Raw genomic sequence first — 56561 nt, forward strand, 5'->3', positions numbered from 1 at the left:
CACGCTCGGGCACTCACGAAGCCCTTCACGCAACGAGAACTCGTCGCGGAGCTGTCCTCATGTCCCTGTTGGCCCGGTTCCGGATCAAGACCAAGATCCTGTCCGTCATCCTCATCCTCGGCGCGGTGTCCGTCCTCGTGGGCGCCGTCGCGGTGTCGTCGCTCAGCTCGCTCGCGCGGGCGACGGCCGAGATGGATCAGGACGCTCACCGCGCCCTGACCGCGGCGCAGATCAACGCCTCCATGCTCGAGATCGGCAAGGAGCAGTATCGCCTCGTGGCGGACCCGACGCAGCGCTCGCGCGAGGCGGCGCGCGAGCGGCTCGCCGCCGAGCTCGCGATCCTCGAGGGCCACCTGAGCACTCTCGAGACCGGCGCCAGCGCGGCCTATGTCGAGCAGCTCGCGCGGATCCGGACCGATCTCGAGCTCTACCAGGAGGGCCTGGAGGACGTCTTCCGGGCCGCCGAAGCCATCCGGATGGTCGACTTCAGCCTCGAGAGCATCGCGCTGCGCTCGGCCGCGGAGAAGAACGGCACGGTCGCGGCCGACCTGCGCGAGACGACGGCGCGGATCGCGCAGTCTCTCGCCGACCAGGTCGCCGATGCGGCCACCCGGGCCGAGCAGCGCTATCGCACGTCCTCGACCGTGATCGTCACCGTGGCCGCGATCGGCATCCTCGCCGGGCTCGTCCTCGGCGCCTTCATCGCGCATGTCGGCATCGGCAAGCCGCTGACCGCCGTGGTGGCGGCGCTGCGCCGGCTGGCGGACGCGGATTACGCCCTGGCCATTCCCGGCACGGAGCGCGCCGACGAGGTCGGCGACGTCGCCAAGGCGGCGCTGGTGTTCAAGGAGAACGGGCTCGAGGCCGAGCGCCTGCGTCGGGAGACCGCCGATCAGCAGGCGGCGCGCCTGCGGCGGCAGGAGGCGGTCGAGGCCGCCATCGCGCGCTTCGAGGCCGCCGCCGCCTCCGTCGGCGCGGCGCTCGCCCGCTCGTCGGGCGATCTCTCGGACGCCGCGCGCTCCATGTCGGCCGCGGCCGAGCAGACGACGAGCCAGGCCACCGCCGTCGCCGCCGCCTCCGAGGAGGCCGCCGTCAACGTCCAGACAGTCGCGGCGTCCTCGACGCAGCTCGCCTCCAGCGTCGAGGAGGTGGGACGCCAGGTCTCGCAGACCGCGAGCGTCGCCGGCAGCGCCGCCGCGGACGCCGGCGAGACCGTGGAGAAGGTCGCGCGCCTCAACGCCGCCTCCCAGCGCATCGGCGACATCGTCGGGCTCATCCGCGAGATCGCGGAGCAGACGAACCTCCTCGCCCTCAACGCGACGATCGAGGCCGCACGCGCCGGCGAGGCCGGCAAGGGTTTCGCCGTGGTGGCGGCGGAGGTGAAGTCGCTCGCCGCACAGACGGCGAAGGCGACGGAGGAGATCGCGACCCAGATCCGCGACATCCAGGAGGTCTCCGGCGACACCGCGTCCGCCATCGAAGGCATCGCCGGGGCGATCCGTACGCTCAGCGGCTACGCCTCGGGCATCGCCGCCGCGGTGGAGGAGCAGAACGCCGCGACCCAGGAGATCGCGCGGGGCGTCGCCCAGGCCTCGGCCGGGGCGAGCGAGGTCTCCGCCAACATCACGGGCGTGCGCGAGGCCGCCGCGACGACCGGCACCGCCGCGGGGCGCATCCTGGAATCGTCCGGCGTGCTCGACGAGCAGGCGCGCGCGCTCTCCGCGCGCGTGGAGACCTTCCTGGCGGAGGTGCGTGCGGCCTGAGGGCGCGCACGCCCCGCGGGGCCCGCCCTCCGGGTTCAGCCGCGGCGCACGATCTTGCGCTTGACGGGCTTTGCCGGCTTCGCGGGCTCCGCCGCCTTGGCCTTGGCCTCCTCGGCCTCCTTGGCGAGGCGAAGCGCCCGAAGGCGCGCGGTGCGCTCCTCGACGGCGCGGACCTCGTTCTCGTGGTCGATCCAGGCCTGCTGCGTGTCGCGCTCGCGCGCGGCCTGCGCCTCGGCCCGCAGCCGCTTGGTCTCCTCGCTGGTGGCGGGATTGACGGCAGCCGCGGGAGCCTCGTCGCCCTCGGGCTCTTCGGTGGTGCTGGTCGTGTCGGACACGGGTCGGGTCCCCTTCTCTGGACGCCCGAGCTTCGCGCGCCTTCTCTCGGCCCCTCTCTAGCAGCTCGTGCGCGCCGCCGATACCACGACGCGCAGTCGAGCCTCGCCGGCTCACTTCGAGCGCGGATCGAGCGCGTCGCGCAGGCCGTCGCCGAGAACGTTGAACGCCAGAACCGTCAGGAAGATCGCCATGCCGGGAAAAATCGCCATCCAGGGCGCCTGCGCCAGGAAGCGCTGAGCGGAATTGAGCATGGAGCCCCAGGAGGGCATCGGCGGCTGCTGGCCGAGCCCGAGGAAGGACAGGCTCGCCTCGGCGATGACGGCGGTGGCGATGGTCAGCGTCGCCTGGACGAGGATCGGCGGCAGGACGTTGGGCAGGACGTGGCGCAGCGCGATGCGCCAATGCGGGTTGCCCACCGCGCGCGCCGCCTCGACCCATTCCTCGGAGCGCGCGGCCAGCACCTGGCCGCGGGTGAGCCGGATGAAGATCGGCGTCGCGGTGACGCCGATTGCGATCATGGCGTTCGTCAGGTTCGGTCCGAGGAAGGCCGCGAGCGCAATGGCGAGGATGAGGAAGGGGATCGCCAGCATGGCGTCGGTGAGCCGGCTGAGCACCGCGTCGGTCCAGCCGCCCACGTAGCCCGCGAGCAGGCCGAGCGGCACGCCCGCCGCCATGGCGATGAGGACGGAGACGACGCCCGCCGCGAGCGAGGCGCGCGCGCCCCAGATCACGCGCGAGAGGACGTCGCGCCCCACCTCGTCGGTGCCGAGCCAATAGGCGGCGGACGGCGCCTGGCGCACCGCCGACCAGCTCTGGGCGGTGGGATCGTAGGGCGCGATCCAGGGCGCGAGGAGCGCGCAGGCGACGATGACGAGGACGACGGCGAGGGAGGCCATCGCCGCAGGGCGCCGGCGCAGGCGCCGCCAGGCGCGCCGGCCGGGGCTCTCGATGACGAAGGTCTCGTCCTCGGGCGGGTGGACGCGCGCGGGTGCGGGGGCGGTGCCGGCGCTCATGTGCGCAGCCTCGGGTTCGCGAGGATGTAGCCGAGATCGGCGAGCAGATTGAGCAGGATGTACGTCGTCGCGGTGACGAGCACGACGCCCTGCACCACCGCGTAGTCGCGGTTGAAGACCGCGTCCACGATGAGCTTGCCGAAGCCCGGGATCGAGAAGATCTGCTCGGTGAGCACCGCGCCCGAGAGGAGCGTGCCGAACTCGAGCGCGCCCAGCGTGATCACCGGCGTGAGGGCGTTGCGCATGGCGTGCTTCCACACGACGACCCGCTCGGAGAGACCCTTGGCGCGGGCCGTGCGCACGTAGTCGGAGGCGAGCGCCTGGAGCATGGCCGAGCGCGTATGGCGCATGATCACGCCGGCGATGGCCGTGCCGAGCACGAAAGCGGGCATGATCGTGGTGGCGAGCGAGCGCTGCAGGTCCTCGAAGGGGCTCACGTAGCCCGAGGCCGGCAGCCAGCCGAGATTCACGGCGAAAAGCAGGATCAGCATGATCCCGAGCCAGAAGTTCGGCGTCGAGATGCCCGCGAGGCCCACCACGTTGATGACGTAGTCCCAGGCGGAATCCTTCTTCACCGCCGAGAGCACGCCTGCCGCCACCCCGAGGACGAGGGCGACGATCATCGCCATCACCGCGAGCTGGAGCGTGACGGGCAGCTTCTGCACGATGAGCTCGGACACCGGCACCTTGAGGCGCATGCTCTCCCCGAGGTCGCCCGTGAACACGTTGCCGATCCACATGACGTACTGGACCGGCACCGGCTGGTCGAGGCCGTACTGCTTGCGGATCTGCTCGATGACGACGGGATCGCGCTCCTCGCCCGCCATCACCAGCGCCGGGTCCCCGGGCAGGAGATGCTGGAGCGAGAAGATCAGCACCGACACGAAGAACAGCGTCGGGACGAGCTGCGCGAGCCGCTTGCCGATGAGCTGGAGCACGGGCGTCCTCTCCGGTTACGGGCGACGAGCCGCCCGCGGCGCGATGGCGCCGCGGGCGGGCGGGACCTCACTCCATCGTCACGCCGAGGAGGCTGACGAGGCCGTCGGGGCGGGGCGTGTAGCCCTGCATCGCGGTGGTGTGGGCGATGAGCATGGCGCGGTGGTAGAGGTAGAGTACCGAGCCCTCCGTCAGCCACACGTCGGCGACGTCCGAATAGGCCTGCATGCGGCCCTCCTGGGTCGTGGCCGTGCGGGCCTGCGTGAGCGCCGTGTCCACCGCCTCGCTCGCGAACTTGCCGTAGTTCAGCGGGCCCGTGGAATGGGCGAAGGAGTAGATGTTGCCGTCCGGATCGGGGCGGCCCGACCAGGCGAGCATGAAGGCGCCGAAGCGGCCGGCCTCGGCCTCCTGCAGGCCCGTGGCGAACTCGACGACGCGGATCTGCATGTCGAAGCCCGCTTCCGCCGCCATGGCCTGGATCACCTCGGCGACCTGACGGACCTCCGGGTTGTTGGGCACCATGAAGTCGACGACGATGGGCGTCTCGACGCCGGCCTCGGCGATGAGGGCCTTCGCCTGCTCGACGTCGCGCGCGGGGACCGGGTAGGCGTCCTGGTACCAGGAATTCTGCGGGTTGACCCACTGGTTGCCCGGGAAGAAGGCGCCGTTGAAGACGACCTGGTTGAGCGCCTCGCGATCGATGGCGAGGTTGAGCGCCTGGCGCACGAGCGGGCTCTCGGCGAGCGGGCCGGTGGCGCCCTCGCCGTTGGCGACGTTGATCGTCATGCCCTGGTAGCCGAGCTCGGTCGTGGTCTCGAGCACGAGGTCGGGATCGGCCTCGATGGTCGGGATGTCGGTGGCGAGCGCGCGCTCGATCAGGTCGAGCTGGCCGGACTGGAGGTTGGCGAGGCGCACCGTCGAATCCGGGATCGGGCGGAACTCGACCCGGTCGACGTTGATCGCGTCCGCGTTCCAGTAGTCGTCGAACTTCTCGAGCACGATGCGGTCCTGCTGGACGCGCTCGACGAACTCGAAGGGCCCGGCGCAGACGGGATTATTGCCGAACTGGTCGCCGGCCGCCTCCGCCGCCGTCGGCGAGACGATCATGCCCGAGCGGTCGGTGAGCGTCGCGAGAAGCGGCGCGAAGGGGCTCTTCAGGTCGAGGCGCACGGTCAGCGGATCGACCACCTCGACGTTCTCCACGATCGAGAGCTCGCCGCGGCGGAAGGAGCCTTCCATCGAGCGATGGCGGTCGAGGGAATACTTCACCGCCTTGGCGTCCATGGGCGTGCCGTCGTGGAAGGTGACGCCCTCGCGCAGCCGGATCGTCAGCGCGAGCCCGTCCTCGGAGGTCTCGTGGGAGACGGCGAGCTGCGGGATCACGTTGAGGTCGGCGTCGATGTCGAACAGCTTGTCGCAGAGCGAGGCGAAGACGATGCGGCCGACATAGGTGCGCCCGAGCGACGGATCGAGCACGTCGGGATCTTCGGCGAGCCCGATGCGCACCGTCGTCTGCGCGCTCGCGCCGCCGGCGGCGAGGCCGAGCGTCGCGGTGGCGAGCGCTGCGGCGAGGACCATACGTCTCATCGTGAGAGTCTCCCTTCTTGCGCCGGCGCGTGCCGGCGAATTCCCCTCATTGCGCCGCGGTCCTCGCCGCGGCGGTCTCGTCGTCGCCGACGAAGGCGGCGAAGAGCTTCTCGAGCCGCGGGTCGAGCGGGGCCTCACGGGGTGTGAGGTCGCCGGCCGGCGGCAGGTCTTTCGCGAACAGGCAGGCGGACGCCTGCGTCGGCCCCACCGGATCAAGCGGCGGACGCGTCGTTGCGCACACGTCCTGCACGTGCGGGCAGCGGGTGCGCAGATGGCATCCGGACGGCGGCGAGAGCGGGCTCGGCACGTCGCCCTCGAGCAGCCGCCGCTCGCGCCGCGCGGTGGGCGACGGCGCCGGGATCGCGGAGAGCAGCGCGCGCGTGTAGGGGTGGCGCGGGTTCTCGAAGATCTCGGCGGTCGTGCCCGTCTCGACGATGCGGCCGAGATACATCACGCAGACCCGGTCCGCGATGTGGCGCACGACGCCGAGATCGTGGGAGATGAAGACGTAGGCGAGACCGAGGCGCGCCTGCAGCTCCTCGAGCAGGTTGAGGATCTGCGCGCGGATCGAGACGTCGAGCGCCGAGACCGGCTCGTCGCAGACGATCACCTTCGGCTCCACCGCGAGCGCGCGGGCGATGACGATGCGCTGGCGCTGCCCGCCGGAGAATTCGTGCGGGAAGCGCGCCGCGTGGCGCGGGTCGAGCCCGACCTGCTCCAGGAGCGCGGCGACCCGCGCGGGGCGCTCGCTCGCCGGCACGATCGCGTGCAGCATCAGCGGCTCGGCGAGGATCTCGCCCACCGTCATGCGCGGGTTGAGCGAGGCGAAGGGGTCCTGGAAGATGATCTGCGCCGCGCGCCGCAGGCCCTTCAGGTCGCGCTCGCGGGCGTGCGTCACGTCCTCGCCGCCGATGACGATGCGCCCGCTGGTCGGATCGACGAGGCGCAGGATCATGCGTCCGAGCGTCGACTTCCCGCAGCCGGATTCCCCCACGAGGGCGACGGTCTCCCCCGAGCGCACGGCGAGCGACACGCCGTCCACCGCCTTCACGGTCGCGAGCGGGCGCCCGATGAGCGACTTGCGCGCGACGAAATGCTTCACGAGGTCGTGCGCCTCGAGAACCGGCACCTCGTGTGCGTGCGCGTCCGTCCTCATGCCGCGAGCTCCTCGAGCGGCGCGCGCCAGCAGCGCGCCGAGCGGTCGGGACCGACGGGGGCGAGCTCGGGCATCGTCTCGCAGCGCGGGATGCGGAACGGGCAACGCGCCGCGAAGCGGCAGCCCTCCGGCGGGCGCGACATGTCGGGCACCGCGCCCTCGATGGCGGCGAGGCGCGTGCGCGGGCGATCGAAGCGCGGCAGCGAGCCCATCAGCCCCACCGTGTAGGGATGCTGCGGGAAGCGGAAGAGCTCCTCCACCGGCGCGCGCTCCACCACCTGGCCGGCATACATGACGGCGACCTCGTCGCAGACCTCGGCGACGACGCCGAGATCGTGCGTGATCAGCACGATGGCGGTGCCGGTCTCCTCGCGCAGCGCCCGCATCAATTCGAGGATCTGCGCCTGGATCGTCACGTCGAGCGCGGTCGTGGGCTCGTCGGCGATGAGGAGGCGCGGCTCGCAGGCGAGCGCCATGGCGATCATCACGCGCTGGCGCATGCCGCCCGACAGCTTGTGCGGATAGTCGTGAAAGCGCGCCGCCGGCTCGGGGATGCGCACGCGCTCCAGCATCTCCACCGCGCGCTGCGCCGCCTCGCGCCGGCCGATCGCGCGGTGGCGCACGATCGCCTCCACGATCTGGTCGCCGATCGTGTAGGAGGGGTTCAGCGACGTCATCGGCTCCTGGAAGATCATGGCGAGCCGATCGCCGCGAAGGTCGCGCAGGCTGCGCTCGCTCTCGCGCAGGAGGTCGCGGCCCTCGAACAGGATGCGCCCCGAGATCGCCGTGCCGACCTTGGGCAGGAGCCCCATCACCGAGAGCGAGGTGACGCTCTTGCCGCAGCCCGATTCGCCGACGATCCCGAGCGTGCGCCCGGGCGAGACGGAGAAGGACACGCCGTCGACGGCCCGCGTGCGCCGCCCGTCCGGCCCCGAAAAGGTGACCGCGAGGTCCTCGACGGAGAGGATCGGCGCCTCGCTCATGCGGCGGAGGCTCCGGTCTCCGCATCCGCGGCGGCGATGGCGGCGGCGATCTCCGCGTCGATGCGGGCGCGGTCGGTGATGCCGACCGGGTCCTCGCGGGTGGCGAGGTAGCGCTTGAAATGCGTCCAGCGCTCTCGCGAGACGCGCTCGAGGCGCGCGAGCTCGGCGATGGGCTCGGGATGGTCGTCGACGCGGATGTCGAGGTCGGGCCAGTCCTCGCTCGTGTGGATGAGGAGGCCCGCCGACTGCTTGCCGCGCTTGTCGCCGCCCGCCGCCTCGCCCGCCGCCATGGCGACGAGGAGTCGGCGCGGGAAGGGAAGGTCCGCGTTCTCGCGATAGGCGCGGGCGGTCTCCTCCAGCACCTGCGGCCCCGCGAGCATGTTGCCGGCGAGCCCGCAGATCTCGTCCGACAGCGACCCGCACCAGTCGACGCAGGCCGCGCCCGTATGGGCGGCGAAGCGGCCCTGCGCGTCCATCACCTGCACCTGGCGGTGGTCGCGGCCCGTATCGTCGGCGACCAGCGCGGCGACGACCTCCGCCGCGCTCGCGCCGTCGCGCAGGAGGTCGAGCCCCTTCGGGCCGTAGAGCGGGTTGATCAGCGCCTGCGTCGCCACGGCGCCGACGCCCGGCGCGATGAAGGGCACGCGCGCGCCCACTGCGAAGAACCGGCTCGCCACGGCGATGCCGATGGCGCCCGTCTGCGGGTCGCGCGCGACGATCGACCAGGTCATGGACGCCTCCCCGAATCTCGGATCCGATGGCTCAGTAGCCGACGACCTGGCCGTCCTTGCGGGGGTCCGACCCGCCGGCATAGCCGCCCTCGATGCGATGGATCAGCTGGGCGCCGCCGAAGCCGAAGCTCGCGTCGGGCGCCTCCACCTCGACGGCGTGACCGCGGGCGCGCAGCGCGTCGAGCGTCTGCGCCCCGAACGTGTCCTCCATCGCGACGGTGCGGCCGGAGACGTAGCGCCAGCGCGGCGCGTCGGCGGCGGCCTGCGGGTCCTGGCCCCAGATCTGCGTGCGAAGCACCATCTGAAGGTGCCCCTGCGCCTGCATCGGCCCGCCCATCACGCCGAAGGACATGAGCGGCGCGCCGTTCTTCATCAGGAAGCCCGGGATGATCGTGTGGAAGGGCCGCTTGCGCGGGCCGACGCGGTTCGGATGCCCCTGCGTCGTGACGAAGCCGAGCCCGCGATTCTGCAGGGAGATGCCCGTGCCCGGCACGACGATGCCCGATCCGAAGCCGGCATAGTTGGACTGGATGAAGGACACCATCATGCCCGACGCGTCCGCCGCCGTGAGGTAGACGGTGCCGCCGTGCTTGGGCGCGCCCGCGCCGAAATCCTGCGCCGCGCTCGCATCGACGAGGGCCGCGCGCGAGGCGAGGTAGTCCTCGGACAGGAGATCCTGCGCGCTCACCTCGGTCATGGCGGCGGGATCGGCGACGTAGGCCTCGGCGTCGGCCAGCGCGAGCTTCATCGCCTCGATCTGCAGATGCAGCGCGTCCGGATCGTCCGGCGCATAGCGCTCGAGCCCGAGATGGCGGGTGATGCCGAGCGCCATGCACGCGGCGATGCCCTGGCCGTTGGGCGGGATCTCGTGGAGCGCGAGGTCGCCGTAGCCGCCGTGGACGGTGCCGCACCAATCCGCCTCGTGGGCGGCGAGGTCGTCCTCGTCGAGCGCGGCGCCGTGGGCGCGGGCGAAATCGGCGATCGAGCGCGCCAGCGCCCCGCGATAGAAGGCCTCACCCCGGCTCTCGGCGATGGCGCGCAGGCTCGCCGCCATGTCGGGCGAGCGGAAGATCTCGCCCGCCGCCGGCGCGCGCCCGCCCGGGAGGAAGTGCTGGGCGAAGCCCGGCTGATGCCCGAGCACGCGCTCGGCGCGCTTCCACAGCGTCGCGATGATCGGCGCGACCGGATGGCCCTCCTCCGCGTAGGTGATCGCGGGGCCGAAGAGGTCGGCGAAGGGCAGCTTGCCGAAGCGCTCCGAGAGAGCGACCCAGGCCGAGACCGCGCCGGGCACCGTGACGCTCTCCCAGCCGCGCTCGGCCATGCCGTTCGGGAAGCGGTCCGGCGACCAGCCCGCGGGCGAGCGCCCGGAGGCGTTGAGCCCGTGCAGCTCGTCGCCGTCCCAGAGGATGGCGAAGGCGTCCGAGCCCAGCCCGTTGCCGGTGGGCTCGAGCACGGTCAGCGCCATCGCCGCCGCGAGCGCCGCGTCCACCGCGTTGCCGCCGGCGAGCAGCATGCGCAGGCCGGCCTGCGCGGCGAGCGGGTGGGAGGTCGCGACCATGTTCTTCGCGAGCACCGGCGAGCGGCGGGAGGGATAGGGCGTGTCGTGGCGCAGCTGCACGGGACCGTTCCTCTTCGCGACGCGGGCGAGGCGTCGAACCAATTCAGATTGTTACGCTACGTCCGGACGCCGACCCGACGCGTACGACCGAGGCGGGAGCTTAGCCACCGCCCGTTTTTTCGGCAAGGCGCAGGCTGCTCATTCGGTATGCGACGATTGCCCCGTTGCCGAGCGGGCGCCTCGCCCTGGAGCATGCACTCGCACCCCGGCGTCACCCCTCGACAGAGCGTGGGAAGCGCCGTACCAATATGAGCATTGGTGCGCCAGGAGGCCTCCCAGGATCATGGACGAGCCGTTCCCGACGGAATTGCGAGGCGGCACGCCGGGGGACGATCCCGTGCTGGCGCGCCTGCGCGAGGCGCTCGGCGATCCCGGCTTCGTCGAGGACGGCCGCGTGCGGCCCGAGCGCGAGATCGCCGAGGCTCTGGGGGTCGGGCGCCGGGCCGTGCGCCGCGCCCTCGACGCGCTCGAGACCGAGGGCCTGATCTGGCGGCGGCAGGGACAGGGCACCTTCGTCTCGGCGCCGCCCGCACCCAAGACCCGCCGCTTCGCCGGCCTCGCGGCGCTCACCAGCCCCGCCGAGATCATGGAGGTGCGCCTGGAGATCGAGCCGATCCTCGCGCGCCACGCCGCTTTGCGCGCGGCACCCGTCGACGTCGAGGGCCTGCGGCGCCTCGCCGAGCGCTCGCGCGACGCGCAGAGCGACGCCGAATACGAGCGCTACGACGGCGCCTTCCACCGGCGCATCGCGGAAGCCATGCGCAACGGCCTGTTCCTGGCGGTGTTCGAGGCGATCGAGGCGGTGCGCGAGGAACCGGTCTGGCGCCGACTGCGCGAGGGGACCCGGCCGCCGGAGCGGCGGCTCAGGCTCGCGGGAGAGCATCTCGCCATCGTCGAGGCCATCGCCGCCCGCAGCCCGGACGCCGCCGAGCGCGCCATGCGCGAGCATCTCGCGACCATCGCCACGAGCCTCGGCCTGCCGACCGGCGGGTGACGCGCCTCAGTTCAGCTCCGTGAAGCCCGTGACGCGCGCCATCCGGCGCGGCTGCATCGCGGCGACGAGCGTCGGCCCACCGGCCACGACGAGCATCGCCGGGCGCGGCGGCGGCAGGATCGTCTGCGAGAGGTTCGCCGGCTCCAGCGCGGCCATGACCGGCTGGAAGGCGTCGGGCCGCGCGGGCGGGAGGGCCGTGAGGACGACGGGGCGCGTCGTCGCCGCCGGGCGGCTCTGGGCATAGGCGCGCCAAGTCGCCGCGTGGTTCGGGCCGATCGCATCGGCGACGAGGGTGCGCAGCGCGCGCGAAGCCGCGCCGGGCGCCTCGACCGAGGGGAGCGCACCGTCGCGGGCGACGACCCGCGCGCCGTCCGCCGTGACGATCACGTCGCCGGGCCGCAGCGTCCGGTCGCCGGCGGCGAGGCGGGCGAGGCCGCCGATCTCCGGGCGATTGCAGGCGCACGCATCGGCGCGGCGCTCGCGATGGGAAAAGGCGACGGGGAGCGCCGTGTAGGGCGTCCCGCCGGCGATGGAGCGGGCATCCGCGATGTCGCGCGATCCGTTCGCCGCGAACAGCATGGTCTCGGCCGCCGGGCAGGCGGCGGCGCAGGCCTCCTCGTGCAGCGAGAGGTCGCGGGCGCTGCCGAGATCGCCGAGGGGGAAGAAATAGCCGTCGCAGGTGCGCACGCAGAACGAGAAGCGGGCGGGCGTCGCTGCCGGGCGCGGGGTCGCGGGCGCCGCCGCCACACGCCGCGCGGGCGCGGGAAGGCTCGCCTCGGCGACCGCGGCCGGCCGGCGCGCGAGCTCGGTGGCGGGCGCGGGCCGGGCGAAGAGGATGCCGCCTCCGTTGCCCGCGTCGCGATCGGCACGGAAGAAGGAGAGCGCGTCGGGCCCCGCCACGACGCCCGCGCCGGTGAGCGCGAGGAGCGCCGCGAGCCCGATGACGATCGCCCCGTGCCAGGACCGCCCGCGCCAGGATCGACGGCGGGGCGTGGCATCGCTCGGGATGGCGGACGGTGCGGCGCGCAGCGCGGCGCGATGGGCTCGGACGAGCGCGGCTCCGGTCACGATCAAGCTCCTCGGCTGGGACCGGGTGCACCAGACCGGAACGTGATTGCGCCCGCAATCGTAACCATTGGTTAAGGTTAAGCGGAAACCGCGCCGCAGGAGAGCCGCGCGGCGCCAGGATCGGAGGGGACGAGCGCTCGCCCCCTCCTGCTCATGTGCCTGTCGTAGCGGCCGTCACTGGTTCGTCTGGCCCTGGCCGGACTGGTTCTGCTGGCCGGGCATGGTGTTGGTCGAGCCGGTCGCGTCCTGGTTCATGCCGGGCTGGCCCATCCCCTGGCCCATGTTCTGGCCCATGTTCTGCCCCATGCCCTGCATCATGCCCTGCATGAGGCCCGACGGATTGACGACCATCATCACCATTTCGCCCGACGGTGCGCGGGCGGAGACGAGGTAAGCGGCGTCGAGCAGCGTCACCTCCTCGAAGCCGGACTGCGTGAGCGCGTCGCGCACCTGCGCCTGGCTCGCGAGGCGCGAGCGCATCTGGTCCTCGGTCATCTGGCCACCCTGCTGCGCCTGCATCTGCTGGCCGGACTGGCTGCCGGTCTGGGCGCCCGTCTGGTTCTGGTTCGTGCCCTGCGCGAGCGCGGGGAAGGCGGCGGTGCCGGTGAGCGCGAGGGCTGCGATCAGCGTCTTTTGCATGTCCATGTCTCCTTCTCGTCGTTTCCTCTGGTGCGGGCCGCTCGAGGGGCCCGCGCACGCCCTCCCAAATGCGCGCACCGATCGGTGTTCCAGCGGGGCGGGAAAATCCGGCGCGCATCGGACGGATGTCCTGGGTCGAGCGTCCTGGGCTCCAGGTCCCGCGCCTGCGCATCACGTCTCGCGCCTGCGCATTCGGGTCCCATTCCAGGCGATGTCGCGGCGAATTTCCCGCGGAACGATGATTGCCGCCCTCCGTTGGTGACCCGAGACCGGCCGCACCGCGCCGAGAGCGCATCATCGGCGGGCGTCACAGGCGCCCCCTGCCGCGGCCGACCGCATCGCGGTGCGGACACCCACTCTAACCGAAAAGGGGTACCGCTCATGATCAAGCGCACCACCTTCACGCGCACCTCGACCCTCGCCATCGTCGCGGCCCTCGCCGCTTCCCCTGCGCTGGCGCAGACGGCGACCGAGACCGTCGACCTGGAGCAGGCCGGCACGCTCGAGACCCCGGAAGTCGTCGCCCTTTCGGGCTGGAACACGGACGAGTTCTACGGCTCGGGCTGGAGCGCCGAGGAGTTCATCGACGAGTACGAGGTCTACGGCATCGGCGGCGAGGAGATCGGTGACGTCGAGGACATCATCGTCGGCGCCGACGGCGAGGTGATCGCCGTCGTAGCCGAGATCGGCGGCTTCATCGACATCGGCGACACCCACGTGGCCGTGCCCTGGAGCGAGATCGAGCTCGCCTACGGCGACCGCGCGATCACGATCCCGGTCACCGAGGACAATATCGACGAGTACGGCGTCTACGGCCGCGGCTACGCCTTCGGCGACGGCATGGACGTGACGGGCTCGGTCGCCGACCAGCAGGTGGTCGCCGGCATCGACGACCAGGAGCTCGGCCCGCGCGCCTACCGCGTCTCAGAGGTGATCGGCGACTACGCCCGCATTCGCGGCGCCGACGACACGCCGCAGAACTACGGCTACGTCAACGACGTGATCATCTCCGAGGGCCGTGTCCAGGCCGTCGTGGTGAACCCGGATTCGACCTACGGTCGCGGCTATTACGCCTATCCCTATTACGGCCCGTACGGCTACGGCGCCGGCTACGGGACGGGCATGGGCTACGGCACGGGCACGTATTACGACCTGCCCTACCGTGAGGACGAGATGGGCGAGATGACGCCCTTCGAGTACGAGGGCCTCGGCTCCGATCTCTGACGCGGCACGCGTGAGAGCGAAAGACGGGAGAGGGGTCCGGCCCGGAGGGTCGGGCCCCTCTTTCGTGCGCGGCACGCGCGCATGTCGCGGCAGCATGGCTCCCGGCACGCTGCTGCATGCGTCTCGCGGCACGCCCCCGCGGCCGTGAGGCTCACCGGTTCAGGTACGCGACCGGACGCAACGTAAGATGAAGTCTTCGGCTGATCATCGGGAATCGTCCGGAAGTCTTGAATGACATCGCCTTAAGATCTTCGTCATTCGATCGCGAGACAACCGCCCCGTACGAAGCCGTCCCGGACGGCGTGCTCGAGGGGAGGTTCGCCCGTGTCGCTCCGCGCCATGCTCGCCGCGCTCGCGTTCTTCGCCGCGCTCGTCGCCGTCGGATCGCCGGCAGCGATGGCCGAGGGCGGGACCGGCGGCGCGATCCGGCTCGGCGAGAAAGGCGCCCGTGGCAGCCTCGCGGTCGCGCGCATCGACGCGCTGCCGCAGCACGAGATGCCGAGCGGCATGTCGCTCGATCCCGCGGGGCTCACCTTCTCGGGCGCGCTCCTCTCCGACGTGCTCGTCCTGATCGGCGCCGCGGACGCGCCCTCCGTCACGCTGCGCGCCGTCGACGGCTACGCCGCGGTCGTGCCCCGCGAGGACTGGGAGCGCTGGCCCCTCGTCCTCGCCACCCGCGTCGACGGCCGGCCGATGACCTTGCGCGATCGCGGCCCCGCACGCCTCCTCTATCCCGTGAACGCCCATCCCGAGCTCGACGAGCGGACCTACATCGACCGCAGCGTCTGGATGATCGACGAGATCGCGTGGTGAGAGCCTTGCCGCTCAGAAACGCCATGCGTGCCGTCCGGCAGCGCGCGTTGCCCCTCGCCGCAGGCCTTGTCCTCGTCGCCATCGGCTGCGCGGCGCTCTTCGCCCTGTGGAACATGGGCCTCGTCCGCCAGGGCGAGATCGACGTCGGGCAGTACATGGTCCGGCACCTGCGCTACACCTACGCGGAAGTCGTCAACCTCGACCGGACGCTGGAGGCGGCGACCCTCGCGCCCACCGACGAGCGGGCGCTCGCCCTCGTCTCGAAGGCCGCGGATCGCTTCCACGTGCGCCTCGAGATGCTCTCGGGGTTGAGCCGCGGGCCGATGGTGGAGCCGGGCACGCGCTTCGCGCCGCTCGCTCGCGCCCTCTCCGCGGAGGTCGACGCCCTGGTGCGCGAGGGCATCCCTCTCGACGAGCGCCGCCTCGCCGCCCTGCGCGCGTCGAGCGCCGCGCTCGTGCGCGAGACAGGCGACTACACCCGCGGGCTGGAAGCCGAGATCGACGCGGCGCTGCGCGTCAAGGCGACCGAGACCTCCTCAGCCTGGCTCGGCGTCCTCGGCAGCGTCCTCGCGCTGATCGTGCTCTCCGCCCTGTCCCTCGCCCTCGTCGGCCGCAATCGCGCGGTGCTCTCGCAGCTGCGCCTCGCCAACGGACGCGACAGCCTCACGGGCTGCGCCAACCGGCGCGGCTTCCGCGACTGGGCCCAGGACCTCTCGCAGGAGACGGCGCACGACCCGCGGCAGGCGGGCGGGGCGCCCCCGCATGCGGTCCTCGTCTTCGATCTCGACCGCTTCAAGGACGTCAACGACCGCCTCGGCCACCCCGCGGGCGACGCCATGCTCAAGCGTGCCGCGCACTGGCTCCAGGACGCCTTCGGCGCCGGCGGCATCGTCGCGCGCTGGGGCGGCGACGAGTTCGTGGTCGCGACCCGGATCGGCCCCGGCGGCCTCGCGGACGTCCTCGCTCGCCTCGCCGCGCGCGCCGAGCGCCCGCTCGAGATCGAGCTCGGCGGCGAGACCGTGCCGATCCTCTTCAGCTGCGGCATCGCCGTGTGGCCTCAGGACGCCGCCACCATCGACGAGGCGATCACCTGCGCGGACGCCGCGCTCTACGCCGTGAAGGAAGGGGGCCGCAACGGCCACATGGTCTTCCGCCAGGGCCTCCTCGATGCGCGCGACCGCGTGCTGGAGACTCGCGCCGGCCTGGCGCGGGCGCTCAGCGAGGGCGAGCTCTTCCTCCAGTTCCAGCCGCAGGTGGACGTCGTCGCGCGCCGGGTGGTCGCTGCCGAGGCGCTGGTGCGCTGGCGCTGCGGGCGTACCGGGCGCGTGGTTCCGCCGAGCGAGTTCATCCCCGTCGCCGAGCAGAGCGGGCAGATCGCGCAGATCGATGGCTTCGTGCTCGAGGAGGCCTGCCGCGCCGCCGCCGCCTGGCGTCGCGCCGGCGTGACGCCGCGCGTGGCGATCAACCTCTCGCCCCACTCGTTCCGCTCCGCCGACCTCGCGGAGCGCGTGGCGACGACGCTCCTGCGCCACAAGCTCGTGCCCGCCGACGTCGAGATCGAGATCACCGAGGGCGTGCTGCTCTCCGACAGCGACGCCGTCGCGCGCAGCCTGACGAATCTCGGGCGGCTCGGCGTGCGCCTCGCGCTCGACGATTTCGGCACGGGCTATTCCAACATCGCCTACCTCGCCCGCCTCAAGCCGAGCCTGCTCAAGATCGACCGCTCCTTCCTCGCCGAGGGCGATCTCGCCATGCGCACCAACATCGTCGAGGGCGTCATGCGCCTCGCCCAGACCATCGGCGCCGAGACGCTGATGGAGGGCATCGAGACGCGAGAGCAGCTCGCCTTCGCCACCCGCACCGGCTGCCGCCTGCTGCAGGGCTTCCTCTTCGCCCGCCCCATGCAGGCGGACGCGATCCCCGCCTTCTGCGGCACGGTCGCCCACGACCCGCAGGCGGGAACGCGGGTGGCGCTGGCGTCTTGACGGTGAGCCGGTCGAGCGGGACCGGCCTTCTCACCGATCACCGCGCCCTCGCGCCGGCTTGACACGACGCCCGTCTCGCCACAGACCAGACCCGATGACGAAGCCGCCTCTCGAGATCCTCCTGTGCGCCCCCCGCGGCTTCTGCGCGGGGGTAGTGCGCGCCATCGACGCCGTGGAGCAGGCGCTCGTGCAGCACGGGTCGCCGGTCTACGTGCGCCACGAGATCGTGCACAACAAGTACGTCGTCGAGAGCCTGCGCCGGAAGGGCGCCGTGTTCGTGAAGGAGCTCGACGAGATCCCCGACGGGGACGCGCCGGTGATCTTCTCCGCCCATGGCGTGCCCAAGGCGGTGCCCGACGAGGCGCTGCGCCGGCGCATGCACGCCATCGACGCCACCTGCCCGCTCGTCACCAAGGTGCATCGCGAGGCGCAGGTGCATGCGAAGAAGGGCCGCCACGTCCTCCTCGTGGGCCATGCCGGCCACCCCGAGGTCGTGGGCACGATGGGGCAGTTGCCGGCGGGAACCATCACGCTGATCGAGACGCTCGAGGATGTCGCCGCCTTCGCGCCGGCGGACCCGGCGGCGCTCGCCTTCGTGACGCAGACGACGCTGTCCGTGGACGACACCCGCGAGATCGTGGAGGCGCTCAAGGCGCGCTTCCCCGAGATCGTCGGGCCCCACAAGGAGGACATCTGCTACGCGACCACGAACCGCCAGGAGGCGGTGAAGAAGGTCGCGCCGCAGGTCGACGCGCTCATCGTCGTGGGCTCGCCCAATTCCTCGAACTCCCAGCGCCTGCGCGAGGTCGCGGAGCGCGCCGGCTGCAAGGTCGCGCGCCTCGCCAACCGCGCCGACGAGATCGACTGGGAGGCCTTCTCCGGCATTCGCCGCCTCGGCATGACGGCCGGCGCCTCGGCGCCGGAGGTGCTGGTGGAGGAGATCATCGACGCCTTCGCCGAGCGCTACGAGGTCTCGGTCGAGACCGTGACGACCGTCACCGAGGACGTGTTCTTCCCCCTTCCGCGCGGCCTGCGCGGCCAGGCCGCGGAGTAGTCGTGGCTGTCTACACGGACGTGCCGGAGGACGCGCTCGTCGCCTTCGTGGAGGGCTACGACATCGGCGCCGTGCTCTCCTTCAAGGGCATCGCCGAGGGCGTCGAGAACACGAACTACTTCCTCCATACGGAGCGCGGCTCCTACATCCTCACCCTCTACGAGAAGCGCGTGCGGGAGGGCGACCTGCCGTTCTTCCTGGGCCTCATGGAGCATCTCTCCACCCGCGGCATCGTCTGCCCGCTGCCCGTGCGCGATCGGCGCGGGGAGGCGCTGGGGCGCCTCGCGGGACGCCCCGCCGCGATCGCGACCTTCCTGGAGGGGCTCTCCATCCGCCGCCCGACGGCGAAGCGCTGCGGCGCGCTCGGCGAGGCATTGGCGCGCCTGCACGAGGCGGGGCGCGACTTCCCGCTGCGGCGCGAGAACGCCCTCTCGCTGCCGGGCTGGCGCCCGCTGCTCCATCAGGCGGCGGCGCAGGCGGACACGGTCTCGCCGGGCCTCGCGGCGCGCACGCAGGCCGAGCTCGACCGGCTCGAGGCCTCCTGGCCGACGGATCTCCCGGCGGGCGTGATCCACGCGGACCTGTTCGTCGACAACGTGTTCTTCATCGGCGAGGACGTGTCGGGCATCATCGACTTCTACTTCGCCTGCAACGACCTCCTCGCCTACGACCTCGCCATCTGCCTCAACGCCTGGTGCTTCGAGCAGGACGGGTCCTACAATGTCACCAAGAGCCGCGCGCTGATCGCCGGCTACGAGCGGGTGCGCCGGCTCGAACCCGCGGAGGTCGCGGCGCTGCCGATCCTGTGCCGCGGGGCGGCCCTGCGCTTCCTGCTCACGCGCCTCGTCGACTGGCTGAACGTGCCCGAGGGCGCCTTCGTCCGCCCCAAGGACCCCCTCGAGTACGACCGCAAGCTCGCCTTCCACCGCCGCGCCGCGAGCGCCGCCGATTACGGGCTCGACCGATGAGCGCAAGCGCCGCGCAAAAGCCCGGCACGCCCCGCGTGACGATCTACACCGACGGCGCCTGCAAGGGGAATCCCGGCCCCGGCGGCTGGGGCGCGCTGCTGCTCTTCGGCGAGCGCGAGAAGGAGCTCGTCGGCGGCGAGGCGGTGACCACCAACAACCGCATGGAGCTGATGGCGGCGATCTCGGCGCTGGAAGCGCTCAAGCGCCCCTGCGCCGTCGATCTCTACACCGACAGCCAATACGTCAGGAACGGCATCACCACCTGGCTCGCGGGCTGGAAGGCCAAGGGCTGGCGCACGGCGGCCAAGGCTCCCGTGAAGAACGAGGACCTCTGGCGGCGCCTCGACACCGCCCGCAGCACCCACGACGTCACCTGGCACTGGGTGAAGGGCCACGCCGACGATCCGCTCAACCACCGGGTCGACGCGCTGGCGAACGCGGGCGTGCCGCGGGGGTGAGGCCGGCTGCCCATCGGCGCCCGCCATTTCCCCTCGCTCCCGCGCGGCGGGTGCGCTAGACACGCGCGCGTTCCACCTCGCTCGCAAGCGGACCCGCGCCATGGCCACCGACATCTCCCCCCTCGCTCCCGAGACCTACCCGACGCTGCCGGCGATCCCCGGCGTGCGTCTCGCGACGGCGGCGGCCGGCATCCGCTACAAGGGCCGTACCGACGTGCTCTTCGTCGGGCTCGACGAAGGGACGAGCGTGGCCGGCGTGTTCACGCGCTCCAAGTGCCCCTCGGCGCCCGTGGACTGGTGCCGGGCGAACCTCGCCGGCGGCGTCGCCCGCGCGCTGCTCGTGAATTCCGGCAACGCCAATGCCTTCACCGGCGCCAAGGGCGCCGACGCCGTGGCGCTCTCGGCGCGCATCGCGGCGCAGGCGGCGGGCTGTGCGCGCCACGAGGTCTTCGTCGCCTCCACCGGCGTCATCGGCGAGCCGCTCGACGCCACGAAGTTCGAGCCGGTCCTGCCCGATTGCGTGTCCCGCGCCGAGGGCGGCTCGGCGGCGTGGGAGGCGGCGGCGCGCGCGATCATGACCACGGACACGTTCCCCAAGCTCGCGACGCGCACGGTCGACCTCGACGGCGTTCCCATGACGATCAACGGCATCGCCAAGGGCGCGGGCATGATCCAGCCCGACATGGCGACGATGCTCTCCTTCGTCTTCACCGACGCGTCCATCGCGGCGCCCGTGCTGCAGGCGCTCCTCGCCGCGGCGGCGGAGCGCTCCTTCAACTGCGTCACCGTGGACGGCGACACCTCGACCTCCGACACGCTGATCGCCTTCGCCACGGGCAAGGCCGCCATGGCGCCGATCGAGACCGCGGACGATCCCCGCGCGGCCGCCTTCGGCGCGGCGCTGGAGGATCTGCTCGTCGAGCTCGCCCAGCTCGTCGCCCGCGACGGCGAGGGCGCGCGCAAGCTCGTCACCGTGCGCGTCAAGGGCGCCGTCGACGACGGCTCGGCGCGGCGCATCGCCTTCGCCATCGCGAATTCGCCGCTCGTGAAGACCGCGATCGCCGGCGAGGACGCCAATTGGGGCCGCGTCGTCATGGCGGTGGGCAAGGCCGGCGAGCCCGCCGACCGCGACCGCCTGGCGATCGCCTTCGGCGACGTGCGCGTCGCCCACCAGGGCGCGCGCGACCCGGATTATTCGGAAGACGCCGCCTCCGCCGTGATGCGCCGCCCCGAGATCGACCTCACCGTCGACATCGGGCTCGGCACCGGCGAGGCCCGCGTGTGGACCTGCGATCTCACCAAGGCCTACGTCGAGATCAACGGCGACTATCGCTCCTGAGGCGAGGGCGCGCCCACGACGGGCTCGCCCCCTCCGGTCCGCTGCGCGGCCCTCCCCCCTCCGGAGACGTTTCACGTCGGCAGGCGACCGCCGAGCTCGTCCTCGACATGGGCGCGCACGATCTCCTCGAAGCTCGTCTCGGCGCGAAAGCCGAGCGCCAGCGCGCGCTCGGGCGCGAAGGCGCGGGGCCAGCCGGCGATGATGCGCGCGATCGTCGGATCGGGCTCGCGGCGGATGCGCGCGACGGCGGCGTCTCCCGCCACGCGCCGAAGCGCCTCGATCTGCTCGCCGACGGTGGCGGCGACGCCGGGCATGTCGAGGGTGCGGCGCGGGCCCACGGCCTCGCCGTCGAGGACGGCGGCATGCACGAGGAAGCCCACCGCCGCGCGGGGCGAGGCGAACCAGTGGCGCACGTCCTCGGAGACCGGCAGCACCGCCTCGATCCCCGCCAGCGGCTCGCGGATGATCCCGGAGAAGAAGCCCGACGCCGCCTTGTTGGGCTTGCCCGGCCGCACGCAGATCGTCGGCAGGCGGATGCCGATGCCGTCGAGGAAGCCGCGGCGGGTGTAGTCGGCGAGCAGCAACTCGCCGATCGCCTTCTGCGTGCCGTAGCTCGTGAGCGGGGTGAGCGCCTGATCCTCCGGCACGGGCTCGGGCAGCGGCGCGCCGAACACGGCGACGGACGAGGCGAAGACGACGCGCGGCCGATAGCCCTCGCCCGCGAGGCGGATCTCCTCGAGGAGCGCGCGCGTGCCGTCGAGATTGATCCGGTAGCCCTTCTCGAAATCGGCCTCCGCCTCTCCCGAGACGATGGCCGCGAGGTGGAACACGACGTCCGGCCGCGCCGCGATCAGCCGGGCGGCCGTCGCCGGATCGCCGATGTCGGCGGCGATCGTCTCCACGGGCACGGACGCGCCCGCGGGCGCCGCCGGCTCGACGACGTCGTGCAGCGTGAGCCGCGTGATCGCGCGGCGGCCGAGCGCGCCCTCGGCGAGGAGGCGTGCGACGAGCTTGACGCCGATCATGCCGGCGGCGCCGGTGACGAGGACATGCATGGGTCTTCTTCTTTCCTGCCTGGTGTTCCGTGGGGGCGTGCGAAGTCGGTCTCTTCGACTTCTCAGAGCGTCCAGCCGCCGTCGACGATCATCGTCGTGCCCGTGGTGAAGGCGCTCTCGTCGGAGGCGAGATGGATCGCGGCGGCGGCCACCTCGTCGGCGGTGCCGACGCGGCCCATGGGCTGGCGGGCGACGAAGGTGGCGCGCACCGTCGCCTCGTCCTGGTTCGTGCGCGCGGCGAGCGCGGCGATGCGGTCGTCGAGGGAGGGGGACTGCACGGTGCCGGGGCAGATGGCGTTGCAGCGCACGCCCTCGCGAATGAAGTCCACGGCCACGGCCTTGGTCAGCCCGATCACCGCGGCCTTGGTCGCGCCGTAGGCGTAGCGCGCCGGCGCGCCCTTGATGGAGGAGGCGCCCGACGAGATGTTGACGATCGAGCCGCCGCCGCGCGCCAGCATGTCGGGCAGGAAGGCCTTGATCGTGCGGTGCATGGACTTGACGTTGAGGTCGAAGGAGACGTCCCAGGTCTCCTCGTCGCAATCCAGCACGGAGCCGTGGGCGACGTAGCCCGCGCAATTGGCGAGCACGTCGATGCCGCCGTAATCGTGCGCGATCTCGGCCGCGAGCGCCTCCACCGCCGCCGTCGAGGTGACGTCGAGCGCGGCGCGCCGGGCGACCGGGAGACCGTCGAGATCGGCCGCGTTCAGGGTCGTGGCGACGACGACCGCGCCCTCGCGGGCGAAGCCCTCCGCGATGGCGCGCCCGATGCCCTGTCCCGCCGCCGTGACGAGGGCGACCTTGCCCTCCAAGCGTCCGCCCATGCCGTCCTCCCGCTCGCTCGTCGTGCTCGTTTGGCCGCGCACTCTAGCGCGGGTTTTCGCCTGCGGAACCGGTACGCGCGCCGAACGGGATGGGGCACGTCGCCAAGGGGATCCGCAAGACGGCGGGCAAGGGAGCGGGCGCCGCAATCGGAGCGCGAAGATTGCGAGGGCCCCGGTTGGCAAGCCCGGCGGGCATGGTCTAAGACTGCCTGCGCGTGGAAAGAACATCATGAAGACGCCTACCACGCGGGCGTGAATCCAGTCGAACAGACGGAGACACGAGCATGCAAGCGAGATTCCTTTCGACGTCGGCACTGGCCGCCGCCGCCCTGGCCCTGACCGTCGTCGCCGCCCCCGGCAGCGCGCAGGCCCAGGACCAGCAATTCGTCTCGATCGGCACCGGAGGCGTCACCGGCGTCTACTACCCCGTCGGCGGTGCGATCTGCCGCCTGATGAACCAGACCCGCCGCGACCACGGCATCCGCTGCTCGGTCGAGTCGACCGGCGGCTCGGTCTACAACGTCAACGCCATCCGCGGCGGCGACCTCGAGTTCGGCGTCGTCCAGTCGGACGTGCAGTACCAGGCCTTCAACGGCGAGGGCCGCTTCGCCGACCAGGGCGCCCAGGAGGACCTGCGCGCGCTGTTCTCGCTGCATCCCGAGCCGCTCACCGTCGTCGCCCGCGCCGGCTCCGGCATCGAGCATTTCGACGATCTCGCCGGCAAGCGCGTCAACATCGGCAACCCGGGCTCCGGCCAGCGGGCGCTGATGGACATCCTCATGGAGCGCAAGGGCTGGACGACGTCCGACTTCGCGCTCGCCTCCGAGCTCGCCCCGGCCGAGCAGGCCCAGGCTCTGTGCGACGACAACATCGACGCCTTCGTCTTCACCGTCGGCCACCCGGCGGGCACGATCCAGGAGGCGACCTCCTCCTGCGACGCCGAGCTGGTGGACGTGACGGGCGACTACGTCGACGCGCTCACCGAGGAGTTCCCGTTCTACTTCACGGCGACGATCCCCGGCGGGATGTATCGCGGCAACGACGAGGCGACCGAGACCTTCGGCGTGGGCGCGACCTTCGTCTCCTCGGCGGACGTCTCGGAAGAGGCCGTGTACACGCTCGTGAAGTCGGTCTTCGACAATTTCGACGACTTCACCGCGCTGCATCCGGCGCTCTCCGTGCTCGAGCCCGAGACCATGATCGAGGCCGGCCTCTCGGCGCCGCTCCATCCGGGCGCCGAGCGCTACTATCGCGAGCGCGGCTGGCTCCAGTAAGGCCTTCACGGTCGAGACGAGCGGCGCGCCCTCCCCGGGGGGCGCGCCGTGTTCATGTCCGGATCCGCGCGCGGCGCCCGCATCGGCGAAACGGGGCTATCTTACGGAGCACGGGCGGGGTTAAGCTCTCGGCAGCATCGACAGCGCGAGCGAGACCTCATGAACGACGAGACCCGGACTGCGCACGATACCGGCCCCTCCAAGGCGGAGCTCGACGATCTCGTCGCCAAGGTCGATACCGGCGCGCGCAACCCGCGCGGGCCGGTCGGCCGCGCCGTCACCGGCGTCGCGCTGGCCTGGGCGCTGTTCCAGCTCTACATCGCCTCGCCGCTGCCCTTCCTCGCCTCGCAGCTGACGGGGCTGCCGCTCGTCCTCAACGACGCGCAGATCCGCCCCATCCATCTCGGCTTCGCGCTGTTTCTCGCCTATTGCGCCTATCCCGCCTTCGCACGCTCGCCGCGCGACCGGATCCCGGTCCTCGACTTGATCCTCGCCGCGGCGGCGACGTTCTGCGCGCTCTACATCTTCATCTTCTACCGCGATCTCGCGAGCCGCCCCGGCCTGCCGATCACCCAGGATCTCGTCGCCGCCGGCGCCGGGCTCGTGCTGCTGCTCGAGGCGACGCGCCGGGCGCTCGGCCCGCCGCTCGCCATCGTGGCGATCGTCTTCCTGCTCTACGTCTTCTTCGGCTCCTCGCCGCTGGTGCCCGACATCCTGCAATGGGGCGGGGCGTCGTTCTCGCGCGCCATGGACCAGATGTGGCTGACCTCGGGGGGCGTCTTCGGCGTGGCGCTCGGCGTGTCGGCGAGCTTCGTCTTCCTGTTCGTGCTGTTCGGCTCGCTGCTCGACAAGGCGGGTGCCGGCAACTTCTTCATCAAGCTCGCCTTCGCGCTGCTCGGCCACCTGCGCGGCGGACCGGCCAAGGCCGCCGTCCTCTCCTCGATGATGACGGGCCTCATCTCGGGCTCCTCCATCGCCAACGTGGTGACGACGGGCACCTTCACCATCCCCTTGATGAAGCGCGTGGGCTTCTCCGCCGAGAAGGCGGGCTCGGTGGAGGTCGCCTCCTCGGTCAACGGCCAGATCATGCCCCCGGTCATGGGCGCGGCCGCCTTCCTCATGGTGGAATACGTCGGCATCTCCTACACGGCGGTGATCACCCACGCCTTCCTGCCGGCGCTGATCTCCTACATCGCGCTCCTCTACCTCGTGCATCTCGAGGCGTTGAAGAACGCGATGCCCGCGCTGCCCAAGCGCGTGATCCACCCGCTGCAGATCGCGCTCCTGCGCGCGGGCATCACCATCGCCTCGATGCTGATCCTCGCGGGGCTCACCTACTTCGTCATCCGCGGCGTGCAGACGATCCTGCCGGCGGTGTCGACGCCGGTCCTCCTCGTGCTGACGAGCGCGGTCTACGTCTTCCTGATCTGGCTGGCCTCGCGCGAGCCCGATCTCGAGATCGACGACCCCGACGCACCCGTGGTCGAGCTTCCCATCGCCACAGAGGTGCTCAAGACCGGCCTGCACTACCTGCTGCCGATCGTCGTCCTCGTCTGGTTCCTGATGATCGAGCAGCGCTCGCCGGGCCTCTCGGCCTTCTACGCCGTGGTGCTGCTCGTCGTCATCCTGCTGACGCAGAAGCCCTTGAAGGCCCTGTTTCGCAAGCTGCGCGGCGCTGAGGTCTCCGCCGCCTTCCGGGAGGGCTTCGCCGATCTGACGCAGGGGCTGATCCTCGGCTCGCGCAACATGATCGGCATCGCCTGCGCCACCGCCACCGCCGGCATCATCGTGGGCACGGTGACGCTCACCGGCATCGGCCAGGTGATGGCGGAGTTCGTCGAGTTCCTGTCGGGCGGCAACATCCTGCTCATCCTCGTCTTCACGGCGATGATCTCGCTCGTGCTCGGCATGGGCCTGCCCACGACGGCGAACTACATCGTCGTGGCCACCCTGATGGCGCCCGTCATCGTCGAGCTCGGCCAGGCCAACGGCGTCATCATCCCGCTCATCGCCGCGCACCTGTTCGTGTTCTATTTCGGCATCATGGCGGACGTGACGCCACCGGTGGGGCTCGCGTCCTTCGCGGCCGCCGCCGTCTCGCGAGGCGATCCGCTCAAGACCGGCTTCACGGCGTTCTTTTACTCGCTGCGCACGGTGCTCCTGCCCTTCATCTTCGTGTTCAACACGAACCTGCTCCTCATCGACGTGGGCTGGGTGGAAGGCATCTGGGTCTTCGTGAAGGCCACCGCCGCCATGCTGGTCTTCGCGGCGGCGACGCAATTCTACTTCCTCGTGCGCAACAAATGGTGGGAGACGATCGCGCTCCTCCTCGTCGCCTTCCTGCTGCTGCGCCCGGGCTTCCTCATCGACCAGTTCGTGCCGCCCTACGAGCCGCTGCCGGCCACCGCGATCGAGGAGGCGGTGGCGGGCACGCCGGAGGGCGGCATCATCCGCATCGGCATCTCGGGCCCGCGCTTCTCCGATCTCGTCGTGGAGGAGCGCACGCTCGCCTTCACGCTCGGCCAGGCCGAGCTCGATCCCGCCGCGCGGCTCGAGCAGGAGACCGGGCTCCTGTGGCGCGTCGAGGGCGATCGCGTGCTGCTGGAGGAGCCCTTCGATCCGCGCAGCCAGGGCGGACGGGCGCTCGGCCATCTCGACTTCTACGACCCGGACAACCCGGTCATGATCACCGCCGTCGAGGTGCCGGTGGCGCAGCCCGCCCGCGCCTGGTCCTACATCCCGGCGGCCCTGCTCTTCGCGCTCGTCTGGCTCGCTCAGTCGCGCCGGCTCGAGCGCGAGGGCGAGCGCGGCGGCACGGCGCCGGCGAACGCGCGCGCCTGATCGCGGGCGGCGGAACGAAGGAGGTCGCAGGCCATGTACAGGAACATCCTTCTCGCGGTGGATCTCGGGCACAAGGACGCCGAGCGCCGCGCCGTCGAGACGGTGGTGGAATACGCCCGCGCCTTCGGCTCCACGATCCACCTGATGACCGTCGTGCCGGATTTCGGCATGCCGCTCGTGGGCGGCTTCTTCCCGGAAGGCTTCGAGAAGGACGCGCTCGACCGGGCGAACCAGGAGCTGCACGCCTATGCGGCGCAGATGATTCCATCCGAGATTCCGCAGCGTACGATCGTAGGCCACGGCGGGATCTACCGGGAGATCCTGCATTGGGCGCAGGAAACGGCCGCTGACGTGATCGTGATGAGCGCGCATCGTCCCGAGCTGGAAGACTATCTGCTCGGCCCCAATGCCGCCCGAGTAGTCCGGCACGCGAAAACATCCGTACTCGTAGTGCGGCCGCGTCCGGCGTGAGATATGCATGGCGTCGGGCGGGCCGCTCGATCTCGCTCGCGGCTCGCAAGGACGCTCGATGGCAATCTGGAAGCAGGGGCTCGTCGCCCTGGTGATCCTCGCGGCGGCGATGGCCGCTTGGGTCCGTTTCGCGCCCGCGACCGCGCCGGCGCCTCTCCTCGCGCTCGCCGAGCGCGTCGGCCTCGCCGCGCCCGCGGCGGAGGAGACCGCGCAAGGCGGGCCCGGCGGCCCGCGCCGCGGCGGCTTCGGCCCCTCCCCCGTCGTCGTCGGCGAGGTGCGCTCCGCCCGCGAGGAGACGCGCCTCGACACCATCGGCACGGCGGAGGCCGCACGCTCCGTCACGCTCTTCGCCCCCGACGACGGCCGTATCGTCGAGATCCTGTTCGCGCCCGGCGACGCCGTCACGGCCGGCGCGCCCCTGATGCGCCTCGACGACCGGGCCGAGCGCATCGCGCTCGAGCGCGCGCGCATCACGGCGGAGCTGGCCCGCGACCGGGCCGCGCGCTTCGAGCAGCTCGCGCAGAGCCGCTCCGCCTCGACCGTGCAGCTCGAGGAGGCGCAGGCCGAGCTCGCCCAGGCGCGCACCGACGTCGAGGCGGCCGAGCTCGCGCTGGAGCGCCGCACGCTGGAGGCGCCCTTCTCCGGCCGCCTCGGGCTCTCGCAGGTGGAGATCGGCCAGCGCGTGACGACGCAGACGCCCGTCGTCGCGCTGGACGATCGCGGGCGCATCCTGGTGCGCTTTCCCGTGCCCGAGCGCCTCGCCGCCCGCGTCGCCCGCGGCGACGTCGTCGAGACGACGACGGCCGCCTATCCGCAGGAGACCTTCCCCGCGACGATCACCGAGATCGACAGCCGCGTCGATCCCGACAGCCGCGCGCTGGCGGTGCGCGCGGAGATCGCCAACGATGCCGATCGCCTGCGCCCGGGCATGAGCTTCACCGTCACCCTCGCCTTTCCCGGCGCCGAGCGCGTCGCCGTTCCGGCGCAGGCGCTGCAATGGGATCGCGAAGGCGCCTATGTCTGGCGCGTGAACGAGGGTGCCGCGAGCCAGGTCCGCGTCTCCGTCGCGGGGCGCGTCGACGGCAACGTCCTCGTCGAGGGCGGCGTCGCGCCCGGCGAGAGCGTCGTCGTCGAGGGCGTCCAGCGCCTGCGCGAGGGCGCGCCCGTCGAGGTGGCGGGCGAGGCGGCGATCCCCGCGGACGCGCCCGTCGACACGCCGCGCCGCAGCTGACGGACGGGAGCGAGCCGATGAGCACCATCTCCCGCGCCGGCGACATCGCCGCGCTCTGCGTACGCCGCCCCACATTGGCTGCGGTGATGAGCCTCCTCGTCGTGCTCGCCGGCCTCGCCGCGCTCTTCGGCGTGAGCGTGCGCGAGCTTCCCGACGTCGACCGCCCCGTGGTGACGGTCTCGACCAACTTCCCCGGCGCCACTCCCACCGCGGTCGACACGCAGGTGACGACGATCCTCGAGGGCGCCGTCGCCCGCGTGCCGGGCCTCGCCTCGGTCTCCTCCACGAGCTCGCGCGGGCGCTCGCGCGTCGTCGCGGAATTCGGGGACGACGTCGATCTCGACGTCGCCGCGAGCGACATGCGCGACGCGGTCTCGGGCGTGCGCGGCCGGCTGCCGCCGGACGTCGAGGAGCCGCGCGTGGTCAAGGCGGATTCCGACGGCGAGGCGATCCTGCGCCTCTCCGTCGTCTCGGACCGCCACGCCATCGAGGAGCTCTCGGCGCTCGCCGACCGCCTCGTCTTCGACCGCCTCGCCGCCATCGACGGCGTCGCCGACGTGCAGGCCTACGGGCTGCGCGATCCGGTCTTCCGCGTCACCATGGACGTGCCGGCGCTCAACGCCCGCGGCCTCACCATCGCCGACGTGCGCCGGGCGCTCGAGGGCGTCCTCACCGACGACCCCGCGGGCGATCTGCGCATGCCCGCCTCCACCTTTCTCGTCGAGGCCGGCGCCGCCGCACGCTCGGTGGAGGAGATCGAAGCGACCTTCGTCGATCGCGCGACCCGCGTGCGCGACGTCGCCTCCGTCTCGCTCGGGCCCGCCGACAACGAGACGATCCTGCGCTCGGACGGGCGCGTGGGCCTCGGCGCCGGCATCATCCGCCAGGCGCGCTCGAACGTCATCGCCATCTCCGAGTCCGTGCGCGCGGCGGTGGACGAGCTCAACACCTCGCTTCCCGAGGGGATCACCGTCGCCGTCCGCTCGGACGACGCGATCTTCGTCTCCGGCGCCGTCAACGAGGTGCTCTCCACCCTCGTCATCGCGACGATCCTCGTCGTCGTGATCATCCTGATGTTCTTCCGCTCCTGGCGCGCGACGCTGATCCCGGCGGTGACGGTGCCCATCGCCATCATCGGCACGCTCGCGGCGATCTGGCTGATGGGCTTTTCCGTCAACGTGCTGACGCTGCTCGCCATGGTGCTCGCCACCGGCATCGTCGTCGACGACGCCATCGTCGTCATCGAGAACATCGAGCGGCGCCGGGCCGAGGGCATGGGGGCGCGCGCCGCCGCCGTGCTCGGCACCCGCCAGGTCCTGTTCGCGGTCCTCGCCACCACCGCGACGCTGGCCGCCGTGTTCGTGCCGATCTCCTTCCTGCCGGGACAGGCGGGACGGCTCTTCGCCGAATTCGGCTTCACGCTGGCGGCCTCCGTCGTCCTCTCCTCCTTCGTGGCCTTGACGCTCGCGCCGATGCTGGCCTCGCGGCTCCTGAAGGACGCGGCGCCCATGGCGGACGGCGCGCCGCGCCGCCGCCTCGACCCGTTCGGCGCCGTCGGCACCGTCTTCGTCTCGCTCTACCGCGCGGTCCTCGCCCGCGCGCTCGCGGCGCCGCTCGTCGTGATCACGCTGTGCGCGCTCTTCGGCGTCGCGGCCTGGATCTCGTTCGCGAGCCTGCCGGAGGAGCTGACGCCGCCGGAGGACCGCGGCTTCGTCCTCCTCGTCGTCTCGACGCCGCAGGGCTCGTCCCTCGACTACACGAGCGGCAAGGTCGCCGAGGTGGAGGCGCTGCTCGAGCCCTACGTCGCCTCGGGCGAGATCCAGAGCGTGCTCGCCGTGATCGGCACGCGCGGCAGCGCCAACCGCGCCTTCATCGCCGCCCCGCTCGTCGACTGGGCGGCGCGCGAGCGCGGCCAGCAAGCGATCGTCTCGGAGATCAACCGCGCGCTCGGGGGCGTCATCGGCGTGCAGGCCCGCGCCATCACGCCGAACTCGCTCGGCATCCGCGGCGGCGGCTCGGGGCTGCAGGTGGCCGTGCTCGGCGAGGATTACGACGCCATCACCGACACGGGGCTCGCCCTCGTCGACACGCTGCGCCGCGAGATGCCGCAGCTGACGAACCCCTCCCTCTCGCTGGACATCTCCCAGCCGCAGCTCTCGATCCGCATCGACACGGCGCGGGCCGCCGATCTCGGCGTGAACCCCGCCGACGTGACGCTCGCGCTGCAGACGGCGCTCGACGGCCGGCGCGTGGGCGACGTCTTCGTCGGCGACCGCGCGATCGAGGTGCGGCTTCGCGTCCCCGACGGCACGGTGGTCGAGCCGGCCGACCTGGAGGCGCTGCTGCTTCGCGGCGCCAACGGCGCCCTCGTCCCGCTGTCCGCCATCGCCGACTCGGCGGAGGAGAGCATCCCGCCTTCCCTCTCGCGCGAGCGTCAGCGCCGGGCCGTCACCGTCGAGGCGGGCCTGCCCGCCGACGTGCCGCTGCGCGCGGCGATCGACGACGTCCGGGCGCTCGCGACGCCGCTGCTCCAGCCCGGCCAGACGCTCGCCTTCCTGGGCGAGGCGGCGACGCTCGAGGAGACCTCGCAGGGCGTGGCGCTCACCTTCGCCTTCGCGCTCGCCATCGTGCTCCTGGTGCTGGCCGCGCAGTTCGAGAGCCTCGCCTCGGCCGTCGTGATCCTGATCGTCGTGCCCTTCGGGCTCGGCGCCGCGGCGCTCGCGATGTCGCTGACGGGAACGAGCCTGAACATCTACAGCCAGATCGGCCTCGTGATGCTCATCGGGCTGATGGCCAAGAACGGCATTCTCATCGTCGAGTTCGCGAACCAGCTGCGCGACGAGGGCGCGAGCGTGCGCGAGGCGGCGGAGGAAGCCGCCGCCGTGCGCTTCCGCCCGGTGATGATGACGCTGATCTCCACCGTGCTCGGCGGCCTGCCCCTCGTCCTCTCCGACGGTCCCGGCGCGGAAGCGCGCGCGGCGCTCGGCTGGGTCGTCGTCGGCGGGCTCGGCCTCTCCGTCCTGTTCACGCTCTTCCTCACCCCGGTCGCCTATCTGGCGCTCGCCCGCTTCGCCAAGCCCCGCGCAGCGGAAGCCTCGCGCCTCGACGCCGAGCTGGCCGCGGTCGAAGCGCGTGAGGAGATGCGTGCGCAGGAGCGCGAGGACGAGCGCGAGCACGAACGGGAGCGCGAGCGGCGGTTGGCCGAGGGCGACGTTCGCGAGACGAACGTGCCCGCGGAATGATCAGCCGAGATCGAGCCGCACCACCTTGAGATCCGGGTCGTCCTTGTCCGCGCGGATCTCGAAGCCGAGCTGCTTGCACATCTCGAGCATGGTGCGGTTCTCGCGCAGGACCTGGCCCTCGACATGGGCGAGGCCCTCGGCCTTGGCCCAGTCGATCATCAGCTGCATCAGGCGCCAGCCGAGCCCGATGCCCTTGAGGTCCGAGCGCAGCAGGATCGCGTATTCCCCGCTCTCGTGGTTCGCGTCGGCGTGGAGGCGCACCGCGCCCATCATCTCGCCGGTCTCGGCATCCACCGCCACGAAGGCGATGGCGCGGGCGTAGTCGAGCTGGGTCAGGCGCGCGATGAAGGAATGGGAGAAGTCCTTCACCGGCGCGAAGAAGCGCAGCCGCAGGTCCTCGTCGGTGACGCGCTTGAAGAAGGCGAGGAACAGCTCCTCGTCCTCCGGCCGGACGGGCCGCACGAAGACGGTGCGCTCTGCGGAGAGCTCCATCGTCCGCTCCCATTCCACCGGATACGGCCGCACGGCGAAGCTCGCATGCGGCGCGCTCGCCCGCTTGCCGCTCACGGGCGCGACGGCGACGCGGGCGTCCACCGCGATGACGCCGTCCTTGTCGGCGAGGAAGGGGTTGATGTCGAGCTCGCGCACCTCCGGCAGGTCGGCGGCGAGCTGCGAGAGCTTCACGAGGACGAGCTTCACCGCCTCGATATCGGCGGCGGGCACGTCGCGATAGGCGGCGAGCACGCGCGAGACGCGTGTGCGCGAAACGAGCGTCTGCGCGAGGTTCATGTCGAGCGGCGGGAGCGCGAGCGCCTTGTCGTTGATCACCTCCACCGCCGTGCCGCCGCGCCCGAAGACGATGACGGGGCCGAACGTGTCGTCGTGCGCGATGCCGGCGATGAGCTCGCGCGCCTTGGGCTTGCGCACCATGGGCTGGACCGTGACGCCGGTGATGCGCGCGTCCGGCTTGCGCGCGGCGGCGCGGGCCAGGATCTCGCGCGTGGCCTCCTCGACCGCCTGCACGCTGGTGAGGTCGAGCGAGACGCCGCCGATGTCGGACTTGTGCACGATGTCGGGAGAGAGGATCTTCACCGCCACCGTGCCACCCGCCTCGACGAAGGGCCGCGCCGCGGCGCCCGCTTCCTCCGGCGTGCGGGCGAGGCTCACCGGCGCGTCGGGGATCGCGTAGGCGGAAAGCAGGCGCGAGACCTCCATCGGGTCGAGCCAGGTGCGGCCTTCCACCACCACGGTCTCGACGATGGCGCGCGCGGCGGCGCGATCGGGCGCGAAGTCCCGGGGCAGGCTGGCGGGCGTCTGCATCAGCAGGTCCTGCGCCTCGCGCCAGCGGACGAGGTGCATGAAGCCCTGCACGGCGTCCGCCTCGGTGGCGAAATGCGGGATGCCCGCCGCCTCGAAGGCGCGCCCCGCCTCCGGATGCTCGCCCAGCCACACCGCGAAGACGGGCTTGGCGCGAAACGCCTTCGCGCGATGACGCTGCACCGTCTCCACCACCGCCTGCGCCGCCGCCGGCGCGGAGGCCAGAGCGGTGGGCACGTTGAGGACGAGGATCGCGTCGTTGGCGGGGTCGTCGAGCAGCGCCTCGAGCGAGGATGCGTAGCGCCGCGCATCGGCGTCGCCGATGATGTCGACGGGATTGCCCCGCGACCACGTGTCGGGCAGGACGCCGTCGAGGGCGGTGATCGTGTCCGGCGACACCTCGGCGAGGCGCCCGCCGCGATCGATCAGCCGGTCGACGGCGAGCACGCCGACGCCACCGCCGTTGGTGAGGATGGCGAGGCGGTTGCCGGGAAAGGGTTTTTGGCGCGAGAGCGTCTCGGCGGCGGCGAAGAGCTCGTCGAGATCGTAGACCCGCAGCAGGCCCGCGCGCCGGAAGGCCGCCTCGTAGACCGCGTCCGATCCCGCGAGCGCGCCGGTATGCGTCGCCGCCGCCTTGGCGCCCTGCGCGTGGCGGCCGGACTTGATCACGACGACGGGCTTCGAGCGCGAGGCGGCGCGAGCGGCGGACATGAACTTGCGCGCCGCGTTGATCGATTCGACGTAGAGCAGGATCGCGCGGGTGTTCCGGTCGGCGGCGAAATAGTCGAGGCAATCGCCGAAATCGACGTCCACCTTGTCGCCGAGCGAGACCACCGCCGAGAAACCGACGTTGCGCTGCGCGCCCCATTCGACGAGGCCCGCGGCGATGGCGCCCGATTGCGAGATCAGCGCGAGGTCGCCCGGGAGCGGCGGGTTCGCCGCGAAGCTCGCGTCGAGCCCCGCGCGCGGCGCCATGACGCCCAGGCAATTGGGGCCCACCAGCCGCAAGCCGTGGCGCCGCGCGCGCTGGCGCGCGTCCTCGGCCAACGAACCCGGGCCGTGGCCGAGCCCCGCCGTGATGACGATCGCCGCGCACGCGCCGATCCGCCCCGCCTCCTCGACGATGTCGGGCACGGCGGCGGGCGGCGCGGCGATCACGACGAGATCGGGCGCCTCCGTCATGTCGGAGAGCCGCGCCACGCAAGGCTTTCCGTCGATCTCGCGATGGCGCGGATTGACCGGCGTGATCGGCCCCGCGAAGCCCGCGCGCGAGAGGTTGCGCAGGACGGTGCGCCCGAGCGAGCCCTCCCGCGGGCTCGCGCCGACGAGCGCGATGGAGCGCGGCGCGAACAGCTTGTCGAGGCGATAGGTGCTCATGGTCGGGCTCTCCTCCGGAGGCGGGGCGAGATCAGCGTTCGCATGGGAGACGCGCGTGCGACGGTGCGTCAAGCCGAGGAGATGGAGCAGGGTTCGGCGACGGGCGTGCGACGCGCGGTCGCCGCACGCGCCGCTCCTCGACGTCATCCGCGCACGAGCGACAGGACGAGAGCATCGTAGGTGGTGCCCAGCGCCTCGAGCTCGTCCGCGAGCGTCGCCTGCGAGGCGGCGAGGCCCTCGCGCCGGCTCGCGTGGGCGCGCTCGATCGCGAGGAGCTCGGCGTAGAGCGGCTCGATCACGGCACGCGCGGCACGTCCGGCGGGGCGGCGGCTCGAATGATAGCCGACGATGCGTCCACTCCCGTCGAGGCTCGGCGTCACGTGGGCGAGCACCCAGTAATTCGCGCCGTCGGCGGCGAGGTTGTTCACGTAGGCGAAGACCTCGCGCCGGGCCTCGATCTCCCGCCACAGATGGGCGAAGACGCAGCGCGGCATGTCGGGATGGCGGATGATCGAATGCGGCGCGCCGATCGCGTCCGCCTCCTCGAGCGCCGCCATGGCGAGGAAGGTCGGGTTGGCGTAGGTGATGCGGCCCGTCGTGTCCGTCTTGGTGACGATGATCGCGCCGGGCGGGAAGGGGCGCTCGACGCCCGTCGGGACGACGACGCGATCGAGGCGGCGCGGCGGCCGCGCCCGCGCGGCCCCGCGCGACGGGAAGATGGAACGCATGAACACGGGACCGTGCCTTCCTCGGCCGTTGCGACGCGAGGAAGGCTAGACGGCGCGGGTCGTCCGCGCCGTGATCTCGATCAAGGGCGGCGCTTCAGGAGCCGCGTCTCGCCCGCGGCGGCAGCGGCACGGTCTCGCCGTCGGCTCCCGTGACGGTGGCGAGCGCGAGGAGCTCCTCCTCGGGCGCCTCGTCGGCCTCGCTCCCGTCGGCCTCGCGCGAGAGCCCGAGCTTGGCGTAGACGGCGCTGCCGTGATGGAGCAGGCGGGCGAGCATGCGCGCGCGGGCCGACTCGCCCAGCGGATCGACGCTCACGTAGCGGTCGATGCGCTCGCCGATCATGCCGGCGAAGCGCGCGTCCACCTCCGCGAAGGAGAGCGGCCGGCGGCGATCGCCGCGCTCGTAGAAGATGGTGCGGTTCGCCCGCGCCGCCGCGGCGAAGGCCTCCGCCGCCTTCGCGTCCGGATCGGCATCCTTGGCGGCGAGGAAGATCTCGGCGCCGGCCGGCCCTAGGAAATGCGCGAGATAGAGCTCGTGCGGGGCGAGCCCGCGCCCGATCGCCGCCTCGATGCGGGCGCGATCGCGCGCCAGCATCTCGCCGGCCATGAGCCCCGAGAGCAGCGGATCGCGGCGCAATCCCAGGATCTCGGCACGCCGCTCCTCGTCCTCGACGCGATAGCGCCCGTCCGCGCCGCGGACGATGTCGTCCGCTTCCTCCGAGAGGCCGTGCGCGTCGCCGAAATGGTAGACGACGTCGAGCCAGGTCTGCTCGATGAACTGATAGAGCCCCTCCGCCGAGGAGGTGCTCGCGCCGACGCCCGGGCGCAGGCTCGATTCCTTGTCGGCGAGCGCCAGCATGTAGACGGGGTCGACGCCGGTCCGTGCGGCGGCGCTGCGTACGGCGGTCACGATCCAGCGCTCGACGCGCATGGCGCCGAATCGCACGGTGCGCCGCTCCTCGGCGAGCGCCAGGAGCGCGTCGCGCTTGGCCGCGTAGGCGGCGGCGAGCCGTGCACCGACGCTCTCGCCGAGAGAACCGTCGAGGCTCGGGAACAGGTCGGGCAGAACATGCGTTAAAGCGCCGTCGAGGGCCGTGCTCACGAGCGCCACCGGTGCGAGGCCGGGGACGCAGCAGGGTGCCGGCGTCGAGGCGACGCGCGCCGCGGCAGGCGTCGGCGGAGCCGGCGTGGGCGGGGCCGCGAGCGACCCGGTGACGTCCACGAGGTCCGGGACCGAGGCCAGGAGGTCGGCGACGGGCGCGCGTGCGCCGTTCACCGCCACGAGATTGGCCGCGAGCCCGAGAGACAGGGCCGCGGCGAGACGGATGGTGCCGGAAGCGGCGCCCGTCCCGCGCGCACGAACGCTCTCGCGTCCGCACACGTGCGCTCCGTCGGCAACCGGCCGACGGCCCGCGGCGCCCGCCGGCGCCGTGATCGCATGCGTCATTCCACCCCTCGGAGAAAAGTGCGCCGCGACTCGGGCGCCCCTGAACCGCGTTCAGCCATCGCCCGTCATTTCGGCGGCAATGGGTCAGCGTGGCCGTGCGCGGGTTGCGACGGTCCGTCGCGTCATCGAAAAGCCGCGGATCGCGTGTAGACGATCGGTCCATCGGTCATGCGGTGTGGTCGGGTGGTGCGGGAGGCCTTCATGGGTGCGGGTGCGAGCTTCAACGTCTTCCGCCGCCTCGATGCGCCGGAGCTGCGCTGCGCCGTGCCGGAGGACCGCGCGGTGCCCGCCTTCATCGAGGCCAAGGGCTGGGTGTTCGAGCGCCGTCTCGACGGCGGCACGCCGCGCCCGCGCGGCTTCGACGTCCGCGCCGCCGACGTGGTGGCGCGCTGGAACGGCTTTTATCTCTTCGAGACCTGGGCCCGCGACGAGGCGCGGTGATTCGAGCGCCGGGCCGCGCGCGGGATCAGGCGACGTCCTCGGGGACGAGGGCGTGGAGGGAATAGAGCACGCCCGCCAGCCCAGCGACGATGGCGAAGAGTCGCGTGTCGCCGATCAGCTCCATCACCGAGGGGTAGACCACTCCCATAAGCAGGAGGAGCGAGACCGCGAGGGTCAAGCCGTCGAAGACGCGCTTCACGCCGCCTCCGAGCGAGCGGCCGAGCGGCTTGCCCACTCGGCGCATGCGAATCAGCTCCAGCAGGTAGCCCATCACCACGTATCCGGCCGTGATCGCGAGCGTCCACGCGAAGAGTTCGTTGTGGTCGGCGGGGATCACGCGTGGCGCGCCGATCGGAACTCGAGCACGAGCCCGAGGAGCGCACCTCCCGCGAAAGCCGCCACTTGCATCGGCTCGGGATAGGGAAGCGCGAGCAGATGGGCGGCCGTGCCGACGCCCGCCAGCGCCAGGCCACCGAACCCGATCGCCGCCCGCAGCGCGCGGGGCACCATCGCTTCGCGCCGGCTCTCGCCGATCCGCGCCATTGCCACCTTCCGTCATCACGCGACCGATCTGCACTATGTCGTTGCCGCTCATCGTTCGTCAAGGATGGCGAGGTCCGCTCGGCCCGTGGCGCCGCCCGGCGCTTGTCCGTGCGCGCACGCGCGCCTATGGTCCGCGCGCTCGAAGACAGCTCGGGAGACGCACGCTCTTGGCCATCGCCAGCATGACCGGATTCGCCCGCGAGGCGGGCGCCACGGGCGCCACGCTCTGGGCGCTCGAAGCGAAGTCCGTGAACGGGCGCTCGCTCGACGTACGTCCGCGCACGCCGCCGGGCTTCGACGCCGTGGCCGAGGAGGCGCGCCGCGTGCTCTCGCAGGCGCTCGCCCGCGGCCAGGTGCAGCTCTCGCTGACGCTCCAGCGCGCGGCCGGCGCGCCGAAGGTGCGGGTCAATCGCGAGGTCCTGCAGAGCGTGCTCGACGCGCTCGCCGATCTGCGCGTGCCCGACGGCGTCGCCCCGGCTTCCCTCGACGGGCTGCTGTCGCTGCGCGGCGTCGTCGAGCTCGAGGAGGGGGATGCGACGGGCGATCCCGCGGCGCTCGAGGCGGACCTGCGCGCGGCGTTGCCGCGTCTCGCGGACGCCCTCGTCGCCGCGCGGCGCGACGAGGGCGCGGCGCTCGAGGCCGTGATCGAGGGCCACCTCGCCACCATCGCCGATCTCGTGGCGCAGGCGGAGGCGCATCCCGGCCGCAGCGCCGAGGCGATCCGCGCCCGCCTCGCCGCGCAAGTCGAGGCGCTGATGGAGGCGAGCACCGGCCTCGATCCCGCGCGGCTGCACCAGGAGGCGGCCCTGATCGCGACCCGCGCCGACATTCGCGAGGAGCTGGATCGGCTCGTCGCGCACGTGGCGCAGGCCCGCGCGCTGCTCGCCGAGGGCGGCGCGGTTGGGCGGCGCCTCGACTTTCTCGCCCAGGAATTCGGCCGCGAGGCCAACACGCTCTGCGCCAAGGCCAACGACGTCGCCCTCTCGCAGATCGGGCTTTCCCTGAAGCACGTCGTCGACCAGCTGCGCGAGCAGGTCCAGAACGTGGAGTGACGAGATGGTCTCCGAGGACGCCCCCCGCGACGCGAGCGGCCGCACCCGCCGCGGCGTGATGCTGATCATCGCCTCGCCCTCCGGGGCGGGCAAGTCGACGCTCTCGCGCCTGCTGCTCCAGACCGACAAGGACATCGCCATGTCCGTCTCGGTGACGACGCGCCCGCGCCGCCCCTCGGAGGTGGACGGCGTGCACTATCGCTTCATCGCCGAGCGCGACTTCCTCCTCATGCGCGAGCGCGGAGAATTGCTCGAGCACGCCGAGGTGCACGGCAATTTCTACGGCACGCCGCGCGCGCCGGTGGAGGCGGCGCTGGAGGACGGGCGCGACATCCTCTTCGACATCGACGTCCAGGGCACGCTGCAGCTCTACGAGACCATGCGGCCCGACGTGGCCAGCGTCTTCATCCTGCCCCCCTCCATCGCCGAGCTGGAGAAGCGCCTCGCGCGGCGCGCGGAGGACGATCAGGCCACCATCCGCCGTCGCCTGCGCACGGCGCTCGGCGAGATCGAGCGCTGGCGCGACTACGACTACGTGCTCGTCAACGACGACCTGGAGCGCACCTTCCACGATCTCGAGGCGATCCTGAAGGCCGAGCGCGTCCGCCGCACCCGCCGCGACAACCTCGTGCCCTTGGTGGAGACGCTGACGCGGGACCTGGGCGAGGTGCTGTCGCGGGAGGGGTGAGCGGGCGGGCGGCGCGAGGCCCTCAACGGCGTTCGCCCCCTCCGGTCCGCTTCGCGGCCCACCTCCCCTGCGGGGAGATGCCTGCGTCGGCATGCGGCGGGCCCAAGCGTGACAATGACGCAATAGCAATTTAAGGTGATGCACGCAAACGACCACATGAAGGAGCGTGCATGTCCTGTCGCAATATCTTTCCCGCCCTCGTGCTTGCGGCGGTCATCGTTCCATCGAATGCCCGCGCGGACATCGATCCTCCGGCCGTCTACCACGCCTGCGATGAGGCAGCCGTCGATGTCGGCTTCGCCAGAGCGGGTCTGCCGAGCAGAATTCAGGCGTCGGTCGTCTCGCAGGTTGCTGGAAGATGGCAGGGAACGAGGATGGTCGTTCTCAATGCCCCGACTAACACGGGTCACGTCTTCTGCATGACGACGCTTGAGATGGACGTCAAGCTCTACAAGTTCGATGGGCGCGAAATCATCGCGCGGGACTGAAATCGCCCCCACCGGTCCGCTTCGCGGCCCACCTCCCCTGCGGGGAGGCTTTCCACCCTCACATGTTCGGATAGACCGGCCCGCCGCCGCCTTCCGGCGTCACCCACTTGATGTTCTGCGTCGGGTCCTTGATGTCGCACGTCTTGCAGTGGACGCAGTTCTGGGCGTTGATGACGAACTTCGGGTCTGTCTTCGCCTCAGGATCGGCGTAGACCACCTCGTAGACGCCCGCGGGGCAGTAGAGCCGCGCCGGCTCGCCGTATTTCGGCAGGTTGTGCTCTACCGGCACCTTCGGGTCGAGCAGCACGAGATGGCTCGGCTGGTCCTCCTCGTGGTTGGTGTTCGAGAGGAACACCGAGGAGAGCTTGTCGAAGGTCAGCACGCCGTCGGGCTTGGCGTAGGTCTTGGCCTTCACCTCGGAGATCGGCTTGAGGCACTCGTGGTCGGGCTTGCCGTGGGACAGCGTGCCGAAGAAGGACGAGCCCATGATCTGGTGCGTCCACATGTCGAGGCCGCCCAGCGCGATGCCGGCGAAGGTCCCGTACTTGGACCACATGGGCTTGACGTTGCGCACGCGGTAGAGGTCCTCGCCCACCGCGGAGGCGCGCCAGGCCTCCTCGTAGCTGCCCACCTCGTCGTGGCCGCGCCCCGCCTGCACCGCCTCGAAGAGGTGGTCGGCGCACAGCATGCCCGAGAGCATGGCGTTGTGCGTGCCCTTGATGCGCGGCACGTTGACGAAGCCGCCGGCGTCGCCCACGAGGCAGCCGCCCGGGAAGGAGAGCTTGGGCACCGATTGCCAGCCGCCCTCGACGATGGCCCGCGCGCCGTAGGAGATGCGCTTGGCACCCTCGAACGTCTCGGCGATGATCGGGTGCGTCTTGAAGCGCTGCATCTCGTCGAAGGGCGAGAGCGTCGGGTTCTCGTAGTTGAGATGCACGACGAAGCCCACCGAGACGAGGTTCTCGCCGTAATGGTAGAGCCAGGAGCCGCCGCCGGTGCGGTTGTCCAGCGGCCAGCCGAAGGAATGCTGCACCAGGCCGCGGCGGAAGCGCTCCGGCTGGACCTCCCAGACCTCCTTGATGCCGATGCCGTATTTCTGCGGCTCGCGTCCGTCGGCGAGGCCGAAGCGGTGGATCACCTGCTTGGCGAGGTTGCCGCGCGCGCCCTCGGCGAAGACGGTGTACTTGGCGTGCAGCTCCATGCCGCGGGTGTAGTTCGGCCCGGGCTTCCCCTCGCGGGTGATGCCGAGATCGCCGGTGGCGACGCCGACCACCTTGCCGTCCTCCACGAGGACCTCGGAGGCGGCGAAGCCCGGATAGATCTCCACGCCCAGAGCCTCGGCGCGCGGCGCGAGCCAGCGGCACACGCGCCCGAGCGAGCCGATGAAATTGCCCTCGTTGGACATCAGCGAGGGCATGAACAGGTTCGGCAGGCGCAGGCCGCCCGCGGGGCCGAGGAAGAGGAACTCGTCCTTCTCGACCTCGGTGTCGAGGGGCCGGTCGGGATCCTCGCGCCAGTCGGGCACGAGCGCGTCGAGGCCCGATGGGTCGATGACGGCGCCCGAGAGGATGTGCGCGCCGACCTCGGCGCCCTTCTCGACGACGACGACGGAGATCTCGGCTCCCGTCTCGGCGGCGCGCTGCTTCAAGCGCATGGCGGTGACGAGCCCGGCGGGCCCGGCGCCGACGACCACGACGTCGAAATCCATCGCTTCGCGGGGCGGCAGGTCCGCGGCTGTCGCCTCGGCTGCGGTCTTCGGGGCGTCGTTGTCGCTCACGCGGGCACTCCCTCGGCTGATCACGGTTCAGATACGAACCTTTTCAGCCCGGAGCAAGTTCACGCGCGCTTCAGCCGCGGACGGGCTCGACCTCGACGGCCTTCTTCCAGAAGCCCCACATCAGGTACAGGCCCATGATGCTGAACACCGCCATCAGCACGTAGCTCACGGTCGCGCCGAGCTCGAACAGTCCGGCAATGGCCCAGCCGGCGGCGAGCGCGACGCCGAACACCTCGACGCCGACGAGGATCATCACCGAGACGACGGTGAGGAGGTTGCGGGTGCTCTTACTGCTGGTCTTGCCGCTGCTCTTCGACGTGCTCATGCTCTCGACGCTTCCTCGGCCGTGTCGCGACGCGGAGCCCTCGGCCCCGCCGCGCGAGCGTGTCCTAGCCGCAAAGGCCGCCGCGAGGCAAGCGCCGCCGGCTCGGACACGTGCTCGCGGCCGTCACTCCAGCACGCCGATCGCGTCCTCCACCGCGCGCACGATCGCGCCCGAGCGCACGAGATCGAGCGCCTGCGCCATCTCGGTCGCGTACCAGCGATCCCCGTCGAGCGCCGGCGGGATGACGGCGCGGATCGCGTCGAGCGCCGCCCGCGTGCCGCGGCCGATCGGGTGATCCGGCGCCAGCGGCTCGACGAGGCTGAGCGCCTGCGCCGCCATGAGCAGCTCCAGCGCCACCACCTGCTCGGTATTCTCGACGATGGTGCGCGCCTTGCGCCCCGCCCAGGTCGAGTTCGAGACGTGGTCCTCCGCGTTGCCCTTGCCGGGGATCGAATCGACGGAGGCCGGCATGGCGAGCGTGCGGTTCTCCATGACCAGCGCCGAGGCCGAGCACTGCACCGTGGCGAAGCCCGTGTTGAGCCCCTTCTTGCCGGCGAGGAGATTGCGCGGCAGGCCGTAGCTCATGCCCGGATCGATGAGCCGCGCCAGGCGCCGCTCGGAGATCGAGGCGAGGTCCGCCATGGCGATGGCGAGGAAGTCCATGGCCTGGGCCATGTACTGCCCGTGGAAGTGCCCGCCCGACAGCGACACGTACCCGCCGTTGCCGTCGTCGACGATGAGCGGGTTGTCGGTGGCCGAATTCAGCTCCGTCCCGACGATGCGCTCGACATAGGCCACCGCCTCGTCCGCCGGCCCGTGGACCTGCGGGGCGCAGCGCAGCGAGTAGACGTCCTGCACGCGCGGCGAGGCCGGGGTGCCGGGCGCGCGGCTCTCCTCGGGGAAGACGATGTCTCGCGCATCCTGCGTGACGCGTCGCGAGCCGTCGAGGAGGCGCAGCACGTTGCGCGCGACCTTCATCTGCCCCGGATGCGGCCGGGCGCGCTGAATGCGCGGATCGAAGGCGTCGCGCTCGCCGCGCAGCGCCTCGAGCGAGAGGCAGAGCGCGATGTCCGCCGCCTTGAGCAGGCGCCGCGCGTCGTGGGTCGCGAGCGTCGCGAGCGCGAGCGAGGTCGTCGAGCCGTTGATGAGCGCGGAGGCGTCCTTGGCGCCGAGCGCCACGTCCGGCTCCATCCCGGCCTGCGCCAGCGCCTCGCGGGCGGGCATGCGCCGGCCGCGATAGATCATCTGCGCCTCCGCGAAGCCGCACACGGCACCGGCGAGATGCGCGAGCGGCGCGAGATCGCCCGACGCGCCCACCGATCCCTTCTGCGGGACGACCGGGTGCAGCCCCGCGTTCAGGCAGGCGAGGAGACGCTCGACGAGCTCGACCCGCGGGCCGGAATAGTTGGAGGCGAAGGCGTTGGCGCGCGCCAGCATCATGGCGCGCACCACGTCCTCGGCGAAGGGCTCGCCCACCCCCGTGGCATGGGCGTAGACGGTCTTGGCCTGGTAGGCCGCCATCTCGGCGATCAGCACGCGCTGGTCCTTGAACAGGCCCACGCCCGTGTTGAAGGCGTACATGAGCGGCGCCTCGTCGTGCATCCACGTGGCGTCGATGTAGGCGCGGGTCTCGGCCAGGCGCGCGCGCGCGCCCTCCGCCAGGGTCGCCTGCGCGAAGGCGCCGGCGGCATCCGGCCGCGCCACGGCCGCCGCCGCGTCGATGGTGAGGCTCGCGCCGTCGAGCTCGACGATCATGCCCGTGTCTCCTGATCGAGTTCTCGCCGCGAGCGTTACAGCCGAGCAAGGCGGCTGGCAACGAGGGCTCGTGCGTGCGGCTCACGCTTGACCTCCCGCATTGACCCCGGCGGCCCCGGCGGGCAGCCTGCGGCGGCGATTTCACAGGAGACCCATGCGGATGGAGCATCACATCGGCATTCCCTACCTGCGCGAGGTGATCGTCTTCCTGGTCGCCGCGGGGGTGATGGTGCCTCTGTTCCACCGCATGCGGGTCTCGCCGGTTCTCGGCTATCTCGTCGTGGGCGGCGTGATCGGGCCGTTCGGGCTCGGGCTGCTGGTCGGGGACTTCCCCGTGCTGCACTGGGTCGTCATCGACGATCTCGAAGGCGTGCAGGCGCTGGCCGAGCTCGGCGTGATCTTCCTCCTCTTCGTCATCGGGCTCGAATTGTCGCTCGAACGGCTGTGGGCCATGCGCCGCCTCGTCTTCGGGCTGGGCTCGGCGCAGATCCTGATCACCGGCACGATCATCGGCGTGATCGCGTGGGAGTTCGGCAACTCGATCCCCGCCTCCATCGTGCTCGGCGCCTGCCTCGCTCTGTCCTCCACCGCAATCGTCATGCAGCTCCTGATGCAGCGCCGGCGGCTGGGCACGCCGCTTGGGCGCTCGTCCTTCTCGATCCTGCTGATGCAGGATCTCGCGGTGGTGCCGATCCTGTTCGTGGTGGGCGTGCTCGGGGCGAAGGTCGAAGGCAATCTCGGGCTCGACCTCGCGCTCGCGCTCGGCAAGGCGGCGCTGACGATCGGCGGCATCTACGCCGTCGGGCGCCTCGTCCTGCGCCCGGCTCTGCGCGTCGCCGCGCAGACGAGGAGCCCCGAGATGTTCATGGCGGCGATCCTGCTCACGATCATCGGCATTTCCGCCATCACCGGCGCCGCCGGGCTCTCGATGGCGCTCGGCGCCTTCCTGGCGGGGCTGCTCATCGCCGAGACCGAGTTCCGCCACGAGGTCGAGGTCGACATCGAGCCGTTCAAGGGGCTGATGCTCGGGCTGTTCTTCATGTCGGTGGGCATGGGGATCGACTGGCGCGTCGTCGTCGAGGCGCCGTTCTGGATCTTCGCCTCCGTCGTCGGCCTCTTCGCCTTGAAGAGCCTCGTCACCGCGGGCCTGTGCGTCGCCTTCGGGCTCGGGCGCGCCACCGCCATCGAGGCGGGCCTGCTGCTCGGTCAGGGCGGCGAGTTCGCCTTCATCGTCGTGGGGCTCGCCATGTCGCTCGGGCTGATCCCGCCGGACGTCGGGCAGTTCATGCTCATCGTGGCGGGCCTCACCATGCTGGTGACGCCCCTCGTCGCGCATGCCGCGGAGCGCCTCGCCGCGCGCCTCGCCGGCACGGACGCGCCCTCCCAGCACGCGCTCGAGAGCATGGCGGAGCTCGAGGGTCACGTCGTCATCGCCGGCTTCGGACGCGTGGGTCGCACCCTCGTCGAGACCCTGCAGGCGGAGGCGATCCCCTTCGTCGCCATCGACGCGGACCCCAACGGCGTGGCGATCGCGCGCAAGGAGGGGCTGCCCGTCTATTTCGGCGACGCCTCGCGGCTCGATCTCCTGACGCGCGCCCACATCGCCGAGGCGAGCGCCGTCGTGCTCACCATGGACGACACCAAGGCCGCCGAGGGCATCGCCCGCGCCATCCGCCACGCCTGGCCGATGATCCCGATCTACGCCCGCGCCCGCGACCGCGCCCACGCGCATCGGCTGGTGGAAGCGGGCGCGACGATCGCCGTGCCGGAAGCCTTCGAGGCGAGCCTGCAGCTCGCCGGGCGCGTGCTGGAAGGCTTCGGCATCGGCGAGGAGGTCGTCCGCAAGCGCCTCGACCAGCAGCGCGGGCTCGAAGAGACGCCGTGAGGCGCAGAAGGCGCAGAAGGTCCTTCTCCTTCCCTGTAGGGGAAGGTGGCTCGGCGGAGCCGAGACGGATGGGGCGCGGCGACAGCCGCGTTCCGCGAAGCGGAAGCCCCGGTGCCAGGATGGCCACGTCGATTTCGGCTTTGCCGAACGCGCGTTCCGCGCGCCCCATCCGTCACGCCGCTTCGCGGCGCGCCACCTTCCCCTACAGGGAAGGAAGGGAAATCACGTCCCGCGGCGGTCGCGGTCCTGGGCGCGGCGCAGGGCGTCGGCGAGCGCGCCGCCGCCGGGGGCGCCGGAGCGTTCCCGATCACCGCGGGGCTTGCCCGCCTGCGGCGCGCGCGCCTGGTCCGGCCGTCCGCCGCCTCCACCCGTGCGCGCCGGGCGCCGCTCCTGTCCGGGCTCGTCGGAGAGGCGCATGGAGAGACCGATGCGCTTTCGCGGCACGTCCACCTCCATCACCTTGACCTTGACGACGTCGCCCGGCTTCGCCACGGCGCGGGGGTCCTTCACGAAGCTCGCCGACATCGCCGAGACGTGGACGAGCCCGTCCTGGTGGACGCCGATGTCGACGAAGGCGCCGAAGGCGGCGACGTTGGTGACGACGCCTTCGAGCACCATGCCGGGCACGAGATCGGAGATCTTCTCGACCCCGTCCGCGAAGCTCGCCGTCTTGAAGGCCGGGCGCGGGTCGCGGCCGGGCTTCTCCAGCTCGGCGATGATGTCGGAGACGGTCGGCACGCCGAACGTCTCGTCGGTGAAGCGGCGCGGGTCGAGCGCGCGCAGCGTCTTCGCGTCGCCGATGATGCGCACGACGTCGGCCTTGGTGAACTCCAGGATGCGCCGAACCACGGGATAGGCCTCCGGGTGGACGCCCGAGCGGTCGAGCGGGTCCGCGCCGTCCTGGATGCGCAGGAAGCCGGCGGCGAGCTGGAAGGTCTTGGGGCCCAGCCCCGGCACGTTCATCAGCTCCTTGCGCGTGCGGAACGGCCCCGCCTCGTCCCGGCGCGCGACGATCGCCTTCGCGACGCCCTCGCCCAGCCCCGACACGCGCGCCAGCAACGGGGCCGACGCCGTGTTCACCTCGACGCCCACCGCGTTCACGCAATCCTCGACCACGGCGTCGAGAGCCCGCGAGAGCGCGTGCTCGGCGAGATCGTGCTGATACTGCCCGACGCCGATCGATTTCGGGTCTATCTTCACGAGCTCCGCCAGCGGGTCCTGCAGGCGGCGTGCGATGGAGACGGCGCCGCGCAGGGACACGTCGAGGTCGGGCAGCTCCTTCGAGGCGAAGGCGGAGGCGGAATAGACCGACGCGCCGGCCTCCGAGACCATCACCTTCACGGCCTTGCGGTCCGAGAGCCGCGCCACCAGCTCGCCGGCGAGCTTGTCGGTCTCGCGCGAGGCCGTGCCGTTGCCGATGGCGATCAGCTCCACGTCGTGGCGGCGCACGAGAGCCTCCAGCGTGTGGAGCGCCGCGTCCCAGCGCCGCTGCGGCTCGTGCGGATAGATCGTGTCGGTGGCCACCACCTTGCCGGTGGCGTCGACGACGGCGACCTTCACGCCGGTGCGATAGCCCGGATCGAGGCCCATCGTCGCGCGTGCGCCCGCGGGCGCGGCGAGCAGGAGATCGCGCAGGTTGGCCGCGAAGACGCGGATCGACTCCTCCTCCGCCTTGGCCCAGAGCCGGGCGCGGGCGTCGAGCGCGATCGAGAGCGAGATCTTGGTGCGCCAGGCGAAGCCCGCCGCCTTGGCGAGCCAGGAATCGCCCGGCCGGCCGCGATCGGCGAGGCGGAAATGCGCGCGGATCTTCGCGGGATAGGCGTCCTTCGCCGTGTCGGGGGCGTTTTCCGGGATCTCGGTGAGGGAGACGGAGAGCACTTCCTCCTTCTCGGCGCGGAAGATCGCCAGGATGCGGTGAGCGGGAAGCTCCGAGATCTTGCCCGAATAGGCGAAGTAATCCGAGAACTTGGCGCCCGCCTGCTCCTTGCCCTCTCGGACGGTGGCGACGAGTCGCGCCTCGCGCCAGAAATCCTCGCGCAGGCGCCCGATCAGGTCCGCGTCCTCTGCGAAGCGCTCCACCAGGATGTGGCGCGCGCCCTCCAGCGCCGCGTCCACGTCGGCGACGCCCTTCGCCTCGTCGACGAAGGCGCGGGCCTGGTCCTCGGGCGCGCGCTCGGGGGAGGCGACGAGCGCCTCGGCGAGAGGGCCGAGCCCCGCCTCGCGGGCGATCTGCGCCTTGGTGCGGCGTTTCGTCTTGTAGGGGAGGTAGAGGTCCTCGAGCCGGGCCTTGGTGTCGGCCGTGGCGATGGCGGCGGCGAGCGCGTCCGTCATCTTGCCCTGCTCGTCGATGGCGGCGCGGATCGCGGCGCGGCGCTCCTCCAGCTCGCGCAGGTAGCGCAGGCGCTCTTCCAGCGTGCGCAGCTGCGTGTCGTCGAGGCCGCCCGTCGCCTCCTTGCGATAGCGCGCGACGAAGGGAACGGTCGCGCCCTCGTCGAGCAGCGAGACCGCGGCGGCGACCTGCGCCTCCGCCACGGCGAGCTCGGCGGCGATGGTGCGGGTGATGGTGCGGGCGGTCTCGCCCGCGATCTTCGACGTCGTCATGTCGCCTCGCGCGATTCGGGGATGCGATCGAGGTCGACGTGTAGCGCGCCCGCGGCGGCGGGCAAACCGCCGCCGCGGGCGCGGGGTCGTGTCGTCGGGCCGCGCCTCAGCGCCGGCGGCGGCGCAGGAAGCGGAAGGCCTCGCGCAGGATGAAGGCGTTGCGGAGGAAGCGCAGCATGGGTCGTCTCCGGGTTCGTGCGGTGTCTGGAGGGACAAGTCGCAGGGGGGGATCGGGGTTCACGCGGCCCGCCCGACGCCGGATCGGGTCCGACGCGCAGATGTCGACAAATCGAGCGATCGGCCTAACCGGCGCGTCACCCGCATCGGCTAGGCTCGCATCCATGATCTCGTCCCTCGCCATGTCCCGCACCGGCCTCGACGCCGCCTCGCTGCGCCTCGAGGCGAGCGCGGCCAACGTCGCGAACCAGCGCACGTCGGGCGCGCTCCCAGCGGAGCCGGGCGGGCGCGCCGGCGCCTATGCGCCGGTGGACGTGGTCCAGGTCTCGCGCGACGGCGCCGGCGTCGAGGCGCGCCTCGCCGAGCGCCGGCCGGCCTACTACCCCGCATACGATCCCGGCTCGCCCGACGCGAACGCGCAGGGGCTCGTCGCCATGCCCAACGTCGACCTCGTCGAGGAAGTCACCAACCAGATCCTCGCCGCCGCGAGCTTCGAGGCCAACGTCGCCGCCATGCGTGCGGCCAAGGACATGGCCGAGACCCTGCTCGACGTGACTGCGTGAAGGGCGAGAGCTTCCGCCCGATCGCGCAAGTAGATGTGATCGTCGAACCGCATCGGCTCGACCACGCCACCTCGGGTCAGCGAAATACTCTTAACATTCCCTTGCGGCATTGACTGTGAGTTGCTCAATAGGGCATTATTTCACATCAACGCTGCGGGGGTTGAAAGATGTCTTCGATCTCGTTCGTCGGCGGCTCAAGTCGCGAGCCCGAGCATGCGGTGGCCGGGGCCATCGTCAGGCTCTTCAACGCGGATCGCGTCGAGAATGGCGTGACGGCCGACCAGATCGAATCGGGAGCGTGGCAAGACAATCTCGCGCTCCTGCGATCAGGACGGGTCGACTTCGCCCTCGTGAGAGCCGACCAGCTCGTCGGCCACGAGACCGAGCTCCGCGTGGTGCTCTCCTTGCACAGCCATGCGCTGACGATCCTGACCCGTGAGCAAGACGGCTCGGCCACGCTCGCCGACCTGGCGGGGCGCCGCGTCGACATCGGCCCGGCTGGGAGCCCCATGGCGGAGCTCGCCGCCCGGGCTCTCGCGGCGGCGGGGGTGAACGTCGTCGTCAGCGGCCTCCCGGCCGAGGACCGGGCGCAAGCGCTGAGCGACGGCGCCATCGACGCGATGGTCCTTCTGGGGGCGCACCCGCTGCCGGACGTGCGTGCCATCGACGCGCTGCACGGTGCTCGGCTGATCGACATCGACGGCGCGGCGGCCGCCGCCGCATCGTCGGATCCCGCTTCGAGGACCTTGACCTACGAGCCGCGGGACTCGCCGATCGCGGCTTACGGGCTCGACGCTCCGTTCTCGACGATCGGCTACGGCTTCGCGCTCGTCGCCCGCGCCGACATGCCGGACGACATCGTCCGAATGGTTGCCGAGAGCGCTCTCACGAGGGCGGACTCGCTTCGAAGCCTTCATCCGGCGCTGTCCGACATCGGGCTGGACGATCTCGGCGTCTCGACCGTCCTCCCTTTCCATGACGGGGCGGTCGCCGCCTTCGAGGCCGCGGGCGTGCCCTACGGGACGCCCGGAACTCCCCCCGGCGGCCCCGGCAGCGCGGTCGACGACAGCTTCGTCGAGCAGCCGGGCGATCGCCTGGTCGACGGCGGCGAGGGCGACGACGCGATGACCTATTCCGGCGAACGGTCCGGATACAGCGTTACGCTGAGAGACGACGCGACCGTGTCCGTGGTGAAGCCGGACGGCTCGACGGACACGCTGATCTCCATCGAGCGCGCCGCCTTCACGGACGGCACGCTCCTCTTCGACATCGACAGCGCCAACGCAAGCGCTGCGTACCGCCTCTACGGCGGGGCTTTCGACCGCACGCCGGACGAGGGAGGCCTGCGCTACTGGATCGCGGCCATCGACGGCGGGCTCGGCCTGCGCGATGCGGCAGCGGGCTTCCTCGCGAGCCGCGAGTTCATCGACCTCTACGGTGCCGATCTCGGCGATACGGACTTCGTCTCCGCTCTCTACGAGAACGTGCTCGGGCGCCCGGGCGAGCCGGAGGGCCGCGCGTTCTGGATCGGCTATCTCCAGGAGGGTGGGGCGCGTGCCGACGTGCTCGTCCAGTTCACGCAGCTCCCCGAGTTCGTCGGCATTAGCGACGCCGCGCTGGCGAACGGCTTCTGGGTCGCCTGAGGTTCCTTCGAGGAGGTCGCGCCATGGCCGTCTATCTCGTTTTCGCCTACGACGCCGAATACGTCGATTTCTTCAATCCGAGGGGGTACGTCAAGACCGGCGTCTCGCGCGAAGACCAAGTCGCCTTCGAGGCCTGGGCGACCTCCGCCGGCGTGACCGCGGGATACGGCCCGGCATACCTGCCGCGGGGTGAGTACGAAGCGGCGCTCCGAACCGGCGTCGTCGACGTGGTCGCCACGACCGATCGCGCCTTCGCGATGCAGGTCGCCGCGACCTCCGCCGATTTCACCCTTGTCGACCAAGACGGCGACCGGATCGACGTCGGCACGCCCGGCGACGGGGACGGCGGCAGCGTCGGCACCGACGGGCCGGACGTGTTCGTGGAGGAGGACGGCGATCGCCGGATCGACGCGGGAGCCGGCGACGACCGGATGACCTACGCGCAGGAGCGGTCGTCCTACTCCGTCTCGCTCGCGGAAGACGGGACCGTCACCGTCGCGAAGCCCGGCGGCTCGACGGACACGCTGATCTCCATCGAGGAGGTGACGTTCACGGACGGCCGGCTGATCTTCGACCTCGACAGCGCCAACGCGGCGGCCGCCTATCGTCTCTACGGCGGCGCCTTCGACCGCATGCCGGACGAAGGTGGGCTGCGCTACTGGACCAACGCCGTCGACGGGGGCACGAGCCTGCGGGACGCGGCCGCCGGCTTCATCGACAGCCCCGAGTTCCTGAGCCTCTACGGCGCCGACCTGAGCAATGCCGCCTTCGTCTCCGCGCTCTACCGCAACGTGCTCGGCCGCGACGGCGACGCTGGCGGCTTCGCCTACTGGTCGGCCTATCTCGACGGCGGCGGCGACCGGGCGGAGGTACTCGTGCAGTTCACGCAGCTGCCCGAATACGTGGCGCTCAGCACCGCCGACATCGAGAACGGGTACTGGGTTCTCTAGGGCGCGCGGGCGACGAGGAAGAGGCGCGGGTCCGATTTGCCCGAGCCGTGCCGGTCGCGCTCGACGATCGAGAACCCCGCCGCGACGATCTCCGCCTCGAGCGCTTTCGCGTCGAACCAGGCGACGGACGGCGCCTTGCCGATCAGGCGCATGAGCGGCACGACGAGGCGGATCGCGGGGTTCATCTCGGAGAGGCAGGGCGTCTTCGAGACGAAGACGCCGCCTGGCGCGAGCAGAGCGCGCACCCGCGCGTAGAGCGCCGCCCGGTCCGGCACGAGGTGCAGGAGGTTGAAGGCGATCACCGCGTCGTAGCCGCCGGGCGCCTCCGGCACGGCGTCCGCCGTCGCCTGGACGGGCTCGACGTTCGCAACGCCCGCCTGCGCCACCTTTTCGCGGGCGATGGCGATCATCTCGCCCGACGCGTCGCTCGCCACGATCCGCCCGGCATGCGGCGCGAGCCTCAGCGCGCTCGACGCCGTCCCGCAGCCGAGCTCCAGCACCCGCGCCCCGGCCGGCAGCAGCTCGCGCGTGCGCGCGAGCGTCCGCTCCAGCCCCGCCTCGTCGCCGACGGGCCGCGCGGCGTACTTGCGGGCGGCTTTGTCCCAGAAGCGGATGTCGGGGGATGTGGGCATGGGGGGCCTTTGGTGGGCGATCGCGTGTGTCCCGATCATGGTCGCGCGGTCGATCTCGCTCAAGGGCCGTCAGTTCCGGCCGTTACCACCGCCGTTTTTATAAACGTATGGCGCCGCATCATGTGGCCGGCGGATTCGATCTCAAGCATCCTGTTTGGGGACGAGGCTTGCGCTATTTCGTCCCTTGATCCCGACGTTAGCTCCTGAAATCTTTTAATAGATCATTCGCCCAGCTTATGGACCCGCCATTCACTTGTTCCTCCATGATCTTCACATACTCATCACTGTAATTCATCTCCGACTTGCACGATTCGTAAGCTACCTTTATCCTTCGCCTCGCGAAGTCAATGCGCCCTTTGATACCAGGATGATTTATGACGGAATCTGGAGATAACAACAAGAGAGCTTCGTCAAATGGTAAATCAGTGAAATCTATTTGTATAGACTTTCTCCAACTATCAACCGACCGACGTCCTTCATCATCGTCTGAATCTAGGCTATTCTTATAAACATCTGTCGCGCGCACCACTACATGGTGCCAAGTGCTTAGTAAATCAATTGCAGCCGTATCGACGAGGTCCTTACGTAACACCTGAACTTCTGCATCAGAAAGTCCACTATCTTTCAATAGTTTTGACAGCTCCCAAACTATTTCTTTTTTCCGCCGTGTGTCTAGACCTCCCCAACGACCACCCCACGCGAGCTGCTCAATCATCAATGATGCGAAGGCGCGCGAAATGCGTTGGCTGTCGCTCAGTAAGTCCTTCGCACGATTCAATTTTGCTTCGACAGTTCCAAAGATCTTGAATTGTTCGATGTCTCCGATATAGAAAAATATGACGTTTGCAGCAAACGACGCGCCGAGCAGCGCTGCAGAAGCAGCATCCCCGCCCACCGCCTCGATCAGCATGAGAGCGAACGACAGAACGGCTCCAAATAGAAAGAAGATGCGAAAGAGAGAAACAACGTGCTCCACGGCGTTATCCTCATATGAAAGCCTGCGGCCGAGACTTCTATCTCATCTGCTGGTTGGCGTAAATGACGGATTGAGTGTGCAAACATCGTCCCAAACGTGCGGCTCGTGGCCGGTTGCTCGACCGATTTTGCCGGAGGGATCGAGAGCGGCGCTGTGTTACACGCGTGTCAATCGCTAGCACATGGTCGTGCCTCGTCCGGCCTCATCGAGCAGGAAGGTGCGAAGTGATCGAGCGGGAGAGCAAGCTGAACTTGCTTTCCTTTAACGCTTCCCCTATCCCGATGAGCGGGACACCTCTCCCCACCGAGAGGCGCCCATCTGGAAGGATGGAACGACATGACGAATCCCGCTCCCGGCGTGCGCCCGCGCGCGCCGTTCTTCTCGTCCGGCCCGTGCGCGAAGCGCCCCGGCTGGAGCCTCGAGGCCCTCTCGGACGCGGCGCTCGGCCGCTCGCATCGGGCCAAGATCGGCAAGACCAAGCTCCAGCAGGCCATCGACCTCACCCGGGAGGTGCTGCGCGTGCCGGCCGATTACCGCATCGGCATCGTCCCCGCCTCCGACACCGGCGCCGTCGAGATGGCCATGTGGTCGATGCTGGGCGCGCGCCCCGTCGACCTCCTCGCCTGGGAGAGCTTCGGCTCCGGCTGGGTGACGGACGCGGTCAAGCAGCTGAAGCTGACCGACGCCCGGGTGATCGAGGCCGATTACGGCAAGCTTCCTGACCTCTCCGCCGTGGACACGAAGACGCGCGACGTCGTCTTCACCTGGAACGGCACGACCTCGGGCGTGCGCGTGCCGAACGCCGACTGGATCGCGGCGGACCGCGAGGGCGTCACCATCTGCGACGCGACCTCGGCGGCGTTCGCGCAGGCGCTCGACTGGGAGAAGCTCGACGTCGTCACCTTCTCCTGGCAGAAGGTGCTCGGCGGCGAGGCGGCGCACGGCATGCTGATCCTCTCGCCCCGCGCCGTCGCGCGGCTGGAGACCTACAAGCCCGCCTGGCCGCTGCCGAAGATCTTCCGGCTCACCAAGGGCGGCAAGCTCATCGAGGGCATCTTCAAGGGCGAGACCATCAACACGCCCTCCATGCTGGCTCTCGAGGATTATCTCGACGCGCTTCATTGGGCGAAGGGCATCGGCGGGCTCGACGCGCTGATCGCGCGCGCCGACGCCAACGCGACGGTGATCCAGGATTGGGCGGCGCGCACGCCGTGGGTGTCGAACCTCGCCGAGGACCCGGCGACGGCGTCGAACACGTCGGTGTGCCTGCGCATCGTCGATCCGGCGACGGTGGCCAAGGGCGAGGAGGCGGTGGCCGCGCTCGCCAAGGCGATCGCGGCGCGGCTCGAGGGTGAAGGCGTCGCCTTCGACATCGGCGCCTATCGCGACGCGCCCGCGGGGCTTCGCATCTGGTGCGGCGCCACCGTCGAGCGCGCGGACCTCGAAGCGCTCACCGCCTGGCTCGACTGGGCCTTCGCCGCAGAGACGGCGCAGCGCGCCGCGTGAGACGCGTGCGCTCTCCCTCCCTGTAGGGGAGGGGACGGTTCGCGCAGCGAACCAGGGGTGGGGTGCGTGCGGTCCGCGGCTGGCCTGCAGGTCCGCCTCCGGGTCCGCTTCGCGGATCGCGCGTCCCGCGCGCCCCATCCGTCACGCCGCTTCGCGGCGCGCCACCTTCCCCTACAGGGAAGGAGAGGGCGCGCCGCCTCGACGCCAATCCCGCAAGACGACCCTTCAGCAGGAGCGCCCGGCCCATGTCCGCGTCCTCGTCCTCCGCCCCCCGCGTCCTCGTCTCGGACGCGCTCTCCCCCGCCGCCGTGAAGATCTTCCAGGATCGCGGCATCCATGTCGATTTCGAGCCCGCCCTCGGCAAGGACAAGGATCGGCTCGCCGAGATCATCGGCGACTACGACGGCCTCGCCATCCGCTCGGCCACCAAGGTGACGCCCAAGCTGCTCGAGCGCGCGAGCCGCCTCAAGGTGGTCGGGCGCGCCGGCATCGGCGTCGACAACGTCGACATCCCCGCCGCGACCGCGCGCGGCGTCATCGTGATGAACACGCCCTTCGGCAATTCCATCACGACGGCCGAGCACGCCATCGCCATGATGTTCGCGTTGGCGCGCCAGATCCCGCAGGCGGACGCCTCGACGCAGGCCGGCAAGTGGGAGAAGAACAAGTTCATGGGCGTCGAGATCACCGCCAAGGTGCTCGGCGTCATCGGCTGCGGCAATATCGGATCCATCGTCGCCGATCGCGCCATCGGCTTGCGCATGCGCGTCGTCGCCTACGACCCCTTCTTGTCGCCCGAGCGCGCGCTCGAGCTCGGCGTGGAGAAGGTGGAGCTCGACGAGTTGCTCGCGCGCGCGGACGTGATCACGCTGCACGTGCCGCTCACCGACCGCACCCGCAACGTCCTCTCCCGCGAGGCGCTGGCCAAGACGAAGCAGGGCGTGCGAATCATCAATTGCGCCCGCGGCGGGCTCGTCGACGAGGTGGCGCTGCGCGAGGCGCTCGATTCCGGGCACGTCGCCGGTGCCGCCTTCGACGTCTTCTCGGAGGAGCCGGCGACGGAGAACCCGCTCTTCGGGCATCCCAACGTCGTGTGCACGCCGCATCTGGGCGCCTCCACCACGGAGGCGCAGGAGAACGTGGCGCTCCAGGTCGCCGAGCAGATGTCGACCTATCTTCTAACCGGCGGCGTCGAGAACGCGGTGAACTTCCCCTCGATCTCGGCGGAGGAGGCCCCGCGCCTCAAGCCCTTCGTCGCGCTCGCCGAGAAGCTCGGCTCGTTCCTGGGCCAGCTCACCGAGGCGCCGATCAAGGGCGTGCGCATCGAGTACGAGGGCGCGGTCGCGGGCATGAACACCCGCGCGCTCACCGCCGCCGCGGTGACGGGCGCGCTCAGGCCGATGCTCCAGGACATCAACATGGTCAACGCGCCGAGCATCGCCCGCGAGCGCGGCATCGTCATCGAGGAGATGACCCGCGAGAACGCGCAGCGCGACTACGAGAGCCTGGTGCGCATCACCATCGACGCCGAGGACATGCCGCGCTACGCGTCCGGCACGGTCTTCCACGACGGCAAGCCCCGCGTCGTCGAGATCCGCGACATCGACGTCGACGCGGAGTTCGCGCCGTACATGATCTACGTGCGCAACGCCGACGAGCCGGGCTTCATCGGCGCCTTCGGCTCGCTGCTCGGGGAGGCGGGGGTGAACATCGCCACCTTCTCGCTGGGGCGCGACCATCCCGGCGGCGACGCGATCTGCTTCGTCTCGGTGGACCAGAAGGTGTCGGACGCGCTTCTCGCCCGGATCGAGGCCATCCCGCAGGTGAAGCGGGCGCGAGCCGTGGCGTTCTGAAGCGACGACCGAACGCGGGCGCGGGGTGATGCCCGCGCCCGCGCGGTTTTCAGCGGGTCGTCGTGAGGATCTTGAGCGCGAAGAGCCCGAACACGCCCGCGAAGACGACGTCGATCGCCCGCAGCACCCGCGGGCGCGCCTTGACGAGGGCGATCACCTTGTCGGCGGCGAGGATCATCAAGGCCGCGAGCGGCGCCGAGAAGGCGATGAAATAGAGGCCGAGGAAGACGAGCTTCTCAG

At 71.2% G+C, this 56561-nt stretch carries 48 protein-coding genes (1 of these 48 only partly in view); 24 read left to right on the forward strand and 24 right to left on the reverse strand.

Annotated elements, in window-relative coordinates:
• Nucleotides 1-59 precede the first annotated feature (59 nt).
• A complete protein-coding gene (locus IEX89_RS15575) occupies nucleotides 60-1763 on the forward strand; it encodes a methyl-accepting chemotaxis protein (RefSeq protein ID WP_188914165.1) in 1704 nt (567 codons plus the stop codon).
• A gap of 35 nt (nucleotides 1764-1798) precedes the next feature.
• Here IEX89_RS15575 and IEX89_RS15580 read toward each other — a convergent pair whose 3' ends face one another.
• From IEX89_RS15580 to IEX89_RS15615, 8 genes are all read right to left on the reverse strand, one after another.
• Nucleotides 1799-2098 carry a hypothetical protein gene (locus tag IEX89_RS15580; RefSeq protein WP_244645494.1) on the reverse strand — a complete coding sequence of 100 codons (300 nt, stop codon included), beginning with the start codon at nucleotides 2096-2098 and terminating at the stop codon, nucleotides 1799-1801.
• Nucleotides 2099-2209: 111 nt separating this feature from the next.
• Nucleotides 2210-3112: an ABC transporter permease gene (locus IEX89_RS15585; protein ID WP_188914166.1), complete on the reverse strand. Its 903-nt coding sequence runs from the start codon at nucleotides 3110-3112 to the stop codon at nucleotides 2210-2212.
• Nucleotides 3109-4050, reverse strand: coding sequence for an ABC transporter permease (locus tag IEX89_RS15590; RefSeq protein ID WP_188914167.1), 942 nt, complete (start codon nucleotides 4048-4050; stop codon nucleotides 3109-3111). Before IEX89_RS15590 ends, IEX89_RS15585 begins: the two co-directional genes overlap by 4 nt.
• A gap of 67 nt (nucleotides 4051-4117) precedes the next feature.
• Nucleotides 4118-5626, reverse strand: a complete 1509-nt coding sequence (locus tag IEX89_RS15595; protein ID WP_373290598.1) for an ABC transporter substrate-binding protein — start codon at nucleotides 5624-5626, stop codon at nucleotides 4118-4120.
• Nucleotides 5627-5681: 55 nt separating this feature from the next.
• Nucleotides 5682-6791 (reverse strand): ABC transporter ATP-binding protein, encoded by a 1110-nt coding sequence (locus tag IEX89_RS15600; protein ID WP_188914169.1) that lies wholly within the window; start codon nucleotides 6789-6791, stop codon nucleotides 5682-5684.
• Nucleotides 6788-7774, reverse strand: a complete 987-nt coding sequence (locus IEX89_RS15605) for an ABC transporter ATP-binding protein (RefSeq protein WP_188914170.1) — start codon at nucleotides 7772-7774, stop codon at nucleotides 6788-6790. Before IEX89_RS15605 ends, IEX89_RS15600 begins: the two co-directional genes overlap by 4 nt.
• Nucleotides 7771-8505, reverse strand: a complete 735-nt coding sequence (locus IEX89_RS15610) for a DUF1028 domain-containing protein (protein WP_188914171.1) — start codon at nucleotides 8503-8505, stop codon at nucleotides 7771-7773. Before IEX89_RS15610 ends, IEX89_RS15605 begins: the two co-directional genes overlap by 4 nt.
• Nucleotides 8506-8536: 31 nt before the next feature.
• Nucleotides 8537-10063: a gamma-glutamyltransferase family protein gene (locus IEX89_RS15615; RefSeq protein ID WP_188914289.1), complete on the reverse strand. Its 1527-nt coding sequence runs from the start codon at nucleotides 10061-10063 to the stop codon at nucleotides 8537-8539.
• Nucleotides 10064-10406: 343 nt separating this feature from the next.
• Between IEX89_RS15615 and IEX89_RS15620 the strand changes: the two genes are divergently transcribed.
• Nucleotides 10407-11117, forward strand: coding sequence for a FadR/GntR family transcriptional regulator (locus IEX89_RS15620; protein ID WP_188914172.1), 711 nt, complete (start codon nucleotides 10407-10409; stop codon nucleotides 11115-11117).
• Between the two features lie 6 nt (nucleotides 11118-11123).
• Here the strand turns inward: IEX89_RS15620 and IEX89_RS15625 are convergent, their stop codons facing one another.
• On the reverse strand, nucleotides 11124-12185 hold the full coding sequence (locus IEX89_RS15625) for a DUF2865 domain-containing protein (protein WP_188914173.1): 1062 nt from the start codon (nucleotides 12183-12185) through the stop codon (nucleotides 11124-11126).
• Nucleotides 12186-12359: 174 nt separating this feature from the next.
• Nucleotides 12360-12830: a hypothetical protein gene (locus IEX89_RS15630; protein WP_188914174.1), complete on the reverse strand. Its 471-nt coding sequence runs from the start codon at nucleotides 12828-12830 to the stop codon at nucleotides 12360-12362.
• 375 nt (nucleotides 12831-13205) lie between these two features.
• Between IEX89_RS15630 and IEX89_RS15635 the strand changes: the two genes are divergently transcribed.
• The 7 genes from IEX89_RS15635 (at nucleotide 13206) to argJ (ending at nucleotide 20665) form a co-directional block, all read left to right on the forward strand.
• Nucleotides 13206-14048, forward strand: a complete 843-nt coding sequence (locus IEX89_RS15635; protein ID WP_188914175.1) for a PRC-barrel domain-containing protein — start codon at nucleotides 13206-13208, stop codon at nucleotides 14046-14048.
• A gap of 324 nt (nucleotides 14049-14372) precedes the next feature.
• Complete coding sequence (locus tag IEX89_RS15640) at nucleotides 14373-14861, forward strand: putative pterin-binding protein (RefSeq protein ID WP_188914176.1); 489 nt, start codon at nucleotides 14373-14375, stop codon at nucleotides 14859-14861.
• A gap of 23 nt (nucleotides 14862-14884) precedes the next feature.
• Nucleotides 14885-16846 carry a putative bifunctional diguanylate cyclase/phosphodiesterase gene (locus IEX89_RS15645; protein WP_188914177.1) on the forward strand — a complete coding sequence of 654 codons (1962 nt, stop codon included), beginning with the start codon at nucleotides 14885-14887 and terminating at the stop codon, nucleotides 16844-16846.
• 94 nt (nucleotides 16847-16940) lie between these two features.
• On the forward strand, nucleotides 16941-17900 hold the full coding sequence (gene ispH, locus IEX89_RS15650) for a 4-hydroxy-3-methylbut-2-enyl diphosphate reductase (RefSeq protein ID WP_188914178.1): 960 nt from the start codon (nucleotides 16941-16943) through the stop codon (nucleotides 17898-17900).
• Nucleotides 17901-17902: 2 nt separating this feature from the next.
• Nucleotides 17903-18868: a homoserine kinase gene (locus IEX89_RS15655; protein WP_188914179.1), complete on the forward strand. Its 966-nt coding sequence runs from the start codon at nucleotides 17903-17905 to the stop codon at nucleotides 18866-18868.
• Entirely contained in the window at nucleotides 18865-19326 is a 462-nt protein-coding gene (rnhA, locus tag IEX89_RS15660) for a ribonuclease HI (RefSeq protein WP_188914180.1), read from the forward strand. The genes IEX89_RS15655 and rnhA overlap by 4 nt, the downstream gene beginning before the upstream one ends.
• Nucleotides 19327-19426: 100 nt before the next feature.
• Nucleotides 19427-20665, forward strand: coding sequence for a bifunctional glutamate N-acetyltransferase/amino-acid acetyltransferase ArgJ (gene argJ, locus IEX89_RS15665; protein WP_188914181.1), 1239 nt, complete (start codon nucleotides 19427-19429; stop codon nucleotides 20663-20665).
• A 71-nt stretch (nucleotides 20666-20736) separates the two neighbouring features.
• Here the strand turns inward: argJ and denD are convergent, their stop codons facing one another.
• The gene (gene denD / locus IEX89_RS15670) at nucleotides 20737-21720 is read right to left on the reverse strand and encodes a D-erythronate dehydrogenase (protein ID WP_188914182.1); all 984 of its coding nucleotides are present in this window, start codon (nucleotides 21718-21720) and stop codon (nucleotides 20737-20739) included.
• A gap of 62 nt (nucleotides 21721-21782) precedes the next feature.
• The gene (locus IEX89_RS15675) at nucleotides 21783-22541 is read right to left on the reverse strand and encodes an SDR family oxidoreductase (protein ID WP_188914183.1); all 759 of its coding nucleotides are present in this window, start codon (nucleotides 22539-22541) and stop codon (nucleotides 21783-21785) included.
• Nucleotides 22542-22825: 284 nt separating this feature from the next.
• Between IEX89_RS15675 and IEX89_RS15680 the strand changes: the two genes are divergently transcribed.
• The 5 genes from IEX89_RS15680 to IEX89_RS15700 all read left to right on the forward strand — a co-directional run bounded on the left by IEX89_RS15680 (nucleotide 22826) and on the right by IEX89_RS15700 (nucleotide 31600).
• Nucleotides 22826-23815, forward strand: a complete 990-nt coding sequence (locus IEX89_RS15680) for a TAXI family TRAP transporter solute-binding subunit (protein ID WP_188914184.1) — start codon at nucleotides 22826-22828, stop codon at nucleotides 23813-23815.
• 159 nt (nucleotides 23816-23974) lie between these two features.
• Nucleotides 23975-26656, forward strand: coding sequence for a TRAP transporter permease (locus tag IEX89_RS15685; protein WP_188914185.1), 2682 nt, complete (start codon nucleotides 23975-23977; stop codon nucleotides 26654-26656).
• Nucleotides 26657-26689: 33 nt separating this feature from the next.
• Entirely contained in the window at nucleotides 26690-27127 is a 438-nt protein-coding gene (locus tag IEX89_RS15690) for a universal stress protein (protein WP_188914186.1), read from the forward strand.
• Between the two features lie 58 nt (nucleotides 27128-27185).
• Nucleotides 27186-28358 (forward strand): efflux RND transporter periplasmic adaptor subunit, encoded by a 1173-nt coding sequence (locus IEX89_RS15695; RefSeq protein ID WP_188914187.1) that lies wholly within the window; start codon nucleotides 27186-27188, stop codon nucleotides 28356-28358.
• Nucleotides 28359-28375: 17 nt separating this feature from the next.
• Nucleotides 28376-31600: an efflux RND transporter permease subunit gene (locus IEX89_RS15700; protein WP_188914188.1), complete on the forward strand. Its 3225-nt coding sequence runs from the start codon at nucleotides 28376-28378 to the stop codon at nucleotides 31598-31600.
• On the opposite strand, the gene IEX89_RS15705 is transcribed toward IEX89_RS15700, so the two are convergent.
• From IEX89_RS15705 to IEX89_RS15715, 3 genes are all read right to left on the reverse strand, one after another.
• A complete protein-coding gene (locus tag IEX89_RS15705; RefSeq protein ID WP_188914189.1) occupies nucleotides 31601-34294 on the reverse strand; it encodes a bifunctional acetate--CoA ligase family protein/GNAT family N-acetyltransferase in 2694 nt (897 codons plus the stop codon). It abuts the gene before it with no gap.
• Between the two features lie 143 nt (nucleotides 34295-34437).
• Nucleotides 34438-35022: a PAS domain-containing protein gene (locus IEX89_RS15710; RefSeq protein WP_188914290.1), complete on the reverse strand. Its 585-nt coding sequence runs from the start codon at nucleotides 35020-35022 to the stop codon at nucleotides 34438-34440.
• 94 nt (nucleotides 35023-35116) lie between these two features.
• Nucleotides 35117-36466, reverse strand: coding sequence for a lysozyme family protein (locus IEX89_RS15715; RefSeq protein WP_188914190.1), 1350 nt, complete (start codon nucleotides 36464-36466; stop codon nucleotides 35117-35119).
• Between the two features lie 201 nt (nucleotides 36467-36667).
• On the opposite strand from IEX89_RS15715, the gene IEX89_RS15720 reads away from it, so the two are divergent.
• On the forward strand, nucleotides 36668-36907 hold the full coding sequence (locus IEX89_RS15720) for a hypothetical protein (protein WP_188914191.1): 240 nt from the start codon (nucleotides 36668-36670) through the stop codon (nucleotides 36905-36907).
• Nucleotides 36908-36932: 25 nt separating this feature from the next.
• Here the strand turns inward: IEX89_RS15720 and IEX89_RS15725 are convergent, their stop codons facing one another.
• Both IEX89_RS15725 and IEX89_RS15730 read right to left on the reverse strand, forming a co-directional pair.
• A complete protein-coding gene (locus IEX89_RS15725; protein WP_188914192.1) occupies nucleotides 36933-37244 on the reverse strand; it encodes a hypothetical protein in 312 nt (103 codons plus the stop codon).
• Entirely contained in the window at nucleotides 37241-37450 is a 210-nt protein-coding gene (locus IEX89_RS15730; RefSeq protein WP_188914193.1) for a hypothetical protein, read from the reverse strand. The genes IEX89_RS15725 and IEX89_RS15730 overlap by 4 nt, the downstream gene beginning before the upstream one ends.
• Nucleotides 37451-37617: 167 nt before the next feature.
• Between IEX89_RS15730 and IEX89_RS15735 the strand changes: the two genes are divergently transcribed.
• From IEX89_RS15735 to IEX89_RS15745, 3 genes are all read left to right on the forward strand, one after another.
• Nucleotides 37618-38502, forward strand: a complete 885-nt coding sequence (locus IEX89_RS15735; protein ID WP_244645496.1) for a YicC/YloC family endoribonuclease — start codon at nucleotides 37618-37620, stop codon at nucleotides 38500-38502.
• Between the two features lie 4 nt (nucleotides 38503-38506).
• Entirely contained in the window at nucleotides 38507-39190 is a 684-nt protein-coding gene (gmk, locus tag IEX89_RS15740; protein ID WP_188914194.1) for a guanylate kinase, read from the forward strand.
• 170 nt (nucleotides 39191-39360) lie between these two features.
• Complete coding sequence (locus tag IEX89_RS15745) at nucleotides 39361-39678, forward strand: hypothetical protein (protein WP_188914195.1); 318 nt, start codon at nucleotides 39361-39363, stop codon at nucleotides 39676-39678.
• A 58-nt stretch (nucleotides 39679-39736) separates the two neighbouring features.
• Here IEX89_RS15745 and IEX89_RS15750 read toward each other — a convergent pair whose 3' ends face one another.
• The 3 genes from IEX89_RS15750 to IEX89_RS15760 all read right to left on the reverse strand — a co-directional run bounded on the left by IEX89_RS15750 (nucleotide 39737) and on the right by IEX89_RS15760 (nucleotide 43535).
• Entirely contained in the window at nucleotides 39737-41386 is a 1650-nt protein-coding gene (locus IEX89_RS15750; RefSeq protein ID WP_188914292.1) for an electron transfer flavoprotein-ubiquinone oxidoreductase, read from the reverse strand.
• Nucleotides 41387-41525: 139 nt separating this feature from the next.
• Entirely contained in the window at nucleotides 41526-41780 is a 255-nt protein-coding gene (locus IEX89_RS15755) for a hypothetical protein (RefSeq protein WP_188914196.1), read from the reverse strand.
• Nucleotides 41781-41903: 123 nt separating this feature from the next.
• Nucleotides 41904-43535: an HAL/PAL/TAL family ammonia-lyase gene (locus IEX89_RS15760; protein ID WP_188914197.1), complete on the reverse strand. Its 1632-nt coding sequence runs from the start codon at nucleotides 43533-43535 to the stop codon at nucleotides 41904-41906.
• Between the two features lie 160 nt (nucleotides 43536-43695).
• On the opposite strand from IEX89_RS15760, the gene IEX89_RS15765 reads away from it, so the two are divergent.
• Nucleotides 43696-45420: a cation:proton antiporter domain-containing protein gene (locus tag IEX89_RS15765; protein WP_188914198.1), complete on the forward strand. Its 1725-nt coding sequence runs from the start codon at nucleotides 43696-43698 to the stop codon at nucleotides 45418-45420.
• A gap of 222 nt (nucleotides 45421-45642) precedes the next feature.
• On the opposite strand, the gene IEX89_RS15770 is transcribed toward IEX89_RS15765, so the two are convergent.
• Nucleotides 45643-48021 carry a Tex family protein gene (locus tag IEX89_RS15770; RefSeq protein WP_188914199.1) on the reverse strand — a complete coding sequence of 793 codons (2379 nt, stop codon included), beginning with the start codon at nucleotides 48019-48021 and terminating at the stop codon, nucleotides 45643-45645.
• Nucleotides 48022-48362: 341 nt separating this feature from the next.
• Here IEX89_RS15770 and IEX89_RS15775 point away from each other — a divergent pair, with 341 nt between their 5' ends.
• The 3 genes from IEX89_RS15775 (at nucleotide 48363) to IEX89_RS15785 (ending at nucleotide 51354) form a co-directional block, all read left to right on the forward strand.
• Nucleotides 48363-48761 carry a flagellar basal body rod protein FlgC gene (locus IEX89_RS15775; RefSeq protein ID WP_210317649.1) on the forward strand — a complete coding sequence of 133 codons (399 nt, stop codon included), beginning with the start codon at nucleotides 48363-48365 and terminating at the stop codon, nucleotides 48759-48761.
• 167 nt (nucleotides 48762-48928) lie between these two features.
• Nucleotides 48929-50404 carry a TAXI family TRAP transporter solute-binding subunit gene (locus IEX89_RS15780; RefSeq protein WP_188914201.1) on the forward strand — a complete coding sequence of 492 codons (1476 nt, stop codon included), beginning with the start codon at nucleotides 48929-48931 and terminating at the stop codon, nucleotides 50402-50404.
• Between the two features lie 23 nt (nucleotides 50405-50427).
• Nucleotides 50428-51354 (forward strand): DUF4214 domain-containing protein, encoded by a 927-nt coding sequence (locus tag IEX89_RS15785; protein ID WP_188914202.1) that lies wholly within the window; start codon nucleotides 50428-50430, stop codon nucleotides 51352-51354.
• Here IEX89_RS15785 and IEX89_RS15790 read toward each other — a convergent pair.
• Both IEX89_RS15790 and IEX89_RS15795 read right to left on the reverse strand, forming a co-directional pair.
• Nucleotides 51351-51986 (reverse strand): class I SAM-dependent methyltransferase, encoded by a 636-nt coding sequence (locus IEX89_RS15790; protein WP_188914203.1) that lies wholly within the window; start codon nucleotides 51984-51986, stop codon nucleotides 51351-51353. The genes IEX89_RS15785 and IEX89_RS15790 overlap by 4 nt on opposite strands.
• Before the next feature lie 196 nt (nucleotides 51987-52182).
• Nucleotides 52183-52962, reverse strand: coding sequence for a hypothetical protein (locus tag IEX89_RS15795; protein ID WP_188914204.1), 780 nt, complete (start codon nucleotides 52960-52962; stop codon nucleotides 52183-52185).
• 336 nt (nucleotides 52963-53298) lie between these two features.
• Between IEX89_RS15795 and IEX89_RS15800 the strand changes: the two genes are divergently transcribed.
• A complete protein-coding gene (locus IEX89_RS15800; RefSeq protein ID WP_188914205.1) occupies nucleotides 53299-54468 on the forward strand; it encodes a phosphoserine transaminase in 1170 nt (389 codons plus the stop codon).
• Between the two features lie 245 nt (nucleotides 54469-54713).
• The gene (gene serA / locus IEX89_RS15805; RefSeq protein ID WP_188914206.1) at nucleotides 54714-56321 is read left to right on the forward strand and encodes a phosphoglycerate dehydrogenase; all 1608 of its coding nucleotides are present in this window, start codon (nucleotides 54714-54716) and stop codon (nucleotides 56319-56321) included.
• Nucleotides 56322-56370: 49 nt separating this feature from the next.
• Here the strand turns inward: serA and IEX89_RS15810 are convergent, their stop codons facing one another.
• Nucleotides 56371-56561, reverse strand: partial view of a LysE family translocator gene (locus IEX89_RS15810; protein ID WP_188914207.1) — the final stretch only. 451 nt of this gene lie beyond the right edge of the window; the window shows 191 of its 642 coding nt (coding positions 452-642); its start codon lies off the right edge, out of view; it ends in the stop codon at nucleotides 56371-56373.

The organism is Salinarimonas ramus (assembly GCF_014645695.1).
In the GTDB taxonomy this organism is placed as follows: domain Bacteria; phylum Pseudomonadota; class Alphaproteobacteria; order Rhizobiales; family Beijerinckiaceae; genus Salinarimonas; species Salinarimonas ramus.

Excerpts from the sequence above, each read along its gene's own strand:
- IEX89_RS15605 (WP_188914170.1), bottom strand. The coding sequence starts at position 7,774 with ATGAGCGAGGCGCCGATCCTCTCCGTCGAGGACCTCGCGGTCACCTTT.
- serA (WP_188914206.1), top strand. The coding sequence starts at position 54,714 with ATGTCCGCGTCCTCGTCCTCCGCCCCCCGCGTCCTCGTCTCGGACGCG.
- IEX89_RS15770 (WP_188914199.1), bottom strand. The coding sequence starts at position 48,021 with ATGACGACGTCGAAGATCGCGGGCGAGACCGCCCGCACCATCACCCGC.
- IEX89_RS15765 (WP_188914198.1), top strand. The coding sequence starts at position 43,696 with ATGGAGCATCACATCGGCATTCCCTACCTGCGCGAGGTGATCGTCTTC.
- IEX89_RS15780 (WP_188914201.1), top strand. The coding sequence starts at position 48,929 with ATGTCTTCGATCTCGTTCGTCGGCGGCTCAAGTCGCGAGCCCGAGCAT.
- IEX89_RS15630 (WP_188914174.1), bottom strand. The coding sequence starts at position 12,830 with ATGGACATGCAAAAGACGCTGATCGCAGCCCTCGCGCTCACCGGCACC.
- IEX89_RS15705 (WP_188914189.1), bottom strand. The coding sequence starts at position 34,294 with ATGAGCACCTATCGCCTCGACAAGCTGTTCGCGCCGCGCTCCATCGCG.
- IEX89_RS15690 (WP_188914186.1), top strand. The coding sequence starts at position 26,690 with ATGTACAGGAACATCCTTCTCGCGGTGGATCTCGGGCACAAGGACGCC.
- IEX89_RS15645 (WP_188914177.1), top strand. The coding sequence starts at position 14,885 with ATGCGTGCCGTCCGGCAGCGCGCGTTGCCCCTCGCCGCAGGCCTTGTC.
- IEX89_RS15615 (WP_188914289.1), bottom strand. The coding sequence starts at position 10,063 with ATGGTCGCGACCTCCCACCCGCTCGCCGCGCAGGCCGGCCTGCGCATG.
- IEX89_RS15685 (WP_188914185.1), top strand. The coding sequence starts at position 23,975 with ATGAACGACGAGACCCGGACTGCGCACGATACCGGCCCCTCCAAGGCG.
- gmk (WP_188914194.1), top strand. The coding sequence starts at position 38,507 with ATGGTCTCCGAGGACGCCCCCCGCGACGCGAGCGGCCGCACCCGCCGC.
- rnhA (WP_188914180.1), top strand. The coding sequence starts at position 18,865 with ATGAGCGCAAGCGCCGCGCAAAAGCCCGGCACGCCCCGCGTGACGATC.
- IEX89_RS15760 (WP_188914197.1), bottom strand. The coding sequence starts at position 43,535 with ATGATCGTCGAGCTCGACGGCGCGAGCCTCACCATCGACGCGGCGGCG.
- IEX89_RS15785 (WP_188914202.1), top strand. The coding sequence starts at position 50,428 with ATGGCCGTCTATCTCGTTTTCGCCTACGACGCCGAATACGTCGATTTC.
- IEX89_RS15680 (WP_188914184.1), top strand. The coding sequence starts at position 22,826 with ATGCAAGCGAGATTCCTTTCGACGTCGGCACTGGCCGCCGCCGCCCTG.
- argJ (WP_188914181.1), top strand. The coding sequence starts at position 19,427 with ATGGCCACCGACATCTCCCCCCTCGCTCCCGAGACCTACCCGACGCTG.
- IEX89_RS15775 (WP_210317649.1), top strand. The coding sequence starts at position 48,363 with ATGATCTCGTCCCTCGCCATGTCCCGCACCGGCCTCGACGCCGCCTCG.
- IEX89_RS15695 (WP_188914187.1), top strand. The coding sequence starts at position 27,186 with ATGGCAATCTGGAAGCAGGGGCTCGTCGCCCTGGTGATCCTCGCGGCG.
- IEX89_RS15720 (WP_188914191.1), top strand. The coding sequence starts at position 36,668 with ATGGGTGCGGGTGCGAGCTTCAACGTCTTCCGCCGCCTCGATGCGCCG.
- IEX89_RS15700 (WP_188914188.1), top strand. The coding sequence starts at position 28,376 with ATGAGCACCATCTCCCGCGCCGGCGACATCGCCGCGCTCTGCGTACGC.
- ispH (WP_188914178.1), top strand. The coding sequence starts at position 16,941 with ATGACGAAGCCGCCTCTCGAGATCCTCCTGTGCGCCCCCCGCGGCTTC.
- IEX89_RS15635 (WP_188914175.1), top strand. The coding sequence starts at position 13,206 with ATGATCAAGCGCACCACCTTCACGCGCACCTCGACCCTCGCCATCGTC.
- IEX89_RS15800 (WP_188914205.1), top strand. The coding sequence starts at position 53,299 with ATGACGAATCCCGCTCCCGGCGTGCGCCCGCGCGCGCCGTTCTTCTCG.
- IEX89_RS15710 (WP_188914290.1), bottom strand. The coding sequence starts at position 35,022 with ATGCGTTCCATCTTCCCGTCGCGCGGGGCCGCGCGGGCGCGGCCGCCG.
- IEX89_RS15750 (WP_188914292.1), bottom strand. The coding sequence starts at position 41,386 with ATGGATTTCGACGTCGTGGTCGTCGGCGCCGGGCCCGCCGGGCTCGTC.
- IEX89_RS15600 (WP_188914169.1), bottom strand. The coding sequence starts at position 6,791 with ATGAGGACGGACGCGCACGCACACGAGGTGCCGGTTCTCGAGGCGCAC.
- IEX89_RS15730 (WP_188914193.1), bottom strand. The coding sequence starts at position 37,450 with ATGGCGCGGATCGGCGAGAGCCGGCGCGAAGCGATGGTGCCCCGCGCG.
- IEX89_RS15610 (WP_188914171.1), bottom strand. The coding sequence starts at position 8,505 with ATGACCTGGTCGATCGTCGCGCGCGACCCGCAGACGGGCGCCATCGGC.
- IEX89_RS15715 (WP_188914190.1), bottom strand. The coding sequence starts at position 36,466 with ATGACGCATGCGATCACGGCGCCGGCGGGCGCCGCGGGCCGTCGGCCG.
- IEX89_RS15585 (WP_188914166.1), bottom strand. The coding sequence starts at position 3,112 with ATGAGCGCCGGCACCGCCCCCGCACCCGCGCGCGTCCACCCGCCCGAG.
- denD (WP_188914182.1), bottom strand. The coding sequence starts at position 21,720 with ATGCATGTCCTCGTCACCGGCGCCGCCGGCATGATCGGCGTCAAGCTC.
- IEX89_RS15675 (WP_188914183.1), bottom strand. The coding sequence starts at position 22,541 with ATGGGCGGACGCTTGGAGGGCAAGGTCGCCCTCGTCACGGCGGCGGGA.
- IEX89_RS15575 (WP_188914165.1), top strand. The coding sequence starts at position 60 with ATGTCCCTGTTGGCCCGGTTCCGGATCAAGACCAAGATCCTGTCCGTC.
- IEX89_RS15745 (WP_188914195.1), top strand. The coding sequence starts at position 39,361 with ATGTCCTGTCGCAATATCTTTCCCGCCCTCGTGCTTGCGGCGGTCATC.
- IEX89_RS15595 (WP_373290598.1), bottom strand. The coding sequence starts at position 5,626 with ATGGTCCTCGCCGCAGCGCTCGCCACCGCGACGCTCGGCCTCGCCGCC.
- IEX89_RS15790 (WP_188914203.1), bottom strand. The coding sequence starts at position 51,986 with ATGCCCACATCCCCCGACATCCGCTTCTGGGACAAAGCCGCCCGCAAG.
- IEX89_RS15620 (WP_188914172.1), top strand. The coding sequence starts at position 10,407 with ATGGACGAGCCGTTCCCGACGGAATTGCGAGGCGGCACGCCGGGGGAC.
- IEX89_RS15755 (WP_188914196.1), bottom strand. The coding sequence starts at position 41,780 with ATGAGCACGTCGAAGAGCAGCGGCAAGACCAGCAGTAAGAGCACCCGC.